This window comes from Pseudomonas piscis, from assembly GCF_009380155.1.
Taxonomy (GTDB): domain Bacteria; phylum Pseudomonadota; class Gammaproteobacteria; order Pseudomonadales; family Pseudomonadaceae; genus Aquipseudomonas; species Aquipseudomonas piscis.
On sequence record NZ_WHUV01000006.1, the window covers coordinates 222963 to 279984 of the forward strand.

Genomic DNA, 57022 nt, shown 5'->3' on the forward strand with positions numbered 1-57022 from the left:
AGGTTCAAGGGGCTGTGGATCTGTTGCTGGCGTGCGCGGTGAAACAGGATCAGCGCCAGCTCGGCGGTGGCCAGGGCGTCGGCCGCGGCGTGGTGACGCTCCACCACCTGGAGCTTGAAGCCGTTGACCCAATCGTCCAGGCCGGCGTCGCGGATATGGAACTCCGGACACAGCAGGGGTGCCATGTCCGCCACGTCGAGAAAGTCGTGCTGCAGGCGGTAGCCCAGGCTGTCCTTCAGTGCCCGAGCGAGCATGTGCTGGTCGAAGGGTGCATGGAACGCCAGTAGCGGGCTGTCGCCGACGAACTCCATGAAATCCAGCAGGGCCTCGATCGGATCGCTGCCGGCCGCGATGGCGCTGGGACCCAGGCCATGGATCAGCACGCTGGGGCTGAGCTTGTGGCCCTCGCGCTGCAAGGTGCGCTCGAATTGCTGGCGGAAGTCGATGGCGCCGTCCTCGATCGCCACCGCGCCAATGGACAGGACCTGGTCGCGATTGAGGTTCAGGCCGCTGGTTTCCACGTCCACCACCACCCAGCGCTGTTCGCGCAGGCTGCCTTCGCCCAGTGGGGCGAAGGCTGGCAGGCGCTCGCGGCGCAACTGCTGTTCGCCGTTCAAGACGCTGGCCGCCGGGCGAAACCAGTTGAACAGGCTCATAGCTGGTACCGCAGGGCCAGGCTGCTTTGCAGGCGCTGGGCCTGGCGCAGGGACTCACGGAGGATGCGCCGGTCCAGGTGGTTGAGGCTGTCCGGGTCGAGCCGGTTGGAGTAGGGCTGGTTGTCCCGGGTCTGGCGCTGGTGCTGCTGCATGCGGGTCTGCTGGATGAAGTGGTAGGCCTCTTCATAGGCGGCGCCATCGAGTGGCTCGACGACTTGCTTGGACACCAGTTGGCGCAGGCGCTCCAGGGTGTTGATGGCGCCGATGCCGTTGGCCAGGGCCAGCAGCCGGGCGCCGTCGACGAAGGGCGTGAGGCCCTGGACCTTGAGGTCGAGGGTGGCTTTCTCGCCGTTCTTTTTGGCCAGCACGAATTCGCGAAAGCGCCCCACCGGTGGCCGCTGGCGCAGGGCGTTCTCCGCCAGCATGCGCTGGAACAGGCGATTGTCGGCCACTTGGTCGAGGATCCCGCGGCGCAGTTGTTCGGCGCCTTGTTCGTCGCCCCAGACCACTCGCAGGTCGAAATAGATGCTCGAGCCCAGCAGGTTCTCCGGGGTCGCCTCGCGGATGAACGCCGCAAAGCGCCGGGCCCACTCGGCGCGGGACAGGCACAGCTCGGGGTTGCCGGCCATGATGTTGCCCTTGCACAGGGTGAAACCGCACTGGGCCAGGCTGTGGTTGATCTGCTGGGCGATGGGCAGCAGCTTGCCGCGGATCTCGGCCGCGTGGGCCGCATCCCGGGCCTCGAACAGGATGCCGTTGTCCTGGTCGGTGTGCAGGGTCTGTTCGCGCCGGCCTTCGCTGCCGAAGCACAGCCAGCTGAAGGGCACGCCCGGGTCGCCCTTGTCGGCCAGGGTCAGTTCGATCACCCGGCACACGGTGTGGTCGTTGAGCAGGGTGATGATGTGGGTGATCTGGGTCGACGAGGCGCCGTGGGCCAGCATGCGCTCCACCAGTTGGCCGATCTCGCCGCGCAGGGCCACCAGGTGCTCCACCCGTGGGGCATTGCGGATGGTCCGCGCCAGGTGCACCAGGTCGACCCGTTGCAGGGAGAACAGATCGCGCTCGGACACCACGCCGCACAGGCGCTGTTCCTTGACCAGGCAGACGTGGGCGATGTGGCGCTCGGTCATGGCGATGGCCGCGTCGAAGGCGCTGTGGTCCGGGCTGAGGAAGAACGGCGCCTGGGTCATGTGGCGGTCGATGGGCTGGTTGAGATCCTGGCTGCCGTCGGCCACCACCTGGCGCAGATCGCGCAGGGTGAAGATTCCCAGGGGCGCCTTGTGCTCGTCCACCACCACGATGCTGCCCACCTGCTGTTCATGCATCTGCGCCACGGCTTCGCGCAGTGGCGTGGCCGGCGAGCAGGTCACGGGATGGCGCATGGCCAATTCGCCTAGGCGGGTGTTCAGCGAGTATTGGGTGCCGAGGGTTTCCACCGCCTTGCGCTTGACCTGCTGGTTGACCTGGTCGAGCAGGCTGCTGACCCCACGCAGGGCGAAATCGCGGAACTCCGCCGACAGGGCGAACAGCTTGATGAAGGCGCCCTTGTTCAGTTGCAGGCAGAAGGTGTCTTCGGCGGCCCGGTGTTCGGTGCGTGTGGCTCGCTCGCCCAGCAGCGCGGCCAGGGGAAAGCATTCGCCGGTGGTGATCTCGAAGGTGGTCTCGGTGCTGCCCTTGGCGGCGTGGGTACGTTCGCCCACCACCCGGCCCTGCTTGACGATATAGAAGTGCTCCACCGGGCCGTCGGCCGGCTTGATGATGCTGTCGCCGGGGCCGTAGAAGCGCAGCTGGCATTGTTCCACCAGGTAGGCCAGGTGCAGGTTTTCCATCTGGTTGAAGGGCGGGAAGCGTTGCAGGAACTGCACCGTGCCCTGGATGTTCTGTAGTACCGCGGTCTTCCCGGCCTGGGTGAAGGCGTCCGTTTTACTCATGACGATTACCGCAATCTTCTTGGATTTGTTGTGTTCGGATCCCGGTAATAGTCGGCCCAGGTGCCCGCCAGCGCCCATTGGACGTAAGTCTAGGTGCGACATGCCGCGCGGGCGTCTGGCGCGGGCTGTGTTGCAGGTGGCGGCGGTCAGCGTTCACGGGGGCCGGACATTTGGCTTTGAGCCGCTGGCGATCGATGCAAAAAAGCTCTGATCAAGATGCTTGGAAATTTTTCCGACGAAGTGCACATTGGAGGCCTGCCTGGCGATGTCTGACCACTGTGCTAGGTGATTCGATCCTGTAGAGAACTGTATGTCCGACCACGATATCTTGAGCGATGCCGAGCGCGAGGCGCTGAGTGCCGTCATGCTGGAACCCGACCTGCCGCCGCAGCGGGTGCTGATTGCCGATGACGACAAGGATGCCCGCGAGCTGCTTTCGGAAATACTCGGTCTCGATGGCATTCGCTGCATGACCGCGGCCAGTGGCAAGGCGGCGTTGGAGATGCTCGAGTCGAACAAATCCATCGGCTTGCTGATCACCGACCTGCGCATGGCGCCCTGCAGTGGCCTGGACCTGATTCGCCAGGTGCGCGAATCGGAACGGGCGGCCCTGCCGATCATCATCATTTCCGGCGACGCCGATGTGCGCGACGCCATCGCCGCCATGCACCTGAGCGTGGTGGACTTCCTGCTCAAGCCCATCGATACCAGCAAGCTGCTGGCGCTGGTCAAGCATGAGCTGGGCGTGGTGCTGTAGCGCCACCAGCACGACGAGCAGGCATGAAAAAGCCCCGGTCATGGACCGGGGCTTTGCTTTACCGCTGGCGCTGCGTTGTTACAGGCCGTTCTTGGCCTTGAACTCACGACGGCGACGATGCAGGACCGGCTCGGTGTAGCCGTTTGGCTGCTTGGTGCCTTCGATCACCAGTTCCAGGGCGGCCTGGAAGGCGATATTGCTGTCGAAGTTCGGGGCCAGTGGGCGGTACAGCGGGTCGGCGGCGTTCTGCCGGTCGACCACCGGGGCCATGCGCTTGAGGCTTTCGATCACCTGTTCGCGGGTCACCACGCCGTGGCGCAGCCAGTTGGCGATGTGCTGGCTGGAGATGCGCAGGGTGGCGCGGTCTTCCATCAGGCCGACATCGTTGATGTCCGGCACCTTGGAGCAGCCCACGCCCTGGTCGATCCAGCGCACCACGTAACCAAGGATGCCCTGGGCGTTGTTGTCCAGTTCGTTCTTGATCTGTTCCGCGGTCCAGTTGGTGTCGGGAGCCAGGGGAATGCTCAGGATGTCGTCCACCGAAGCGCGGGCGCGCTTGGCCAGCTCGGCCTGGCGGGCGAACACGTCGACCTTGTGGTAGTGCAGCGCGTGCAGCGCGGCGGCGGTCGGCGATGGCACCCAGGCGGTGTTGGCGCCGGCCAGCGGGTGGGCGATCTTTTGTTCGAGCATGGCGGCCATCAGGTCGGGCATGGCCCACATGCCCTTGCCGATCTGCGCGCGGCCTTGCAGGCCGGTGGACAGGCCGATGTCGACGTTCCAGTTCTCGTAGGCGCCGATCCATTTCTCGGCCTTCATGTCGGCCTTGCGCACCATGGCGCCGGCTTCCATGGAGGTGTGGATCTCGTCGCCGGTACGGTCGAGGAAGCCGGTGTTGATGAACACCACGCGCTCGCTGGCAGCCTTGATGCAGGCCTTGAGGTTGACCGTGGTACGGCGCTCCTCGTCCATGATCCCGACCTTCAGGGTATTGCGCGGCAGGGCCAGGACGTCTTCGATGCGGCCGAACAGTTCATTGGTGAACGCGGCTTCTTCGGGGCCGTGCATCTTCGGCTTGACGATGTACACCGAGCCGGTACGGCTGTTCTTGCGCGAGGTATTGCCGTTGAGGTTGTGGATCGCCGCCAGGCTGGTGACCAGGCCGTCGAGGATGCCTTCCGGCACTTCGTTGCCGTGCTGGTCGAGGATCGCGTCGATGGTCATCAGGTGGCCGACGTTACGCACGAACAGCAGCGAGCGACCATGCAGCTTCAACGACGAGCCGTCGACGCCGGTGTATTCGCGGTCGGCGTTCATGGTGCGGGTGAAGGTGTTGCCGCCCTTGGCCACTTCCTCGGCCAGGTCGCCTTTCATCAGGCCCAGCCAGTTGCGGTAGATCACTACCTTGTCGTCGGCATCGACCGCGGCGACCGAGTCTTCGCAGTCCATGATGGTGGTCAGGGCCGCTTCCATCAGCAGGTCCTTGACCCCGGCGGCGTCGGTCTGGCCGACGGGGCTTGCGGCGTCGATCTGGATCTCGAAGTGCAGGCCGTTGTGCTTGAGCAGGATCGCGGTCGGCGCCGCGGCATCGCCCTGGTAGCCGACCAGCTGGGCGTCGTCGCGCAGGCCGCTGTTGCTGCCGCCCTTGAGGGTCACCACCAGCTTGCCGCCGGCGATCTTGTAGTTCACCGAGTCGACGTGGGAGCCGGCGGCCAGGGGCGCGGATTCATCGAGGAAGGCGCGGGCGAAGGCGATGACCTTGTCACCGCGGACCTTGTTGTAGCCTTTGCCCTTTTGCGCGCCATCGGCTTCGCTGATGGCGTCGGTGCCGTACAGCGCGTCGTACAGCGAGCCCCAGCGGGCGTTGGAGGCGTTGAGGGCGAAGCGGGCGTTCATCACCGGCACCACCAGCTGCGGGCCGGCCATGCGGGCGATTTCTTCATCGACGTTCTGGGTAGTGGCCTGGAAGTCCGCCGCTTCCGGCAGCAGGTAGCCGATGTCTTGCAGGAAGGCTTTATAGGCTACGGCGTCATGGGCCTGGCCGGCACGGGACTGGTGCCAGGCATCGATCCGCGCCTGGAAATCATCGCGTTTGGCGAGTAGGGCTTTGTTCTTGGGCGCCAGGTCGTGGATGACCTTGTCGGCACCTGCCCAGAATGCGTCGGCGGTGAGGCCGGTACCGGGAATGGCTTCGTTGTTCACGAAGTCGAACAGGACTCTGGCGACCTGCAGGCCACCGACTTGAACGTGTTCAGTCATTGCTTGCCTCACTCTGCTCAGCTATTTCGCTTTTCAGCTCTTCAAATTAACAATGAAGCCGGCGGCCATTTAAAACACAACCTTGTTCACCAGTACATGCCATCGCTGGCGGCTGGGTGCTTCCAATCAACGGCGGAGCCTAGCTGACGGGGATCGCGGGGGTTGTGATCAAGCCTTGGCAGACATCGTTCCAACATTATGTAGTGCGCGCTGCGGCATACTACATGATGAACTGCGGTTGTGAAAATTAGACTAAATACGTCGTTTCGCGACTCGCCAGTGCAATGCGGTCACGCTGGGAAGCTTGGTGTTCGCAAAAAGCCGAAGGATTGTTCCACATAAATACAAAAAGTTGTACACGATTTGCATTCCTGGTCTACCGGCCCCTTTTCCGGGCCTCGACCGGAGGCTCCGGGTGCGGCCTGCAAGCCTGCCTATAATTGCTCTTCCACCCCCAAAAAGAGGGCTGCGCCATGGACCATCTGGTTCTCACGGTATTCGCTGCGGACAAGGCCGGCCAGGTCGAACGCATTGCCCAGTGCATAGCCGCCCACGGTGGCAACTGGCTGGAAAGCCGCCTGTCGCGGATGGCCGGGCAATTCGCCGGAATCCTCCGGGTGGCGGTGCCGGCCGAAGCCTACGATGAGCTGGTGGATGCCTTGCAGGGGCTCTCGGCCCAAGGCATCCGCGTGCTGATCGCCGAAAGCGGCATCGAGCAATCATGCACCTGGAAACCCATCGCCATGGAGCTGGTGGGCAACGACCGCCCGGGGATTGTCCGGGATATCACCCGCCTGCTGGCGGAGCAGGGGGTCAACCTGGAGCGGTTGGTGACCGAGGTGCGGCCGGCGCCCATGAGCAGCGAGCCGCTGTTCCACGCCGAGGCCATCCTGGCGGTACCCCTGACCCTGTCGCTGGAAGTCTTGCAGGCGCGCCTGGAGAGCCTGGCCGACGACCTGATGGTGGAATTGGTGCTGCGCAGCGAAGGCTGAAGGCGGTTGGCTGGGTTATCCCGATAAAGCGTGCATGCGCCTGTGGATAACCTGTAGAGAGCGGGCGCTGGCCCAGTGGCATCGCGGCTTTGCGTGAATTGATCAAAAAACCGGCAATTTCAAGGGCTTGTGCACAAATGGCGGGGACCAGGTTGTGGATAAGCTTGGGAAGAACCGCCGCAGGCCACAGGGGACGTGGCCTGCAGATGGTTGATCGTTTATTGATCAGCTGCGTCCGCGCAGGCTCAGCCAGGCATCGACGCTGTACACCGCCAGACCTGCCCAGATGAACATGAAGGCCACCAGGGTGCTGGAGGACAGTTGCTCGCCGAACAGCAGTACCGCCTGCAGCAGCACCAGGGTCGGGGCCAGGTACTGCAGGAAACCCAGGGTGGTGTAGGGCAGGTCCCGGGCCGAGGCGTTGAAGCACACCAGCGGGATCAGGGTCACCGGGCCGGCTGCCACCAGCCACCAGGCCTGGGAACTGGCCCAGAACGCGGCATGGGCGCTGCTGGCATCGGGGTGCAGCAGCAGCCAGGCCAACGCGATGGGCACCAGCATCCAGGTCTCCACCACCAGCCCGGGCAGGGCCTTGACCGGCGCCTGCTTGCGGATCAGGCCGTAGAAACCGAAGCTCAGCGCCAGCGCCAGCGACACCCAGGGCAGGCTGCCCAGTTGCCATACCTGCTGCGCCACCCCGACCGCCGCCAGCAGCACCGCCAGCCATTGCAGGCGGCGCAGGCGCTCACCGAGGATCAACATGCCCAGCAGCACGTTGATCAAGGGGTTGATGTAGTAGCCGAGGCTGGCTTCGACCATGCGCCCGTTGTTCACCGACCAGACGTAGGTCAGCCAGTTGGCGGCGATCAGGGTGCCGCTCAGGGCCAGGATCGCCAGGCGCCGGGGGTTGTCCCGTAGTTCGCGCCACCAGCCGGGATGCTTCCAGACCATCAGCAAAAGGCCGCCGAACAGCGCTGACCAGAGCACCCGGTGGACGATGATTTCCACGGCGGGCACGCTGGCGATGGCTTTGAAATAGAGCGGAAACAGGCCCCAGATGATGTAGGCGGTCAGGCCCAGTATGTACCCGCGGCGCAGGTTGGCGGCTTGCATGGAGAATCCTTGCTTAGGCAACTAACAAAGGCGCGATTGTAAGGACAAATGTCTAGACCTGTCCTGACTTTTCCCCGCCCGTGCCGTGGCCATCGCGCCCTTCAGAACAGCCGCAGCGGTTCCTCGTCGAGCGCCGCCAGTTGCTCGCGCAAGGCCAGTACCTGGTCGCCCCAGTAACGTTCGCTGCCGAACCAGGGGAAGCTGCGAGGGAACGCCGGGTCGTCCCAGCGCCGCGCCAGCCAGGCGCTGTAGTGCATCAGGCGCAGGGCCCGCAGCGGTTCGACCAGGGCCAGTTCCCGTGGGTTGAAATCGTGGAATTCGCTGTAGCCGTCCATCAGTTCGGACAGCTGGCCGAGGCGCTCCTGGCGATCGCCGGCGAGCATCATCCACAGGTCCTGCACCGCAGGGCCCATGCGACAGTCGTCGAGGTCGACGATATGGAACACCTCGTCGCGGCACATCAGGTTGCCGGGGTGGCAATCGCCATGCAGGCGGATGTTCTGGTGCGGGGTGGCCTGGTAGAGGGTTTCCACACGCTTGAGCAAGTCACGGGCGACGGACTCGTAGGCCGGCAACAGGCTCTTGGGTATGAAACCGCCTTGCAGCAAGGCCGCCAGGGAGTCGTGGCCGAAGTTCTGCACCCCCAGGGCCTCGCGGTGGCTGAACGGCCGGTTGGCGCCGACGGCGTGCAGGCGACCCAGCAGTTGCCCGAGGCGGTAGAGCTGGTCGAGGTTGCCCGGCTCCGGGGCGCGGCCGCCACGTCGCGGGAACAGGGCGAAACGAAACCCCGCATGCTCGAACAGGCTGCGGCCTTCGTGGACGATCGGCGCCACCACCGGCACTTCGCATTCGGCCAGTTCGAAGGTGAAGCTGTGTTCTTCGAGGATCGCCTCCTCGCTCCAGCGTTGGGGCCGGTAGAACTTGGCCACCAGCGGCTCGCCCTGGTCGATGCCGACCTGGTAGACGCGGTTCTCGTAGCTGTTGAGGGCCAGGACCCGGGCGTCGCTGAGAAAGCCGATGCTTTCCACGGCGTCCAGGACCAGGTCGGGGGTGAGGGTATCAAACGGGTGCGACATGCTTACTCCTGCGCGCAGCAGGCTGCCGCGTCCGGCCCAGCATGGTAACGCAGACGGGCAGGCCGGTGGAGGGCGCTGTGGCGCCTGCCTTGGCCAGGGGCAGGCGCGGGTTCGGCACGGGGTTGGATCAGGCGCCGATGATGCCGCCGTCTTCCCGGGTAATGGCCATCACCGAAGAGCGCGGCTTGCCGTTGGGCAAGTGCTCGGGGAAGGTCGAGCCGCCATTTTCCCCGGGGTGCTGGATGCCCACGAACAGCGTCTTGTAGTCCGGGGCGAAGGCGATTCCGGTGACTTCGCAGCCCACCGGCCCGACCATGAAACGGCGGATCTCGCCGCTGTCGGGATCGGCGCAGAGCATCTGGTTGTTGCCCATGCCGGCGAAGTCGCCGCTGTTGCTGTAGTCGCCGTCGGTGAGGATCCACAGGCGCCCGGCCTTGTCGAAACCCAGGCCATCGGGGCTGTTGAACATGTTCTGCGGGGTGATGTTGGCGGAACCGCCCTTGGGCTTGCCGGCGTGCACGCCAGGGTTGCCGGCGACCACGAACAGATCCCAGGAAAAGTTCAGCGAGCCATGGTCGTCGCCACCGGTGCGCCAGCGCAGGATCTGCCCATAGACGTTCTTCTCCCGCGGGTTGGGGCCGCCCACCGGCATGCCGTCCTCACCGCGCTTGGAGTTGTTGGTCAGGGTGCAATAGACCTGGCCATCCTTGGGGCTGACCACGATCCATTCCGGGCGATCCATGCGTGTGGCCTGGACCACGCTGGCGGCCAGGCGGGCCTGGATCAGCACCTGGGCCTGGTCGGCGAAGCCGCTGCTGGCGTCGATGCCGTTCTTGCCGTGGGTCAGCTCGATCCACTGGCCCTGGCCCTTGGGCCGGTCCGGGTTGCCGTCGCCGGCGTCGAAGCGCGCCACATACAGCGTGCCGTGGTCCAGCAGGTCACGGTTGGCCTTGGGGTTACGGTGGTTGATGCGATCGCGGGTGATGAACTTGTAGATGAACTCGCCGCGTTCATCGTCGCCCATGTAAACCACTGCGCGGCCATCGCGGGTTTGCGCCAGGGCGGCGTTCTCATGCTTGAAGCGGCCCAGGGCGGTGCGCTTGGTCGGGGTCGATTGCGGATCGAAAGGGTCGATCTCCACCACCCAGCCGTGGCGGTTGAGTTCGTTGGGGTTCTTGGCCAGGTCGAAGCGCGGGTCGTGCTGGTGCCAGTTGATGTCGCGGCTGGCCACCGAGGCGCCGTAGCGCTTCTGGGCCGCGTCGAACTTGTGCTCGGCGTTGCTGCTGCCGAAGCAGTCGGTGAAGTTCTCTTCGCAGGTCAGGTAGGTGCCCCACGGGGTCTTGCCGTTGGCGCAGTTCTGGAACGTGCCCAGGACTTTCTTGCCCTTGGGGTCGGCGCTGGTCTTGAGCAACGGGTGGCCGGCGGCCGGGCCGCTGAGGCGGATCGGCGTGTTGCCGTGGATGCGCCGGTTGTAGCGCGAGCCCTGGACGAACTGCCACTGGCCGTTCTTGCGTTGCACCTCGATCACCGACACGCCTTCGCTGGCCTGGGCCTTGTGCACGTCTTCGGCCGACTGTGGCAGGCCGCCATGGGGATAGAGGTAGCGGTAGTTGGTGTACTCGTTGTTGATCGCCATCAGCGCCCGATGCCGGTCATCCGGGAAGGCGAACAGGCTCATGCCGTCGTTGTTGTCGCCGAACTGCACTTCCTGGGCCAGGGCGGTGCCGTTGCCGCTGGGGTCGAAGGCCGGGCCGTTCTTGTGCAGTGGCTGGCCCCAGCTGATCAGCGCCGAGGACTTGTAGCCCGGTGGCAGGGTGATGGTGTCGCTGGTGGCGCTGGGGATGCTGGCAAAGCCCAGCAGCTGGCCGTTGCCGGCGCTGACTCCAGCGGCCAGGGCGCTGCGGCTCAGCAGGTTGCCGCCCAGGAACAGGGCCGCGCCGCACAGGGCGCCGGCACCGATGAAGCCGCGGCGGCTGAGGCCGACGATCTGTTCCAGGTCGGTGGGTTGGTCTTCTTCTAACAGGCTCATATCAGGCTCCCTGCGGGTTTTTGCAGCCACCTTAATGAGCACCGATGACGAATTTGTTGCAGTGCCGAGCCCCGGGATCAGGGCGTACGGGAGCTGGGGGCCAGGGTCAGAGCGGGGTGCCCAGCAGCACATGGGACGGCGAGAACTGCACCTGGACCGGCCGCTCCTGCGCCAGGTCCAGGGTTTTCAGCAGCAGCGGTTCGGCCAGGGCGCAGAGGACCTGGCCATTGGGCAGGGCGATGCGGACTTCGCAGGGGCCATCCTCGGCATCGAGGATCCGCTCGATGATACCGGTCAGGTAATTGTGTCCAGTTGTTACTGGGTCGCCGACGGCTTGCACATCCAACCAGCCAGCCTTGATCAGCGCCACCACCTGGGTGCCGGGCGCCAGCTCCAGGCGCTGGGTGCTGTCGTGGGTGATCCGGGCCTTGAGCCGCACCCCCTCGGGCAGTTCCAGGCTGACCAGGTCGTTGCAGCCATGGGGTTCGATCCCGTGGACCTTGCCGTGCAGCTGGTTGCGTGCGCTGGTGCGCAGCATCAGGCGTCCCAGCAAGTCGAGATCGCTGGCGTCTTCAGCGGCCTCCAGTACCTGGGCCTGCAGCACCTGCAGGCGCTGGTAGAGACGCAAGACCCGCTCGCCCTCGGCGGACAGCCTGGCGCCACCGCCGCCCTTGCCGCCGACGCTGCGTTCCACCAGTGGGTTCTGGGCCAGGTTGTTCAGCTCGTCGATGGCGTCCCAGGCCGCCTTGTAGCTCAGCCCGGCGCTTTTCGCCGCACGGGTGATGGAACCCTGCTCGGCGATGTGTTGCAGCAGCGCGATGCGTTGCGGGCGGCGGACGATGTGCTGGGTCAACAAAGTGGGCAGGGACATGGCAAGAGCGCTTCGGGCACGGAAGATGGACAGGAAGTTTGCGGCTTGAGCCGCGAGAGTCAAGTCAGGCCTCGGGCCTGGGAGTGCGGGCCAGGCAGTAGACGTCCACCCGCCTGGCTCCGGCAGCGACCAGCAACCGGGCCAGGGCCTGGGCGGTGGCGCCCGTGGTCAGCACGTCGTCCACCAGCGCCAGGTGGCGGCCGGCGATCCGGGCATCGGGGGCCAGGCTGAAGGCGCCGCGCAGGTTGCGCTGGCGGGCCCGGGCATCCAGTCCTTGTTGCGCGGGAGTGTCCAGGGTGCGCAGCAGCAACCGCGCTTCTACCGGCAGCTTCAGGTGTTGTCCAAGCCAGTGGGCGAGCATCCCGGCCTGGTTGAACCCCCGCTGGCGCAAGCGCCGACGGGATAAAGGCACTGGCACCAGGGCATCCGGGCTGGGTAGGTCTTCATCGAAGCGATAAAGCAGGAACTGCACGAGAAGTTCGGCCATCAGCCGGCCAAAAGGCCATTTCTCATGGTGCTTGAAGCGGCTGATCAGGCTGTCCACCGGGAACTCGTAGCGCCAGGGCGCTATGACCCGTTCGAATGCCGGTGGCCGTTGCAGGCATTGACCGCAAGCCGGGCCGGGAGCCGGCAGTGGCAGGGCGCAAATGGGGCATTGGCTGCCGAGCCAGGGCATTTCGTCCAGGCAAGGCGCGCAGAGCGCCTGGGGCGAATCGCTGGGTTCGTCACAGAGCAAACAGGTTTGTTTGTTTTTTAGCCAGATGTAAACCTGCGGTTTTCTTTCTGGTTGACAGCTCATGGCGGCTTCCTTAAATATGCCGAACATCCGTGTTGCGGCTGTGGACTTTCCCTGTCCCGCATCGCCTGCCAAGCATAATCAAGGAACCGCCCATGAGCGCCAGCACCACCGCCACCCTGCGTCATGACTGGACTTTGGCTGAAGTCAAAGCCCTGTTCACCCAGCCGTTCAACGACCTGCTGTTCCAGGCGCAGACCGTGCACCGCGCGCATTTCGACGCCAACCGGGTCCAGGTTTCCACCTTGCTGTCGATCAAGACTGGCGCCTGCCCGGAAGATTGCAAATATTGTCCGCAGTCCGGTCACTACAACACCGGCCTGGAAAAGGAAAAGCTCCTGGAAGTGCAGAAGGTCCTGGAAGAGGCCGCCCGGGCCAAGGCCATCGGCTCCACGCGCTTCTGCATGGGCGCGGCCTGGAAGCACCCGTCCGCCAAGGACATGCCCTACGTGCTGGAGATGGTCAAAGGGGTCAAGGCCATGGGCCTGGAGACCTGCATGACCCTGGGCCGCCTCGACCAGGAGCAGACCGAGGCCCTGGCCCTGGCGGGCCTGGACTACTACAACCACAACCTCGATACCTCGCCGGAGTTCTACGGCAACATCATCACCACCCGCACCTACAGCGAGCGCCTGCAGACCCTGGCCTATGTACGCGATGCCGGGATGAAGATCTGCTCCGGCGGCATCCTGGGCATGGGCGAGTCCCTGGACGATCGTGCCGGCCTGCTGATCCAGTTGGCCAACCTGCCGGAGCATCCGGAGTCGGTGCCGATCAACATGCTGGTGAAGGTGGCCGGTACGCCGCTGGAGAATGCCGAAGAGGTGGATCCGTTCGATTTCATTCGCATGCTGGCCGTGGCGCGGATCCTCATGCCCCAGTCCCATGTGCGGCTGTCCGCCGGTCGTGAGGCGATGAACGAGCAGATGCAGGCCCTGGCGTTCTTCGCCGGCGCCAACTCGATCTTCTACGGCGAAAAACTGCTGACCACCGCCAACCCGCAGGCCGACAAGGACATGCAGCTGTTCGCCCGCCTGGGGATCCAGCCTGAAGCGCGTGAAGAGCACGCCGACGAAGTGCACCAGGCGGCCATCGAGCAGGCCCTGGTGGAGCACAAGAGCAGCGAGCAGTTCTACAACGCCGCCGTCTGACCCCAGGCTGACGTCATCCCCGCCGCCGCGGGCGACTCCAGGGCCGCTGAGGATCCCGCAGGGACTTCGGCGCCCGGTCGCCTGCGATGTTGGATTTCTTCCCGATCATCGAGGCCAGCATGTCTTTTGATCTTTCCGCGCGCCTCGCGGCCCGCCGTGCCGAGCATCTGTATCGCCAGCGCCCCTTGCTCGACAGCCCCCAGGGGCCGCAAGTGGTGGTCGACGGCCAGCCGCTGCTGGCGTTCTGCAACAACGACTACCTGGGCCTGGCCAGTCATCCACAGGTGATCGAAGCCTGGCGGGCCGGTGCCAGCCGCTGGGGCGTGGGCGGTGGCGCCTCGCACCTGGTGGTGGGCCATAGCGGTCCGCACCATGCTCTGGAGGAGGCCCTGGCCGAACTCACTGGAAGGCCCCGGGCCTTGTTGTTCAGCACCGGCTACATGGCCAACCTCGGGGCGGTCACGGCCCTGGTGGGACAGGGCGATACGGTGCTGGAAGACCGTCTCAACCATGCTTCGCTGCTGGATGCCGGCCTGCTCAGTGGCGCGCGCTTCAACCGCTATCTGCACAACGATGCGGCCAGCCTGGCCAAGCGCCTGGAGAAGGCTACCGGCAATACCCTGGTGGTCACCGACGGCGTATTCAGCATGGATGGCGATGTGGCCGACCTGCCGGCCCTGGCCCGTGAAACCAAGGCCCGAGGCGCCTGGCTGATGGTCGACGACGCCCACGGCTTCGGCCCCCTGGGTGCCAATGGCGCAGGGCTGGTGGAGCATTTCGGCCTGAGCCTGGATGAAGTACCGGTGCTGGTGGGTACCCTGGGCAAGGCTTTCGGTACGGCTGGCGCCTTCGTCGCCGGCAGCGAGGAGTTGATCGAGAGCCTGATCCAGTTCGCAAGGCCCTATATCTACACCACCAGCCAGCCACCGGCGTTGGCCTGCGCCACCTTGAAAAGCCTGGAGCTGCTGCGCAGCGAGCACTGGCGGCGCGAGCACCTGGCGAGCCTGGTCCGCCAGTTCCGCCGGGGCGCCGAGCAGATCGGCCTGGAGCTGATGGACAGCTTCACCCCGATCCAGCCGATCCTGGTCGGCGACAGTGCGCGAGCCATGGCGCTGTCGCAGAAACTGCGCGAGCGCGGGATCCTGGTCACCGCCATTCGCCCGCCGACGGTGCCGGCCGGCAGTGCCCGGTTGCGGGTGACGCTGTCTGCCGCCCACAGCGAGAGCCAGGTGCAGCTATTGTTAGACGCATTGGCCGATTGTCACGGTGAACTGCAAGTGGAGCCGAGCCATGCGTGATCGACTGATCCTGTTGCCCGGCTGGGGGCTGGGCGTGTCGCCCCTGGAGCCCCTGGCTGCAGCGTTGCAGGGGCTGGACCAGCACCTGCGGGTACAGGTCCAGCCGTTGCCGGAACTGATGTCCAGCGACCCGGACGATTGGCTGGATGAACTGGACGACGCGCTGCCGGACGATGCCTGGCTGGGTGGCTGGTCCCTGGGCGGGATGCTGGCCTCGGCGCTGGCGGCCCGTCGTGGTGAACGGTGCTGCGGGCTGCTGACCCTGGCCAGCAATCCCTGCTTCGTCGCCCATGCGCAGTGGCCGAGCGCCATGGCCCAAGACACCTTCGCCGCCTTCCTGGCGGGCTGTGCCGCCGACCCGCAAGGCACCCTCAAGCGTTTCTCGTTGCTCTGTGCCCAGGGCGCCCTCGACCATCGCGGCTTGTCCCGGGCGTTGTCGGGGGGCGCGCCGGTGTCCCGGCCACAGGTGTTGCTGGCGGGTCTTGAATTGTTGGCGCGGCTCGATACCCGCGAGGCCTTGCAAGGTTTTCGTGGGCCTCAGTTGCACCTGTTCGCCGGGCTCGATGGCCTGGTACCGGCTGAAACGGCCGCCGAGTTGCTGGCGTTGTTGCCGGATGTGGAAGTTGGCCTGATCGAACAGGCCAGCCACGGTTTTCTTCTGGAGGCCCCCCATGGAGTGGCGGGTGCGATCCAGGCGTTCTTGCATGAGTCCGGTGATGACTGATCTGTCTATTCCTGTGCTGGCCACCGGCTTGCCTGACAAGCGCCAGGTGGCGGCTTCGTTTTCCCGCGCAGCGGCCAGCTACGACAGCGTGGCCGAGTTGCAGCGGGCGGTTGGCCAGCAGTTGCTGAGCCGCCTGCCTGCTGACTGGACCCCCGGACGCTGGCTCGACCTGGGCTGCGGCACCGGGCATTTCAGCCGGGCGCTGGGGGAGCGGTTCGCGGGTAGCCAGGGCCTGGCCGTGGATATCGCTGAAGGCATGCTCCAGCACGCACGGCCCCTGGGTGGTGCCGAGTACTTCATTGCCGGGGACGCCGAGCGCCTGCCATTGCAGGCGGCCAGTTGCGAGTTGATCTTCTCCAGCCTGGCGGTGCAGTGGTGCGCCGATTTTGCCGCAGTGCTCAGCGAGGCCCGGCGGGTGCTCAAGCCTGGCGGCGTCCTGGCGTTCGCCAGCTTGTGCGTGGGGACCCTGCAGGAGCTGCGCGACAGCTGGGGGCAGGTGGACGGGCAGGTGCACGTCAACCGCTTCCGTGCTTTCGAGCGCTATGGCCAGTTGTGCGATGCCAGTGGCTTGCGGGTGCGTAGCCTGGAGCGGGTGCCCCATGTCCTGCATTACCCGGATGTGCGCAGCCTGACCCACGAACTCAAGGCCCTGGGGGCGCACAACCTCAACCCTGGCCGTCCTGGTGGTTTGACCGGACGGGCGCGCATCGCCGGATTGATCGCCGCCTACGAGGGCTTTCGCCAGGCCAAGGGGCTGCCGGCGACTTACCAGGTAGTCCATGCCGTATTGGAGAAACCACTATGAGTCCGGCCTATTTCATCACCGGCACCGACACCGAGGTGGGCAAGACCACCATCGCTGCCGGCTTGCTGCATGCCGCGCGACTGGCCGGGCTGAGCACGGCGGCGGGCAAGCCGGTGGCGTCCGGTTGCGAGTTGACGGCCAAGGGCTTGCGCAACGCCGATGCCTTGGCGTTGCAAGCGCAGGCGTCGTTGCCGCTGAGTTATGAAGAGGTCAATCCGCTCGCCTTCGAGCCGGCGATCGCTCCACACCTGGCCGCACGCGAGGCGGGCGTGGCACTGACGGTGCAGTCGCTGTTGCTGCCCATGCGCCACGTCCTGGCCAAGGGGGCGGATTTCACCCTGATCGAAGGCGCGGGTGGCTGGCGCGTGCCCCTGGCGGGCCAGGATAATCTCTCGGACCTGGCCATGGCCCTGGGGCTGCCGGTGATCCTGGTGGTGGGCGTGCGGCTGGGGTGCATCAACCATGCCTTGCTGACTGCCGAAGCCATTGCCCGGGACGGTCTGCAACTGGCCGGTTGGGTGGCCAACATCGTCGATCCGCAGACCTCTCGTCTGGAAGAGAACCTGGCGACCCTGGCCGAGCGCCTTCCCGCGCCGTGCCTGGGCAGGGTGCCCCGGCTCAGGCTGGCTGGGGCCGCGGCGGTGGCCGAACACCTGCAATTGGACTTGCTGGACTAGATTTTGCCTATGACAGGGCAGATGGCCATTAGTGTTTTTGACGGGTGTTTTCTTGACGGGTCTGCTTCAATTGGCAACGTCATCCATTTTCCAGGTCGAGTCATCCCATGGAAATTTCCGGGAACAGCGCTTACTACGCCGGGCTGAACGCGATTCAGACCGGGCAGAACCGGGTCGATCAAGCCGCTGGCCAGATCGCCAGCACCGCCGTCGAGCGTTCCGCCAGCAGCCAGTCGTCGGAGCTCCAGGTCAATCGCCTGCGTGGCGTGGACCGCAGCCAGGAGTCGGACGTGGCCAGCAGTGTGGTGGAAATGTCCGCCGGCAAGTTCCAGGTCGAACTGGGCGTCAAGGTCGCCAAGGCCTCGGATGAAGCCCTGGGTACGCTGATCGACACCTACGCCTGATCGTCTTTTCGTTGAAGCCCGGCCCCCGTTTTCGGGGGCCGGGCTTTTTCATGCCTGCCTTTATGCCATTTCCTCGGCTGATTTCCCTCGCTGACTGATTGCCGGCGACCCGGCTTCTACACTTCATGGCAGTGCCGTGGGCTTTGGCCTGCGCGGGTGTTACATGCCGATGACGAAAGGTATTTGTCCGACGCTTGACAAGATTTAGGCGTAAACGTATGTTTCAAACAACTGTTTGACCGCTATAAAAACTCAACGCGGTTGTTCATTCCCGGTTACATCAGCAGAGGTTTATCGCTATGCCTGACTACAAGGCCCCCTTGCGTGATATTCGCTTCGTTCGTGACGAGCTGCTTGGTTATGAGGCGCACTATCAGAGCCTCCCGGCTTGCCAGGACGCCACTCCGGACATGGTTGACGCCATTCTCGAGGAAGGTGCGAAGTTTTGTGAGCAGGTGCTGGCGCCGCTGAACCGTGTAGGCGACCTGGAAGGTTGCACCTGGGGTGAATCCGGCGTTAAGACCCCAACCGGCTTCAAGGAAGCCTACAAGCAGTTCGTCGAAGGCGGCTGGCCAAGCCTGGCCCACGATGTCGAGCACGGCGGTCAGGGCCTGCCTGAGTCGCTGGGCCTGGCTGTCAGCGAAATGGTCGGCGAGGCCAACTGGTCGTGGGGCATGTACCCAGGCCTGTCCCATGGCGCGATGAACACCATTTCCGCCCACGGTACGCCTGAGCAGCAAGATGCCTACCTGACCAAGCTGGTGACTGGCGAGTGGACCGGCACCATGTGCCTGACCGAGCCACATTGCGGCACCGACCTGGGCATGCTGCGCACCAAGGCCGAGCCTCAGGCCGACGGTTCCTACAAAGTCACCGGCACCAAGATCTTCATCTCCGCCGGTGAACACGACATGGCCGACAACATCGTCCACATCGTGCTGGCCCGCCTGCCGGACGCTCCGGCCGGTACCAAGGGTATCTCGCTGTTCATCGTGCCCAAGTTCCTGCCCAACGCCGATGGCTCTGTCGGCCAGCGCAACGCGGTGAGCTGCGGTTCCCTCGAGCACAAGATGGGTATCCACGGCAACGCCACCTGCGTGATGAACTTCGACGCGGCCACCGGTTTCCTGATCGGCCCGGCGAACAAGGGCCTGAACTGCATGTTCACCTTCATGAACACCGCTCGCCTGGGTACCGCGCTGCAAGGCCTGGCCCACGCCGAGATCGGTTTCCAGGGTGGCCTGAAATACGCTCGCGACCGCCTGCAAATGCGCTCGCTGACCGGCCCGAAAGCGCCAGACAAGGCTGCCGATCCGATCATCGTGCACCCGGACGTGCGTCGCATGCTGCTGACCATGAAGGCGTTCGCCGAAGGCAACCGCGCCATGGTCTACTTCACCGCCAAGCAGGTGGACATCGTCAAGTACGGTGTGGATGAAGAAGAGAAGAAGAAGGCCGACGCACTGCTGGCCTTCATGACCCCGATCGCCAAGGCCTTCATGACCGAGGTCGGCTTCGAGTCCGCCAACCACGGCGTGCAGATCTACGGTGGCCACGGCTTCATCGCCGAGTGGGGCATGGAGCAGAACGTTCGCGACAGCCGTATCTCGATGCTGTACGAAGGCACCACCGGCATCCAGGCCCTGGACCTCCTGGGTCGCAAGGTGCTGATGACCCAGGGCGAAGCGCTGAAGGGCTTCACCAAGATCGTCCACAAGTTCTGCCAGAACAACGAAGGCAACGAGGCCGTGAAGGAGTTCGTGGCACCGCTGGCGGCACTGAACAAGGAATGGGGCGAACTGACCATGAAAGTGGGCATGGCCGCGATGAAAGACCGCGAGGAAGTCGGTGCCGCTTCGGTGGACTACCTGATGTACTCCGGCTACGCCTGCCTGGCCTACTTCTGGGCCGACATGGCACGCCTGGCAGCCGAGAAGCTGGCCGCCGGCACCACCGAAGAGGCCTTCTACACCGCCAAGCTGCAGACCGCGCGCTTCTACTTCCAGCGCATCCTGCCGCGTACCCGTACCCATGTTGCCACCATGCTGTCGGGCGCCAACAACCTGATGGACATGAAGGAAGAGGATTTCGGCCTGGCTTACTAAGCCCGTCCGGCTCCACTGCGAAGCCGCTCGCCCCCTCGGGACGAGCGGCTTTTTTGCATCTGCGGACCGTCGGTAAAAATTCCCGACTAAAACGCTAAGCTGAAGCGATTCCCTGCCGTTACAGAGGTGGCAATGTGACGCCTGTCACATCGCATGTGCTTAACTTCTTCAATGAAGGCACAATGCCATCTACTGATAAGCCGGGTTGGAGTTTTACCCTTGCCGCGTTCTTCCGCTGTACGTTTCAGTCACTTTCTTCCGTCTTTACTGCTTCTGCTTGCTGGGCTGGCGGCCGCCTACGTCAAGGATCTCAACGTATTCTTCACTTCGCTGTTCAACGTGTTGCCGACCCTGGTGCTGTTGCTCGGCGGGGCGTATTGCGCCGTGTATCGACGCCAGCGCGAGCTGTTCCTGATGGTCACGGTGTATATCGCCTACTTCCTGCTGGATACCCAGACCGACTTCTACCGTGACAATGGCCGGGTTCGTGAGGATGCCGCGGTGGTGTTCCACCTGTGTTGCCTGTTGCTGCCCTTGCTGTTCGGTTTGTTCGCCGCCTGGCAGGAGCGCACGCACCTGTTCCAGGACATGGTGGCACGCTTCGCCGTGCTGCTCGCCTTCGGCAGCGTGGCCCTGGGCCTGGAGCAGAGTTATCCCCAGGCGCTGCTGGCGTGGCTGGCGGAGATCCGCTGGCCAGCCCTGCATGGCAGCTGGATGAGCCTGATCCAGTTGTCCTATCCGGTGTTCCTTGCGGCCTTCCTGCTGTTGGCGATCCAGTACTGGCGCAGCCCGCGCCCCTTGCATGCGGCGCAGTTGGTGGGCTTGCTCGGGCTGTTCTGGATGTTGCCCAAGACCTTCATCTTGCCCTTCACGTTGAACATCATGTGCAGCCAGGTGATGTTGATGATCGCCGCCGCGGTGGCCCACGAGGCCTACCAGATGGCCTTTCGCGATGAGCTGACCGGGCTGCCGGGGCGCCGTGCCCTGAACGAACGCATGCAGCGACTGGGACGCAACTACGTACTGGCCATGACCGACGTCGATCACTTCAAGAAATTCAACGACACCCATGGTCACGACGTTGGCGATCAGGTGCTGCGCCTGGTGGCCAGCAAGTTGTCGAAGGTCACCGGTGGCGGTCGCGCCTACCGTTATGGCGGTGAAGAGTTCGCCGTGGTGTTCGCCGGCAAGAGCCTGGACGAATGCATGCCGCACCTGGAGATGATCCGCGAGATCATCGCCGGCTATAACATCCAGTTGCGCAACCAGGAAAACCGCCCCCAGGACGACCAGCAGGGGCGCCAGCGGCGCGGGGCGGTCGGTGCTTCCAGCGTGTCGGTGACCATCAGTATCGGTGTCGCCGAGCGGTTGATGGAGCACCGTACTCCCGAGGAAGTGCTCAAGTCAGCCGACCAGGCGCTCTACAGCGCCAAGGGCGCGGGGCGCAACTGTGTCATGGCCTTCGGGCAGAACCGCCGTGGTGCGGTGCGGATGGACACCGCGGCAGGCTGACTGATGGCGACGCATTCAGCGTCCGCAGGGTGATTGGTAGGCCCCGGTGCCGACAGTAGGTTGCAACGACCTGCTGTCGGGGCGTCGCCATGGCTCAGGGCCAAGCGCTTTCGCGCGTTTCTACTCGATGACTTTTTGCCAGCGGCTCTGCCTGGGCGCGAGGCTGCCCGTGGATGTTTTCACCTGCCCACGGCTAACTGCCGGCAGAGCGTCTGGCCCAGCGGACAAACGGGCGTATTCCCGGCAAGGCCCGCCCTTGGCGGGTTTTTCTTTGTCATGGCTGGAAGTTGACTAAAAATAACAAAAAGGTCACTAGATGACCCTATGTGTCGCAAAAGTTGTTCGGGTACACTCGGTTTTTCGTGAATGGGCCCGTTCCGGCCCGCCTGTTTAGATCTTGCGAGGTTTGCCATGGCTGACTACAAAGCGCCCCTGCGCGATATGCGCTTCGTCCTCAATGAAGTGTTCGAGGTCGCCAAGCTCTGGGCCCAGTTGCCAGCGCTGGCGGAAACAGTGGACGCTGAGACTGTCGAGGCGATCCTGGAAGAAGCGGGCAAGGTCACTGCCCGCAGCATTGCCCCGTTGAGCCGTAGCGGCGACGAAGAAGGTTGTCGCTGGAATGACACCGTGGTGAGCACTCCGGAAGGTTTCCCGCAGGCCTACCAGACCTATGCCGAAGGTGGCTGGGTCGGTGTCGGCGGCGATCCTGAATTCGGTGGCATGGGCATGCCCAAGGCGGTATCGGCCCAGGTCGAGGAAATGGTCAACTCCGCCAGCCTGGCCTTCGGCCTGTATCCGATGCTGACCGCCGGCGCCTGCCTGTCGATCAACGCCCACGCCAGCGACGAGCTCAAGACCACCTACCTGCCGAACATGTATGCCGGCGTCTGGGCCGGTTCCATGTGCCTGACCGAACCCCATGCCGGCACCGACCTGGGGATCATCCGCACCAAGGCCGAGCCACGGGCGGACGGCGCCTATGCCATCACCGGGACCAAGATCTTCATCACCGGCGGTGAGCACGACCTGACCGAAAACATCATCCACCTGGTACTGGCCAAGCTGCCGGACGCCCCAGCCGGGCCCAAGGGCATTTCCCTGTTCCTGGTGCCCAAGTTCATGGTCAATGCCGATGGCAGCCTGGGCGAGCGCAACCTGGTGAGCTGCGGCTCCATCGAGCACAAGATGGGCATCCAGGCTTCCGCTACTTGCGTGATGAACTTCGACCAGGCCGTTGGCTACCTGGTGGGCGAGCCGAACAAGGGCCTGGCGGCCATGTTCACCATGATGAACTACGAGCGCCTCGGCGTAGGTATCCAGGGCCTGGCCACGGGCGAGCGTTCCTACCAGAACGCCGTGGAATATGCCCGCGATCGCCTGCAGAGCCGTGCCCCGACCGGCCCGCAAGCCAAGGACAAGACTGCCGACCCGATCATCGTCCACCCGGACGTGCGGCGCATGCTGCTGACCATGAAAGCCGCCAACGAAGGCGGCCGGGCTTTCTCCACCTATGTGGCGATGCAACTGGACACCGCCAAGTTCAGTGAGGACGCCGAGACCCGCAAGCGTGCGGAAAGCCTGGTGGCGTTGCTGACTCCGGTGGCCAAGGCATTCCTCACCGACCTGGGCCTGGAGACCACGGTCCATGGCCAGCAGATCTTTGGTGGCCACGGTTACATCCGCGAGTGGGGCCAGGAGCAGCTGGTGCGCGACGTGCGCATCACCCAGATCTACGAAGGCACCAACGGCATCCAGGCCCTGGACCTGGTGGGGCGCAAGATCGTCGGCAGCGGCGGCTCGTTCTACAAGTTGTTCGCCGATGAGATCCGCCACTTCACCGCCACCGCCGATGCCCAGCTCGGGGAGTTCGTGCGGCCGTTGAATGCCGCGCTGGACAATCTGGATGAGTTGACTGCCTGGGTACTGGACCGCTCGGCCAGCAACCCCAACGAGATTGGCGCGGCGTCCGTGGAGTATCTGCAAGCGTTCGGCTACACCGCCTACGCCTACATGTGGGCACTGATGGCCAAGGCGGCGTTGGGCAAGGAGCAGCAAGACGAGTTCTACGCCAGCAAGCTGGGGACTGCGCGCTTCTACTTCGCCCGCCTGCTGCCGCGTATCCACTCCTTGAGCGCTTCGGTCAAGGCGGGCAGCGAATCGCTGTATCTGTTGCCGGCGGAGCAGTTCTAAGAGGCAAAGTGCCTGTAAGTCATTTCTTACGTTACGTGCTGCAGATCGCCCATATCGGCGAACGAGGGGCATCGCTAATCTACGTTACATGGACGTAGCGCAGGAAGCGCAAAGAAATAACACGGACACGTAGGATTCCGCCAGGATGGTGGAGTGAAATGGATGTCAGGGAAACAGTCTGCAAAGCCCCGCTTCGGCGGGGTTTTTCTTTTGTGCGGATTTTTTCCCGATCCGCTTCAGGCCAGGGTTTCTGGTAGTGCCGGTCCGCCGAGCCGCGCGTCCTGGCTGTGCAGCGGATCTTCCAATAGCGTGCGCAGCAATTCCAGGGTTCCCTGCTGACGCTGCAGATCACGGCAAACCAATCCGACTTTCAACGGCACTCTGGGCTCGCTCAAGGGTTTCCAGAGCAATTGCCGATTGCCGTTCTGCTGCTGGGAGCGTCCCGGCAGTACGGTGGCCAGCCGGGTATGGGGCAGGCTGTCGAGAATCCCGGCCATGTTGTTCAGCTCCGCCTGTACCTGCGGGCGGCGCCCCAGGTTGGCCAGCTGGGCCTGCCAGATCTGGCGGATCTGGAACTCCTCTCCCAGTAGCAGCATCGGCAGTTCGGCCGCTTGGCTCATGGAGACTTTCTTGAATTCACGCAGGGGATGCTGCTCGGGGATGACCAGGGTCAGTTCGTCTTCGTACAGCGGTACGCCATGCAGCCCCGGTTGCCGCGGTGGCAGATAGCTGATGCCGATATCCAGCGAGCCATTGAGCAAGCGCCGTTCGATTTCCAGGCCGGTCAATTCGTAGATCTGCACCACCAGGTGCGGCTGGGCCTTGCGCACCCGTTCGAGCATCTGCGGCACCAGGCTGCTGTGCACGGTTTGCAGCACGCCGATGGCCAGGGTCCGCAGGGCCTGGCCCTTGAAGTTGCGCAGGGCTTCGCGGGCCTGCTGCAGGCCATCGAGCAGGGGCAGGGCATGGTTGTACAGGGTATGCGCGGCCAGGGTCGGCAACAGGCGCTTGCTGCTGCGCTCGAACAGGCTCACATCCAGGTGCTGCTCCAGCTGGCGAATCTGCTGGGAAAGCGCTGGTTGGGAGATCGAAAGGCGCTCTGCGGCGCGCCCTACGTGACCTTCTTCATACACCGCGACGAAATAACGCAGTTGCTTGAAATCCATAAGTAATTCTTATCGAAAAAGCTTAAAAATCGAAATGGCCCAAAGCCCCGTAGGGGCCTAGTCTACGCCTATTCACAGGGCTTACAGGGCCACGAAAGAAGATGAGTAGCGTTCAGGTCGATGGTTCTTACATAGGAAAGGCAACAAACATCGACCCAGGACAGGTCTATGGCGAGGGCCAACGCACCCTTGCAAAGCAGCTCGGATCATGGTCATGGAGCCTGCGGGCATGAACCTGTTCAACCTGCGTCGCACCCCGCCCAGCCTGGACCAGCTGGCCATGGCCCCGAGCGCGGCCACTGTGGTCGACAACCTCTCCAGCGACTGCCTGATGCCCAGCGTACCCAGGCCGCAACCGGTATTCGTCCGTGGCCAGGGCTCCTGGTTATGGGACAGCGACGACCGAACCTACCTCGACTTCACCCAGGCCGGAGCCGCCAACAGCCTTGGCCATAGCCCGTCGGTGCTGGTCAACGCCCTGACCGCCCAGGCGCAATCGCTGATCAACCCGGGTTCCGGGTTCTACAACCGTGGCATGCTCAAGCTCGCCGCACGTTTGTGCCGCAGCACCGGCAGCGACCAGGCCTATCTGTTGGGCAGCGGTAGCGAGGCGTGTGAAGCGGCGATCAAGCTGGCGCGCAAATGGGGGCAACTGCATCGCGGTGGCGCGGCGGGCATCATCACCGCCAGCCAGGCTTGCCATGGCCGGGGGTTCGCCGCGCTGTCGGCGTCTGCGGGCAATGCCACCGGCAATCGGTTCGAGCCGCGCCTGCCGGGTTTCAGCCAGGTGCCGTTCAATGACCTGCCGGCCCTGCATGCGGCGGTGGATGCACAAACCGTAGCGATCATGCTCGAGCCGATCCAGGGCGAGGCGGGAGTGGTGCCGGCCACCGAGCATTACCTCAAGGGCGTGGAGCGACTGTGCCGCGAGCTGGGCATCCTGCTGATCTTCGATGAAGTCCAGACCGGTATCGGTCGTTGCGGCACCTTGCTGGCCGAACAACTGTATGGCGTGCGCGCCGACATCATCGCCCTGGGCAAGGGCCTGGGTGGCGGAGTGCCGCTGGCGGCCCTGCTGGCCCGAGGCAAGGCCTGCTGTTTCGAGCATGGCGAACTGGATGGCACTCACCACGGCAATGCCCTGATGACCTCGGCCGGGCTGGCGGTGCTCGACTGCCTCCAGGAGCAGGGCTTCTTGCAGCAAGTGCGCAGCAATGGCCAATATCTGGGCCAGGGCCTGGTTCGCCTGGCCAGCCGTCATGCCCAGGGCCAGGTCCGTGGCCAAGGGCTGCTCTGGGGCATGACCCTGGCCGATGCCTCCGCCGAGGCAGTGGTCAAGGCCGCCTTGCAGGAAGGGTTGCTGCTCAATGCCGTGCAACCGGACTGCCTGCGCTTCACCCCGGCGCTGACCGTGAGCAAGGGCAATATCGATGAAATGCTGCTGCGCCTGGCCCGAGCCTTCGCCCGGGTCCGCACCGCGCAGCTGCAATGCCGCAAGGGGGTAGCCGTCTGATGCGTGTATTGATCCTGCAGCACAGCGCGGCTGCCGGTCCGGGGCGAATCAACCAGTGGCTGCTGGAGCGCGCCACCTCGGTGCATATCTGCCATGTGCATGCCCAGGCCCGCCTGCCACGGCTCGACAGCTTCGACCTGCTGATCCTGCTGGGCGGCCCCATGAGTGTGCATGACGAAGTCCAGGCGCCCTGGCTGGTCGCGGAAAAGCGCCTGCTGCGCAAGGCCCTGTCCGCCGGCAAGCGCGTGCTGGGCATCGGCCTGGGCGGCCAGCTCCTGGCCCAGGCCCTGGGCGCCCAGGTACGTCCTTGCGCGGCCAGCGAGATTGGCTGGTGGCCGGTGGAAAAGTATCCCAGCGCCCAGGATTCTCCCTTGGGGCTGGCGTTGCCGGAACGCCTGATGGCCTTCCACTGGCATGGTGAAAGTTTCGATCTGCCCAAGGGCGCCCTGCCGCTGTATCGCTCCGCCGCCTGTGCCAACCAGGGGTTCATCTGGCAGGAACGGGCCATTGGCTTGCAGTGCCTGCTGCAGAGCGATTTGCAGAGCATCGAGGCGCTGCTGCAATCGCGCCCCCGGGGTTGGTTGAGCGCCGAGCAGGATGCCGGGCCTGAAAGCGTCGAAGACCGCCAGGCGATCCTCGCCGGCATCCCCCATTGCAGCGGCCTGGCGCCGACCCTGTTCCGAGTGCTGGACTACTTGTCCGGGCCCCTGCCGACCTTGCGCTGACAGAATTCCTGAACCGTCTCGCGGTATAACGCATCGCCCCGTGCCTGATCTTTCGCACGGGGCGTTTTTTTGTCCCCGTCTTTTCCAGGCCCGAACACCCCCAGCGGCATGGCTCTGAAGCTACTGAGCATGGTGCACAAACATGGGATCGAGATCCGCGCCTGAGCGGGTCATGGGCCGCTTGGCAATTGGGCTGAACCCTGGCCAGGGACCAGGGTCGATTGCAGGTAGGGCTCATCCGAGCCATTTCTGTCAGGAGTCATCCATGGATCTGATCCGCATTATCTTCGCCATCCTGTTGCCGCCCCTTGGCGTGTTCCTGCAAGTGGGATTCGGCGGCGCCTTCTGGTTGAACATCCTGTTGACCTTGTGCGGATACATCCCCGGTATCGTGCATGCGGTGTACATCATCGCCAAGCGCTAGCAGGCTGCTGAAAAACTACCTGCGTTGCCATCGCTGCGTTGAAAACAGGCTGGTGCGTCAGCCCGGTCACAATGCTCATTTACCACTCGTAAACTGCGCTTTTTCGTCTGTTTTCGCCTTGCGCTGGCTACCTCGCCTACGTTTTTCAACGGCCTGCTAGAAACCATCAGGCCCGCTCTGGGCGGGCCTGATATTCAGTGCTGCGCCTGCAACACTTTGCGGTAGAACAACCATTCCTGCTCCAGGGCGTGCGCCTGGTTCTCGGCCTTGCGAAAGCCGTGGCGTTCCTCCGGGTAGTAATGGGCCTGGGCGCAAATTCCCTGTTCTTGCAGGGCCTTGAGCATGACCCGGGTCTGCTCGGGCACCACCACCGCGTCCAGTTCACCCTGGAAGAAGACCACGGGCACCTGGATGTTGCTGGCGTGCAGCAAGGGCGTCCGGGCCAGGTAGCGCTCGCGGTCCTGCTCGGGATCGCCGATCAGCCAGTCCAGGTAGTCGCCTTCGAACTTGTGGGTGACCCGTGTCAGTGCCAGGGGATCGCTGACGCCATAGAGGCTGGCGCCGGCACGAAAGACCCGGGCGAAGGCCAGTGCGCACAAGGTGGTGTAGCCACCGGCGCTGCCGCCGCGGATGAACGCTTGCCCGGGGTCGATCAGGCCTTGCTGGTCGAGGTAGGCCACCACCGCGCAGGCGTCTTCCACGTCCACTTCGCCCCAGCGCAGATGCAGGGCCTGGCGATAGGCCCGGCCGTAGCCGCTGCTGCCCCGGTAGTTGAGGTCGGCCACAGCGAAACCGCGCTGGGTCCAGAACTGGATGCGCGGATCGAGCATCGGATAGCAGGCCGAGGTCGGGCCGCCGTGGATGAACACCACCAGGGGTGGACGTCCCGCGCCATTCATGGCCGGGTAGAAAAAACCATGGGCCTGGCCCCCGCCGCTGGGATAGCGAAGGGTCTGCGGACGGCTGATGAGCTCCGCAGGCAGGGGGGCGATGCCTCCGGCCAGGACCTGGACCTGGCTCGTGGCACGGTCGATGGCCAGCACTGCCGAGGGGCTGGTGGGCGAGGCCGCGATGCAATACAGCCGCTGCGAATCCAGGGCCAGGCTGCGAAAGCGGCTGTAGGCACCAGTGAAATCCTGCGGTGCAGCATCGGCCTGGTGTAGCCCGAGACGGCCGAAGCCTTCCTCGGTCCAAGTGCCCAGCCAGCTATCGTCGCCCAGTGGCAGCCAGGTACAGCCGCCCAGTTGCCAGGGGGCCGGGGCGTGGTCCGCCGGCGCGCAGGGCAGTGGGCGCAAGCCCAGGCCCGACTCGGCCCAGGGCTGCCAGAAACCCTGGCGGTCGGTGAGGCAATGCAGCTTGCCGTGCGGGTCGAAGCGCGGTTGTTGCAAGGATTCCGGCTCGTCGTTGCCCGCCACACAGCGCGGTTCGCCCCAACTGGCGTCGGCCAGGCGCTCGGCGAGCATCAGGCGGGTGCTGGTCCAGGGTTGGTGCGGGCGGTCCCATTCGATCCAGGCCAGGCGCTGGCCGTTGGGGCTCAGGGTCGGCGCGGCATAGAAGTCGGCGCCGGTCGCCAGGAGCTGGCGCTGGCCGCTGGCGCCGTCGAAGGCCACCAACTGGTGCCGGTCGGCGCATTCCTCCACGGCCAGCACCTGGCCGGCGTGCTGCTGCAGGTCGCCGTAGCGGCATTCGCCCTGGGTCAGGGCCACGGGGGCGCCCCCATCCAGCGGCTGGCGGTACAGCTGTTGGTCGCGTTCATTGACGAACACCAGGTTGTCCTGGCCGACGCAAAAGGCGCCGCCGCCGTATTCATAGACCCGGCTGCGGACGCTGAAGCCCGTGGGTGTCAGGCAGCGGGCCTGGCCCTGGTGCCAATGCCAGATCCGGCAGGCACCGTCCTCGGGGCGGTACTCGTTCCAGAACAAGCCGTGGGACGTCAGTTGCAGCTCGGCGAAGTCGACGCCGGCGGCCGTGGCCTGGCTGGCGCTGAAGGGCTCAACCCTTGGCGATGAGGCGTGAGTTTCGTTCATTGCGAAATGCCAGTTGTTCGATGGTCTGGGTGGCGGTTTCGGACTCTTCCCGGGCCTTGAGGATCATCCCGTGGTGCGGCGACTTGCTGCATACCGGGTCGGCATTGCTGGCGTCGCCGGTCAGCATGAACGCCTGGCAGCGGCAGCCACCGAAGTCCTGTTCCTTCTCGTCGCAGGAGCGGCATGGCTCGGGCATCCAGTCGTAGCCGCGAAAGCGGTTGAAGCCGAAGGACTCATACCAGATGTGCTGCATGCTGTGCTCGCGCACATTGGGAAACTGTACCGGCAACTGCCGCGCGCCGTGGCAAGGCAGGGCGGTGCCGTCCGGGGTCACGGTGAGGAACAGGCTGCCCCAGCCGTTCATGCAGGCCTTGGGGCGTTCCTCGTAATAGTCCGGAGTGACGAAGATCAGCTTGCACGGGTGGCCCTGGGCCTCCAGCTTGGCGCGGTACTCGTTGGTGATGCGCTCGGCGCGCACCAGCTGCTCGCGGGTCGGTAGCAGGCCAACGCGGTTGAGCTGGGCCCAGCCATAGAACTGGCAGGTGGCCAATTCGACGAAGTCGGCTTCCAGGGCGATGCACAGCTCGATGATGCGGTCGATCTTGTCGATGTTGTGCCGATGGGTGACGAAGTTCAGCACCATCGGGTAGCCGTGGGCCTTCACCGCACGGGCCATCTCCAGCTTCTGCGCGAAGGCCTTCTTCGAGCCGGCCAGCAGGTTGTTCACCTGCTCGTCGCTGGCCTGGAAGCTGATCTGGATATGGTCCAGGCCAGCCTTCTTGAAGTCGCTGATCTTCTGCTCGGTGAGGCCGATGCCGGAGGTGATCAGGTTGGTGTAGAACCCCAGCTTGCGCGCCTCGCCGATCAGTTCGGCCAGATCCTGGCGCACCAGCGGTTCGCCGCCGGAAAAGCCCAGCTGCGCGGCGCCCATCTCCCGGGCCTCGCGAAACACCTTGAGCCACTGGGCGGTATCGAGCTCCTTGCCCTGTGCCGCGAAGTCCAGCGGGTTGGAGCAATACGGACATTGCAGCGGACAGCGATAGGTCAGCTCGGCCAGCAGCCACAGTGGCAGGCCGATCTCCGGCTTGGCGGGCACGTTGGAGTCAGCCGAGTTCGATCCAGTGCTGGGCACGGGCGACCTCCATGAATTGCTCGATATCGTCACCGAGCTCGGCGACCCCGGGGAACTGCACCTGCAGTTCGCCGATGATCGCCGCCACGTCGCGCTCGCCATCGATCAAGCCGCCGATCAGGGCAGCGCTGTCGTTGAGCTTGATCATGCCCTCGGGGTACAGCAGGACATGGCCCTTTTGCGCCGGCTCGTACTGGAAGCGGTAGCCGGGGCGCCAGCGTGGGGTTTTGCTGCGATCGAAACTCATAAGGTGATCCCTTTGTGCCAGACCCGCTGCTCGGTGACGCTGTGATAAGGCGGGCGGTTCAGTTCATAGGCCATGCTCATGGCGTCGAGCATGCTCCAAAGAATATCCAGTTTGAACTGGAGAATTTCCAGCATGCGCTCCTGGCCCGCGCGGGTGGTGTAGTGCTGCAAGGTGATGGCCAGGCCGTGCTCCACGTCTCGCCGGGCCTGGCCCAGGCGCGTGCGGAAGTACTGGTAGCCGGCCGGGTCGATCCACGGATAGTGCTGGGGCCAGCTGTCCAGGCGCGACTGGTGGATCTGCGGGGCGAACAGTTCGGTCAGGGAGCTGCTGGCGGCTTCCTGCCAACTGGCGCGCCGGGCGAAGTTGACGTAGGCATCCACGGCGAAACGCACCCCCGGCAATACCAGCTCCTGGGAGCGCAACTGGTCCGGGTCCAGGCCCACGGCCTGGCCCAGGCGCAGCCAGGCCTCGATGCCACCGTCCTCGCCTGGCGCGCCGTCATGGTCCAGCAGGCGCTGGATCCACTCGCGGCGTACTTCCCGGTCCGGGCAGTTGGCGAGGATCGCCGCATCCTTCATGGGGATGTTCACCTGGTAGTAGAAGCGGTTGGCGACCCAGCCCTGGATCTGCTCGCGGCTGGCCCGGCCTTCGTACATCGCCACGTGGTAGGGGTGATGGATGTGGTAATAGGCGCCCTTGGCGCGCAGGGCCTGTTCGAATTCGGCGGGGGACAGCGGGGTGTCGGTCATCTGGGTTCTCCGGGGCTTGGCCTGGTCGCGGGCGGGCCCGCGGTTGCGCACACGGCCCCAGGGCGCTGGGGCCGAGCTTGTGGGGATCGGCCCTACAGCTCAATACTCATTCCGTCGTAGGCCACTTCCACCTTTCGGCGTACCAGTTCGGCACGTTCGGCGGAGTCTTCGTCGAGGATCGGGTTGGTGTTGTTGATGTGGATAAGCACCTTGCGCTGGCGTGGCAGCTGCTCCAGCACTTCGAGCATGCCGCCGGGGCCGTTCTGCGCCAGGTGGCCCATCTCCCGGCCGGTGCGGGTGCCGACGCCACGGCGCTGCATCTCGTCGTCTTCCCACAAGGTGCCGTCCACCAGCAGGCAGTCGCTGGCGGCCATGATCTGCAGCAGCGGCGCGTCCACCTTGCCCAGGCCCGGCGCGTAGAACAGTTTGCCGCCAGTGCGCAGGTCCTCGACGATCAGGCCGATGTTGTCGCCCGGGTGCGGGTCGAAGCGATGGGGCGAGTAGGGCGGCGCTGCGCTGCGCAGGGGCAGCGGAGTGAAGCGCAGGTTGGGGCAGGCGGCCACGCTGAAGCTCCGGTCCAGTTCGATGCGGTTCCATTGCAGGCCGCCGTTCCAGTGGCTGAGCATCTTGAACAGCGGGAAACCGGTGCTCAGGTCCTCGTGGACCATGTCAGTGCACCAGACCTGGTGCGGGCAGCCTTCGCGCAGGCTGAGCAGGCCAGTGGTGTGGTCGATCTGGCTGTCCATGAGGATGATGGCACTGATCCCGGTATCGCGCAGGGCTCGGCCGGGTTGCATGGGGGCAAAGCCCTGCAGTTGGGCGCGAATATCCGGAGAAGCGTTGCACAGCACCCAGTTCACCCCGTCATCGGAGATCGCGATGGACGACTGGGTACGGGCCTGGGCGCGCAGGCTGCCGTCGCGAAATCCCGCGCAGTTCACGCAGTTGCAGTTCCACTGCGGAAAACCGCCGCCGGCGGCGGAACCTAGAATCTGGACAAACATGGGCGCTCCCTGGGCTGTGACTTGAAGATTGTGGACGACTGAAAATGAAAACGCCCCGGACGGGCCGAGGCGTTGCGCTGGATGTTCCGACCTAGGTCAGAAATCAGCGGCTGGCGAAGTACATGGTGACTTCGAAGCCGATGCGCAGGTCAGTGTAAGCAGGTTTGGACCAAGTCATGAAAATGCTCCTTTGAGGTGGGTGGGACGGGTGTTGCCTATACATATAGTCCACCTCCGGGCGGAGATGTTCAGATGCTTAGGCGGCTATCTTACTAAATTCCCATAACGGCTTGCCTGCAATTCTAAAGAAAGCTCATTACAGCGCTGGTAACGATCATTTCGCCCCTTGCCAGGGCGAGCCCGGGGCAGGCCCGTTGGCCAGGACCCTCCAGCCTCCGGCGGCTTGCTGCAACTGCCGGGCGGCCTGGATCACCAGCGCGGGCGTCAAGACCTTGATGCTGGCTTGCAATCGTTCCAGGTAGTCCGACGGATGGCCGGCCAACTTCGCCTGCCACAGCAGTTGCGCCGCCTGTTCCAGGGGCAACTCAGAGGCCCGCAACTGCTGGGCCAGGGCTTGGCGCTGGTCGAGCCAGGCCTGGGTATCGAGGGCCTGCAATTGTTCGGGCAAACGCAGGAAGAACTGTTCCAGATGGCCGAGGATCTCGCCCAGGCTGGCGTTCGGCGACTGCACCCCAAACAGCAGGCCGGTGCGGCCATCGAGTTGGCGCACCGCGCTGAACACGCCATAGCCCAGTTGCAGCTCGACCCGCAGACGCTGGTAGAACGGGGTCTGGCAGAGTTGCCCCAGCAGGCGCCAGGCAGCTTCGTCAGCCAGCAGGCTCGATGGGCTTGGGCAGAACAGCAGCAGTGCCTGCTCTGCCCTGTCCATGGGCACCGTCTGCCAGGCATGGCCGGTTCCTGGCTGCGGCGCCTGGCCCAGGTTGGCATCCGCGGTCCCGGGCATCCGTTGCAGGGCCCGGGCGAAGGCGTCCTGTCCGTGGGGTGGCACGCCCAGCGCCAAGCCATCCCAGCGGGCCGCGGCCCATAGCGCCTGCAGGGCGTCGGCGTTCAAGGTCGTACCGCTGTCGGGCAGTGGTTGTTCGGCGAAGGTCTTGAGCAGTTGGCGCAGGGGCATCGGTGGTGTCTCGACGTCTGTCCTGCCTGCTTGCCAGAACTCCGGGGATGGTTGGCCCAGTTGTCGTAGCGCTTGTTGCAGCACCGCCGGCATGGGTTGCTGCAGCCCGCGCAACTGCAGCAGCCAGTCCATGCCGCAGCAGCTGAAGCTCAGTTCCACCCCGGCTTGCCGGGCATCCCCGGCCAGGGCTGCCAGGCTGTGCTGCAAATGCCGGTGCAGGCCGCTCGGCGCGGGACTGGCCAGGCGCCAGCGCAACAGCAACTGCCCTGCCTCGGTATCGGTGGGCAAAGCCTGGCTGAAGCTCAGGGCCGGGTTGTCCCGGCGGCCTCGGCTGCGGTCCTGGGCGAAGGTCCGCAGGCCGCGATGCTTGCTGCTCTGGCCGCGAATCAGGCCGGCCTGGGGCTCCTCGACGGCGCCGCGCAAGAACGGGTTGGCGGGCGGCAACTGCCAGTCGCCGCTGAAGTCATCCACAACCTTGGGCTGCAATTGCCGCAGCAGCGCCTTGAGGGCCACGAGTCCGGCGGCGCCCAGCTCCTGGGCGGCGTGCCGGCTGTCCCGGCGGGCCAGTTCCAGGGCACTGTCGACCTGCAGCCGGCGTTGTTGCAGCAGGGCGTATTCCTCGCACAAGTGTGGCCAGTCGCCCTGGGCGCCGAAGAACCCCAGCCAGTCCAGCACCAGCTGGTGGATTTGTGCTGGCGCCTCGCTGGGCGCCTGGCCCAGGTCCAGCTCCAGGTGCAGCAATGCTTGCCCGGCGAACTCATACCGCACCTGGGCCTTGAGGCTGCGGGCCAGTGACTGTTGTTGGAGCTTGGCAAGCAATCCGCCGGGTTTACCCGATTGCAGCCAGGTACAGAGGAAGTCCAGCGCCACGCCGGCGCCTGCCGGCAGCCCTTCAAGGGCGAACAGCAGGTCCAGGCGTTCGCCGTCGAACCGTTGGTAGTTGTTGGCGTTGCTGGCCAGCAGTGGCACTGGTGCTATTTGTAGCTGGCGCGGGCCAGTAGGCAGGTCCGCGCCGTAGCGTTCGGCCAGGGCCCGGAGTTCGGCCAGGGGTTGTGGTCCGGCCAGGCTCAGGGTCATCTGCCCAGCCTGGTAGAAATCGCGGTGGAACTGCCACAGGCCCTGCTGGAAGGCCGGGTTGGCCAGGTTCAGGCTATAGCGGTTGCCGGCATGGAAGGCCCGCAGCGGATGGGTCGCGGACAGGCCGTCGCACAAGGCGAACTGGCGTTGGGCGTTGGCGTCCCGGGACCAGGCGAGGAATTCCGCATGCAGCACTTCGCGTTCCCGGCGCTGCTCGGCGAGGCCTAGGCGGGGCTGGGCGAGCATGTCGCACAAGCGCTCCAGGCCGCCGGCGAAGGCGTTGGTCGGCAATTCGAAAAAGAACTCGGTGTTGCGCTCGCCTGTGCTGGCGTTCAGTTGTCCGCCCTGGGCGCGAACGTAGGCCATCAACCCCTGCTCGGCAGGAAACCGCTCGGTGCCGAGAAACAGCAGGTGTTCCAGGAAGTGCGCCAGGCCCGGCCAGGCCGGTGGTACGTCATGGCTGCCAGCAGCGACCCGCAGCGCCGCGGCGCAGCGTTTCAGGTGGGGAGCATGGCGCAGGGAGACCTGCAGGCCGTTGGCCAGGGTTTCCAGGTGGGGCAGGGGGTGGTTCGGCGCGGGCATGGGCACATCCAGGACAGAGAGGCGCCCATGCTAGCGGATATCCCCGGATCAGCGCTTGCCCAGCGCTGCGTAAAGTTCGGGGCGACGATCGGCCAGGTAGCGATTCAAGGTCCGGGATTCGTTCATCAAGTCGCGGTCCAGGGTACCGATGATCAAGGTCTCGTCCAGCCCGGCCAGGGCGATCCGGCTGCCATCCGGAGCGGCGATGCTGCTCTGGCCGCAATAGCGGATCTGTTCCTCGTGGCCGCAGTAGTTGGCGTAGGCCACGTAGCATTGGTTCTCGAAGGCCCGGGCACGAATGGTCACGTCGGCGACGAAGTCGTAGGGAATCATGTTCGCCGTCGGCACCAGGATCAGCTCGGCGCCCGCCAGGGCCAGGCGCCGGGCATTCTCCGGGAACTCGATGTCGTAGCAGATCAGGAAGCCGAGCTTCCAGCCGTTGAGCTCCACCAGGGGGAAGTCGTCTGCGCCAGCGCTGAACATCGAGTGGTCCAGGTCACCGAACAGATGGGTCTTGCGGTAATTGCACAGGTGCCGGCCGTTGGCGTCGATCAACTGCACGGCGTTGTAGATCCGGCCGTCGGCGTCACGCTCCGGATAGCCGTAGAGAATCGCCATGCCGGCGGCCTGGGCGATGGCGGCGATCCGTTGGGCGGCCGGGCCATCCTGGGCCTCGGCCAGGGCACCGACGGCCTCGGGGCCGATGTTGTAGCCGCTGAGGAACATCTCCGGCAGCACCAGCAGGTCGGCCTCGGTGGCCTGCATGGCCACCTGGTGCAGGCGTTGCAGGTTGCCGGCCACATCCAGCGGCAGTGGTGGGCACTGATACAAGGCGACGCGCATGTTCTTCACTCCTCTGACTTGCGGTAGCGGCTATCTTCGCCGCTACCGCAGACTCGGGCCAGATGCGGATGCTGCCTTCGCAGGCGCCGGCCCGGTATGGCTCAGTCGGCCAGGGCAATAGGGCCGATCTCGTTGAACACATCGCCCGGTCCCGGATTCTCCGGATGGGAGGCGCCGCCGAAGTGCTTCATGATGCCCCACACGGCGTTGAGCGAAGTCTGCACCGCACCCTCGACCCAGGCCGGGGTCCAGGAGACGTCGTCGCCGGCGATGAAGATGCCGCGCTGTTCGGCCGGCATGTCGTCCTGCATGAAGTGCGCATACATCCGCTGGTTGTAGCGGTAGTGGCCCGGCAGCGCGCCCTTGAAGGCGCCGAGGAAGTGCGGGTCGGCCTCCCAGGAGACGGTGATCGGGTTGCCGATGACGTGGCCGGCGATGTCGACCTTCGGGTAGACCTTCTTCAATGCGTCCAGCGCAAGCTGCACGCGCTTCTCCACTGGGTGCGGCAGCATCTTCATGGCATCGCTCATCCAGGAGTAGGACAGGCAGATCACCCCGGGCTTGTCGTCGCCGTTGTCGAACAGGTAGGTGCCGCGAGTCAGGCGGTCGGTGAGGGTCATGCTCATCACGTCGCGGCCGGTCTGCGGGTCCTTGTCCTTCCAGAATGGCCGGTCGACCATGACGAACGTCTTCGACGATTGCATGTAGCGGGTGCGGTCCAGGGCCATCCACATCTTCTGCGAGAACAGCGCTTCCTCGCACTCGATCTGGGTGGTCAGCAGCCAGGTCTGGCAAGTGGCCAACACCGCCGCGTAGTGGCGGGTATCGCCCCAGTAGTCGGTGACGGCGAAGGTGCCATCGGCGGCGCGGGCGATCTTCTTCACACCGGGACGCGGTGCGCCGTTGTGCAGCTTGGCCAGGGAGGTGCCGGCCGGCCAGTGGGCGCATTTTTCCGGAACGTGGCTCCAGATGCCGCGAGGCACTTGCTCGACGCCGCCCACCACCAGGTGCTGGTGGTCGTCGCAGTTGGTCATCACCACGCGGAAGATTTCCAGCATGGAGTTGGGGAAGTCCGAGTCCCAGCCACCGGTGCCGAAGCCCACTTGGCCGAAGATCTCGCGGTGGCGGTAGGACAACTGCGAGAACGCCTTGGAGGTGGCGACGAAGTCATAGAAGGTGCGGTCGTCCCATTTGGGTACCAGCTCGTCCCACAGGGCCTTGAGCTTGAGCGTATCGCGCTCGCGGATGGCGTCCTGGATTTCCGAGAAGCGTGCGCCGTCTTCCAGGGCGTCGGCCCAGGCCCGGGCCACTTCGCGGAAGATCTCCGGCAGGTCGTCCATCTTCTCGGCGTAGTGGCTAGTGCCTTCCAGGTCGACCACGGTGCTGCCCGAGGCTGGCGTCAGCGGGTTGGGGAAGGGGCGGGTTTCCAGGCCGAGCTTGTCGACGTAGTGGTAGAAGGCGGTGCTGGACACCGGGAAGCGCATGCCGCCCAGCTCGGCGATGATGCCATCGGCGCCTTCGAAGGTTTCCGAACGCAGGCGGCCGCCCATTTTCGATGCTTCGTAGACCACCGGCTTGAGGCCCATCTTCATCAATTCATAGGCTGCAACCAGCCCGGAGATGCCGGCGCCGACGATCGCCACTTCGGCGCCGTGCTGGGCCTTTGGAATGCTGCCCAGGCCGGCGGGATGCTCGATCCAGTCATCGAAGGCGAAAGGGAAGTCCGGGCCGAAGATGGTGATCGGTTTCTTGCCGTCTGCAGGATGGCGATTGTTCTTGTTCATGGCTGACCTTGGCGGGCGGCTCAGCGGAATGCTGAGTATAGGAAAAGATGGCAGCCATTCTAGAGAGGGGGAAACTCGTAAATAAGACGCAAACTGTCGTCGTTATGCATTGTTATTTTTCAATATGACGAAATATGTGTTCAGAGTGACGAACTGCTTGTCACAGTGCGTGCCCGCGATCGATCTTGCTGCTGAGGATGATCGAGGTAGTGGTCTTTTCCACGCCATCGATGCTGCCGATCTGGTCCAGCAACTGGTCCAGTTGCTCCGGGGATTCGGTGCGCAGCCAGGCCACGTAGTCGAACTCGCCACTGACCGCGCACAACTGCTGGACCTGGGCCATGCCGCTCAGGCGACGCAGGACTTCCTTGCCGGAGCGTGGCTGGACCTTGATGCCGACATAGGCTTGCAGCCCGCCATCGACCACCCGCTGGCCCAGGCGCACGCCGTAGCCGGTAATGACCCGAGTCTTCTCCAGGCGTGCCAGGCGCGAGGTCACGGTGGTGCGGGCGATGCCCAGTTGCCGCGCCAGCATGGCCACGCTTTCACGTGCGTTGATCTGCAAGGCGGCGATCAGCTGACGGTCGACTTCGTCGAGAACGGGAGGGCGGCTATCGGACAAGATGGGCTCCAGCGCGGTGGTCGGGGAGCGCACATGTTAGCGTCTCCCACGGTCCGCCGCTCGCTGCCCGGGTCGGGGCCTGGGCGGCATGGGCTCAGGCGGGAATGACCTGGGCGAAGGCGTGGCGAAAGCGCTGCATGTCCTGTTCGTCGCCGATGCTGACCCGTGCCCAGTTCGGCCAGCTGTCCCAGACCCGGCCGATCTTAACCTGGCGTGCCGCCAGGGCATCCACCACTTCCTGGGCCGGACGCCGGACATCGACCATGAAGCAGTTGGCCTGGGAGGCGGTGCAGTTGAATCCGCGTTGTTGCAGCCAGGCGATGGTCTGGTCGCGCAGTTGCTGGTTGTGCCGCTTGCGCTCACCCAGCAGCTTCGGGTCTTCCAGGCTGGCCAGTCCTCCCAGCAAGGTCGACGCCGCCGGCACGTTGTAGCCGCCGTAGGTTTCCAGGCGTTCGAGCAGCGCCGGCTGGCCTACGGCCAGGCCCAGTCGCGCCCCGGCCATGCCGTAGATCTTGGAGAAGGTGCGCAGCACCAGCAGTTGCGGGTGTTCCTTGACCAGCGGGATGCAGGTGCTGGCCGTGGAGAAGTCGATGTAGGCCTCGTCGATCAGCATGACCGTGCCCTTGGGCAGGCGCGCCAGGGCCTGTTCGATGGCCTTGCGTGGCGTCAGGGTGCCGGTGGGGTTGTTGGGGTTGCACAGGTAGAGCAGGCCTGGTGCGGGATCGACAGCGAGCATCGCCTGCAGGTCGTGGGCGTGGCTGGCATCCAGCGGTACCTCGTGCACCTTGGCCTGGCGCCCTTCGGCAGCTTCCCTGGGCGCCTCGTAGGAGGGGGTGGCCATGACCAGGCTGGCGTCTTGGGTAAAGGCCATGACCGCATGCTGCAATGCTGCCTTGGAGCCGCAGAAACTCTGCACATGATCCTCGGGAATACCTTGCTGGCGAGCGAACAGCGCATTGAGCCGGTACTGGATCTTGTAGGGATAGCGACCGCTGATGGCGATGCCTTGCTGCATGGCCTGGCGGCTGGCGGGAGAGGGGCCCCAGGGGCTCTCGTTGAAGTTGATCAGGACATCGCCGGAAGGCGATTGGAGGGGCGGTGCGGCGGGCTCGGCGGCCCGGCTCCATCCTGGTAGTGCAAGCAACGGCAAGGCGGACGCGAGTCCCACCAGTGATCGGCGCGTAATCTCAACCATCGATAGATCCCTTTCTTATCGTGAAAGACAACGGGGTGTCTTTTGTCCTGGTTGGACATCGATATAACGGCGGGAAAACAGCGGGATTTAAGCTGGCGATTCGATGGCTCGGGTATGGAACTGGTCCGCAGGCATAAAAAAACCGCGCAATGCGCGGCTTTGAATATGGTGGGCCCACACGGACTTGAACCGTGGACCAAAGGATTATGAGTCCTCTGCTCTAACCAACTGAGCTATAGGCCCTCAGTAGGCGGCGGATTATAACGATGGTTTCTCGGCTGTGCTATCCGAAAAACCGGAAACGCGGATCTGCAGGAAGCGCGCGCAGAACTCTTCGGCTTCCAGCGGCAGGCTGACGATGTAACCCTGGATCTGTTCACAGCCTTCCAGGGCGAGGAAGGCTTGCTGTTCCTGGTTCTCCACACCTTCGGCGATCACCGTGAATTGCATGCTGCGACCCAGGGCGATGATGGCGCGCACGATCGCCACGTCGTGGGGATCGTCCGGCAGGCCGCGGACGAACGACTGGTCGATCTTGAGGAAGTCCAGCGGCAGGCGCTTGAGGTAGCTCAGGGATGAATAGCCGGTGCCGAAGTCGTCGATGGCCAGTTGCACGCCCAGGCGCTTGAGTTGGTGCAGGACCTCCAGCGCCTCTTCGGCCTGGCTCATGATGAAGTTTTCGGTGATCTCCAGTTGCAGCAGTCCGGGTTGCAGGTCGTGGTCGCGCAGCAACTGTTCGATACGGTTCAGCAGGTCGGGTTGGCGCAACTGGGCGCCGGCCAGGTTGACCGACAGTGGGCCGAAGCTTTCATAGTGCTGGTTCCAGTGCTGAAGATGCAGGCAAGCCTGTTCCAGTACCCAATCGCCAATCGGCAGGATCAAGCCGTTTTCTTCGGCCAGCGGGATGAAGTGTTCCGGCGGAACTTCGCCGAAGCTGGGATTGCGCCAGCGAATCAGGGCTTCGGCACCGACCAGTTCATGGTTGCCGAGGCTGATCTTGGGTTGGAAGTACAGGGTCAGTTCGTTGCGCTCGATGGCGCGTCGCAGTTCATGTTCCAGGGCCACGCGCTCGCTGGCCTGGGCGGTCAGTTCGCGGGTGTAGCGTTCCACGCGGTTGCGGCCCTTGGCCTTGGAGCGGTACATGGCGGCATCGGCGTTCTTGATCAGGGTAGCGACGTCGCAGCCGTCCTTGGGGTACAGGCTGGTACCGATGCTGGCGCTGATGAAGAACTCGTGTTCGCCGGCCTGGAATGGTGCGTTGAAGCAGTTCAGCAGCTTGCTGGCGATGTGGTCGGCGTCGCTGGGCTGGTGCAGGCCGGGGAGCAGGATGATGAATTCGTCCCCGCCCAGGCGGGCCACGGTATCGATGTCGCGCAGTTGCTCCTTGAGCCGCACGGCGATGCCCTTGAGCAGCAGGTCGCCCACCGGGTGGCCGAGGCTGTCGTTGATGTGCTTGAAGCGGTCCAGGTCGAGGAACAGCACCGCGCCCTGGCCGCCGCTGTCCTGTTGGCTGTTGAGCGCCGCCAGCAGCCGGCTTTCGAACAGGGTGCGATTGGGCAGGCCGGTCAGCGGGTCGTGGTGGGCCTGGTAGTCGAGCCGGGCCTGGGCATGCTTGAGGCTGGAGATGTCGGCGAACACCGCGACGAAGTGGGTGGTCTGGTGTTCCTGGTTGCGTACCGCGTTGATCGTCAGCCAGTTGGGGTACAGCTCGCCGTTCTTGCGGCGGTTGGATATCTCGCCTTGCCAGTGCCCTTCCAGGGTCAGCTGGTGCCACATCGCCGCGTAGAAGGCGCTGTCGTGCAGCCCCGAGGCCAGCAGGCGCGGAGTGTGGCCCAGGGCCTCGCTTTCGCTGTAGCCGGTGATCTCGCTGAAGGCGCGGTTGACAGCGCTGATGCGCTGCTGGGTGTCGGTGATCATCACGCCTTCGGCGGTGCTCTCGAAGACCGTGGCGGCCTGTTGCAGTTTTTCCTGCATCAGGTGGCGGTCGGTGATATCCCGGGCGATGGTCAGCATGCAGTCGTCTTCGCCGATGGGCAGGGGGCGGCTGGAGACTTCGCAAAGCCGGACCTGGCCATCGCTGCGGCGGATATGGCAGGTGAAGTCCCGGACGAATCCGTCCCGTTGCAATAGATCGAGCAGATGCTTGCGTTCGTTGAGATTGACCCAGATTCCCAGGTCAAGGGTCGAGCGATCCAGGGACATGGCGCTGTTGAAACCGGTGATGCGGCTGAAACCCTCGTTGACCTCCAGCAGCAGGCCATCGCGTTGTCGGCTCAGTAGCAGGCCGTCCGGGGAGGCGTGGAAGGCCTTGGCGAACTTTTCCTCGGAGGTCTGCAGCCGTTGCTGGGTTTCCTTGAGCGGGCTGATGTCGCGCACTACCACGACCAGTGCCGGGGTGGTGTCGAGGTCGAAGGGCTCGGCGGAGATCAGCCCGGTGAACAACTGGCCGTTGTGCCGCCGGAAGGGCATCTCCAGGTTGCGGATGCTACCGGCCTGCAAGCGTTGCAGCAGGCTGGGGCCGACCCCGGGGATGCCCCATATGTTCAGTTGCGTGGCGGTCTGGCCTATCACTTGCGCGGCGCTCAGGCCGATCTGCTCCTCGAAGGCCTTGTTCACCTCCAGCAGGCAGCCGTCCGACAAGCGGGCGATCACCAGGAGGTCCGGGCATTGCTGGAACACCGAGGCAAATTTCTGTTCGGACAGGCGCAGGGCTTCCTCGGTGTGCTTGGCCTCGCTGATGTCGATCATCAGGCCGCGCATCACCGGTTCGTGGCCGTGCTCGATCAGGCTGACGATATCCCGGACCCAGAGGCAGCGGCCATCGGCGGCGATCACCCGGTAGTCGAGGCTGTGGTCGCGTCCGGCCTCGAGTTCGTGATCGCAGAACGCCTGGGCGCGAGTCAGGTCGGCGGGGTGGATGATGTTGCGCCAGAAGCCGGGAACCAGCCAGTGGGCCAGGGGATAGCCCAGCAGCGGCTCGGCGTGGGGCGAGACATAGCTGTAGGTGAAATCGCTGACGCGGGCCTCCCAGGCGATGGCCGAGAGGCTCTCCACCAGGCTGCGGTAGTGGTATTCGCTGCTGCGCAGTTCCTGCTCCAGGGCTACCCGGCGGGAGATTTCCGAGCTCAGGCGGCGGTTTATGCGGATCACCACGGCCAGCACGGTGACCAACAGCAGTAGCCCCGGCAGGCCATAGACCAGCACATCTCGCCAGAATGTGCGGTGGTCGAGCACGCTGCCGACCCAGCGCTGCTGGATAGTGCTGATTTCGTCCGGGCTGAGATCGGCGAGGACCTTGTCGAGAATGCCTACCAGGATCTTGTTCTCCTGCGGCACGGCCATGGCCAGTTGATAGCGGTAAGGGGTCTCACCGCTGACGTAGAGGCCCTCGAGCTTGAGCTGGCGCAGGCTCCAGACGCTGGATGCCAGGTCACCCACTACCGCGTCCACCTTATCGGTGGCCAGGGCTTGCAGGGTCGAGCTGACATTGGGCAGGGCCACCAGGTTCAGGTCCGGGTGATGGGAGCGCAGCAGTTCGTGGGGCGCGTAGTTCTCAACCACGGCTACCTTGAGCCCGTACAAGTCTTCGAGATTGCGGGGCTGGGCGCCGCCCTTGTGGGCCAGGATCACGATGGGGAAGTCCAGGTAGGGCCGGGTGAAGGCCATGTAGCTCTGGCGTTCGGGGGTCGACATGATCCCAGGCAGCAGGTCCAGCTTGCCTTGCCGGGCATCTTCCAGCACGGCGGTCCAGCTGGCCGGTTCCACGGGCTTGAGGCTGATGGAGAGGCGTTCCTGGATCAGCTGGATATAGTCCGCTGCCAGGCCCTGGTAGCGACCTTCCTCGTCCCGATACTCGAAAGGTGGCCAGGAGGCATCCACGCCCAGGCGCAGCTCCGGGTGGGACTTGAGCCAGCTACGTTCTTCATCGGTGAGAGTCAGCGCGCCAGCCGTTGCGGTCCAGGTAAGCAACGCCAGCAGAAGCATGGCCGACAGTCTGGGCATAACCGTCTCGTTGTGGAGGAACGGGAGAATGCTTCGAGTGTAGACGGGGTATCGGCGCAGGGAGGCTGCAGAAAGCAAAACCCCCAGCAGGGCTGGGGGTCTTGGTGTTACTCGTCGAGGAAGGAGCGCAGATGCTCGCTTCGCGTCGGGTGGCGCAGCTTGCGCAGTGCCTTGGCTTCGATCTGACGGATCCGCTCGCGGGTCACGTCGAACTGCTTGCCGACTTCCTCGAGGGTGTGGTCGGTGTTCATATCGATGCCGAAACGCATGCGCAGCACCTTGGCTTCGCGGGCGGTAAGACCGGAAAGCACGTCGCGGGTGGCTTCCTTCAGGCTCTCGACGGTGGCCACGTCGATCGGGGACTGCATGGTCGAGTCCTCGATGAAGTCGCCCAGATGGGAGTCTTCATCGTCGCCGATCGGGGTTTCCATGGAGATCGGCTCCTTGGCGATCTTCAATACCTTGCGGATCTTGTCCTCAGGCATTTCCATGCGTTCACCCAGCTCTTCCGGAGTCGGTTCGCGACCCATTTCCTGCAGCATCTGCCGGGAAATACGGTTGAGCTTGTTGATCGTCTCGATCATGTGCACCGGAATACGGATGGTGCGGGCCTGGTCGGCAATCGAACGGGTGATCGCCTGGCGAATCCACCAGGTGGCGTAGGTCGAGAACTTGTAGCCACGACGGTATTCGAACTTGTCCACCGCTTTCATCAAGCCGATGTTGCCTTCCTGGATCAGGTCGAGGAATTGCAGGCCACGGTTGGTGTACTTCTTGGCGATGGAGATCACCAGACGCAAGTTGGCTTCAACCATCTCTTTCTTCGCGCGACGGGCCTTGGCCTCGCCGATCGACATGCGACGGTTGATTTCCTTGATCTCGAGGATCTTCAGGCCGGTCTCGGCTTCCAGGGCGGTCAGCTTCTGCTGGCAACGGACGATATCCGGCTGCAGGCGAGCGATGGCTTCGGCGTACTTGCTCTTGCCTTTGGCCAGGGCGTCGGTCCAGCTTTCGTCCACTTCGTTGCCCGGGAACTGGCGCAGGAAGTCGGCACGCGGCATGCGAGCGTCACGCACGCACAGTTGCATGATGGCGCGTTCTTGCTGACGCAGGCGATCCAGGGCGCTGCGTACACGCTCGACCAGGGCCTCGAATTGCTTGGGCACCAGTTTGATCGGCATGAACAGCTCGGCCAGGGCGAGCATCTCGGCGATAGCCTGCTTGTTCTCGCGGCCGTGCTTTTTCAGCGCCTTGCGGGTGACTTCCAGCTGGTCGGCCACGGCGCCGAAGCGCTGGGCTGCGACGACCGGATCAGGACCGCTTTCGGCTTCTTCCTCGTCATCGGAGGCTTCACCGTCTTCGTCTTCGCTGTCGTCGTCTTCTTTCGCCGACTTGGTATCGACAGGCGGCGGTACCTCGGCGGCAGGCGGCGTGATGCCGTCGTCCGGGTCGATATAACCGCTGAGAACGTCAGACAGGCGGCCACCTTCGGTGGTGACGCGAGTGTATTCGGAGAGGATGTGATCAACCGTGCCAGGGAAGTGCGCGATGGCGCCCATCACTTCACGGATGCCCTCTTCGATACGCTTGGCGATTTCGATTTCGCCTTCGCGAGTGAGCAGCTCTACGGTGCCCATTTCGCGCATGTACATGCGCACCGGGTCGGTAGTGCGACCGATGTCGGTTTCCACAGCCGCCAACGCTGCGGCGGCTTCTTCAGCTGCTGCTTCGTCGGTATCGGCTTCGGCCAACAAAAGGGCATCCGCATCCGGAGCACTCTCGAATACGTTGATCCCCATGTCGTTGATCATGCGGATGATGTCTTCCACCTGTTCCGGATCTGAAATATCCTCCGGCAGGTGGTCGTTGACCTCCGCGTAAGTCAGGTAACCCTGCTCACGTCCACGGCTGATCAACTCTTTGAGGCGAGACTGCTGTTGCGCTTTTCCGGACATAACACCCTATCCACTGAAGGTCTTGGCGGGCAAAAAACAAGCCGAGGATTATACCCGAGCTATGACCTCACGCGCCAGTTGAGGTCGGGTTTGATGCGGGAACATTGCGTCTTAGAAGCTCCACCAGCTGTTTTTTCTCTTCACTGCTGAGCTCGCTTTGACGCGATTTCCTGAGAAGTTGTTCTAAAACACGCTCGCGTTGGCGGGCGGACAAGCTATTAATGGTGTCGAAAAACTGTTGTTCAAGGTTATCTCCGTCGATCAACCACTCTTTTTCCGCCAGGGCGGTGAGCAGGTTCCCCTGCTGGGTGCCGTGCCAGCGCGCCATCAGCTGATGAATAGAGCGTAGCTTAGGATTTTTCTGCACGGCTTCGATCAGGGCCACCAGCAACTGGGTGTTGGTGTTGTCGTCATCGGCAAAGTGTCCGGCATCTTCAACTTTTTCTGCCAGTTGCGGGTGATGCAACAGGGTCCGCAGTGCGGCCAGGGTTGGCGGCTCCACCGCTGCGGGAACGCGCGGGGCCCGTGGCTGGTCGCGGTCTCGCCTGCCCTTGCCGTTCTTGTCCCACGGCTTGTTTTCCCATTTCTTGCCGCCACCGTTCTTCTTCGGCGCCCACTCCTGCTGGGGAGCATAGGCTTCCTGCTGAGGTTCATGGTGGTAGTCGGCGTAGTCCGGCATGCCGTCGTAGTCGATGCCTGCGTCGTAGGTCGGCGTGGCTTCCGGCATGGGGTTGTGCGCCAGCTGGTTGACCGTTTCATTGGTCAGGCCGGTGATTTCGGTGAGGCGCTGGCGCATCAGGATCCGCAGGTTGGCTCCGGGGATCTTCTCGATCAGCGGGGCGGCCAGCGTCGCCAGGTGGGCCTTGCCTTCCAGCGAGCGCGGATCTGCTTCCTCGATCAATTGCTGGAAGAAGTAGTCGGCCAGCGGCTGGGCGTGCTGGTTGATCCGGGCCTGGAAGGCATCGGTGCCTTCCGAGCGGACCAGGGTATCCGGGTCTTCTCCCTCGGGCAGGAACAGAAAGCGTGCACGGCGCCCGTCCTGCAGCGAGCCCAGGGCTGACTCCAGCGCGCGCCAGGCGGCCTTGCGTCCGGCCTGGTCGCCGTCGAAGCAGAACAGCACGCTGGGCACTATGCGGAACAGGCGCTTGAGGTGTTCTTCGCTGGTGGCGGTGCCCAGGGTCGCGACCGCGTTGCGCAGGCCTTGCTGGGCCAGCGCGATCACGTCCATGTAGCCCTCGACGACGATGATTTCCTCGAGGTTGCGATTGTTCTTGCGTGCCTCGAACAGGCCGTAGAGCTCCTGCCCCTTGTGGAACACTGGGGTTTCCGGGGAGTTCAGGTACTTGGGCTTGTCGTCGCCCAGGACCCGGCCGCCGAAGGCGATGATCCGACCGCGGGTATCGCGGATGGGGAACATCACCCGGTCGCGAAAGCGGTCGTAGCGCTTGCCGGTCTCGGCATTCTCGATCAGCAGGCCGGCGTCGATCATGGCCTTTTGTTGCAGCGTATCGCTGCTCAGGTGCTTGAACAGGTTGTCCCAGCCGGGCGGGGCGAACCCCAGGCCGAAGTCCCGGGCGATTTCGCCGGTGAGGCCGCGTCCCTTGAGGTAGTCCACGGCCGCCTTGCGCGCGGGATGGCTCTTGAGGGCCTGGCGGTAGTAATCGGCCGCTGCGGTGAGCAATGGGTACAGCGGTGAGTCGGTAGGCTGGCGGGGCTTGCGCTGGCCGCGCCCGCTTTCTTCGCGGGGGATCTCCATGCCTGCGGCTTTCGCCAGTTCCTCGACGGCCTGGGGGAAGTCCAGGTTGTCGTGGTCCATGATGAAGCCGAGGGCGTTGCCGCCGGCGCCGCAGCCGAAGCAGTAGTAGAACTGCTTGTCGGGGCTGACGCTGAACGAAGGGGTCTTTTCCTTGTGGAACGGGCAGCAGGCGGTGTAGTTCTTGCCGGCTTTCTTGATCTGCAGGCGCGAGCTGACGACATCGACGATGTCGGTGCGGTTCAGGAGGTCGTCGATGAAACTCTGGGGAATGAGCCCGGCCATGGCGTTCTCGTCATCACTGCGCGGAAAAATAGCCCTGGCGATGCAGTCGAAGGATCAGGGGTGGCAAGGCATGAGGAATGCACGGCTCGACCCGGGATTTCGGCGTGATCGCAGTCAGGAAGTGTATCTGCCGAGCGTCCACTGACGTTAATCGTAATCAGTATTCGACTATCTGAAGGTGTTGCGCCGAGTCCGGCAGGGGCCACCGGGCGAGCATCGAGGAGGGCGCCTTGGGCTGGGTGTCTGCAGGAATCATTAAAAGGTGTGCTCGTCAGTAGCCTTGGAAGGCTCGTCAGAAAAGACGTGCACCGCTGGCATTAGCCAGGTCTGACGTGGTGAAGCAGATTTGTCTTGGTCGCCAGGGCGACTTCGACGATGAAGCATCAAGCGTGATCCGCAAATGCCATTAGCCCGGCGAGAGGCCGGGCTTGGCAGAAGCTTGCAGCGAACGTCTGTGTATTAGTACAGACGTACGGCGCGGCGCTGTTCGCGCTGAACTTTCTTGGCGTGACGCTTAACAGCAGCAGCTGCTTTGCGCTTACGCTCGGAAGTCGGCTTCTCATAAAATTCGCGGCTACGAACTTCAGCCAGAACACCGGCTTTTTCGCAGGAGCGCTTGAAACGACGCAGAGCTACGTCGAAGGGTTCGTTCTCTTTAACTTTGACGGCTGGCATCCAGAGCTACCTTCATTCATTACCGGGGTCAACGTTCTCGTCGCAATAAAATCGCGGCTGAGATCGTCGGTTTTTAAGGGTTGCGGATGTTAACCCCTCGCCGCCAGGAATGCAAAGCCTCTGATCGAAAACCGCTGGTCGGGCGAGGGAGTGGCGACTATCATGCGCGCCTTCGAATTCAGCCTCTGCAAGGCGCAAACCCATGCTAGTACTGGGATTAGAAACTTCCTGCGACGAAACCGGCGTCGCGCTCTACGACAGCGAGCGGGGCCTGCTGGCCGACGCGCTGTTCAGCCAGATCGACCTGCATCGCGTCTATGGCGGCGTGGTGCCTGAGCTGGCCTCCCGTGACCACGTCAAGCGCATGCTGCCGTTGATCCGCCAGGTTCTGGCGCAAGCCGACTGCGTGCCCACCGAGATCGACGCCATTGCCTACACCGCTGGCCCAGGCCTGGTGGGGGCGCTGCTGGTGGGGGCCTCCTGCGCCCAGGCGCTGGCCTTCGCCTGGGGCATTCCGGCCCTGGGTGTGCATCATATGGAAGGGCACCTGCTGGCGCCAATGCTGGAAGCCCAGCCGCCGCAGTTTCCGTTCGTCGCCTTGTTGGTGTCCGGTGGTCATACCCAGCTGGTCCGGGTCGACGGCATCGGCAAATACGAACTGTTGGGCGAGAGCCTGGATGATGCCGCCGGAGAAGCTTTCGACAAGACAGCCAAGCTGATCGGCCTGAACTATCCGGGCGGTCCGGAAATCGCCCGCCTGGCCACCCAGGGTGTACCGGGGCGCTTCGTCTTCCCACGGCCCATGACCGATCGTCCTGGCCTGGAATTCAGCTTCAGCGGCCTCAAGACCTTTGCCCTGAACACCTGGCAGCAGTGCGTCAGCGCTGGGGACGACGGCGAGCAAACCCGTTGCGACATCTCCCTCGCGTTCCAGCAAGCGGTGGTGGACACTCTGACCATCAAGTGCAAGCGCGCCCTGAAGCAGACCGGCCTCAAGAGCCTGGTGATCGCCGGGGGCGTGAGCGCCAACAAGGCGCTGCGGGCTTCCCTGGAAAATATGCTTGGCGAGATGAAGGGCAATGTGTTCTACGCACGCCCCGAATTCTGTACCGACAACGGCGCGATGATTGCCTTCGCTGGTTGCCAGCGGCTGCAGGCCGGGCAACAGGAAGGCCTGGCGATTACTGTGCAGGCGCGTTGGCCGATGGAGCAGTTGTCGGCCATCTGATGGTGCTGCGCCAGGTGGCAAGCTGAAGGTTTTTCACCTGCGGGATTCAAAAATGCCGTTCGCGCCCGGCGAACAGGTCGCGTAAATTGCCGCGGTGGCGCCAGACGATCAGCAGCGTGAGCACGCTCATCGGCAACAGTGCCTCGGGTTCCTGCCAGGCCAGCAGCGGCAGGCTCAGGGGCGTGGCGATGAGCGCCGCCAGCGAGCTGGTGCGGGTGAGGTAGAAGGTCAGGACCCAGGCGGCGATGGCGACCAGGGCCGCAGGGGGATACAGCCCCAGCAGCATGCCGGCGGCGGTGGCGACGCCCTTGCCGCCGCGAAAACGGAAATACAGCGGGAACAGGTGGCCGAGCACGGCATAGAGTCCGATCCAAGCCTGTTGCTGCAATGAAAGCCCTGCGAGGCTGGCGATCAGCACAGGCAACAGGCCTTTGCACAGATCCCCCAGCAGGGTCAGGATGGCGAGCTTCTTGCCGGCCAGGCGCAGCATGTTGGTGGCGCCGGCATTGCCGGAACCGCTCATGCGCGGGTCGGGATTGCCCGTGAGGCGGCTGAGCAGGATGGCGAAGGACAGAGAGCCGAGCAGGTAGGCGAGAATCGCCAGTAACCAAAACATGCTAACTATTCCGGGCGAGGACGCCCTGATTCTAACGGGGCATTGCGCCCTTGTCGTGCTGCGGAGAAGAGTGCTTGGACAGAGTGTTTATCGAAGGACTGGAAGTGGACACCGTGATTGGCGCCTATGACTGGGAGCGGGGGATCCGCCAGTGCCTGCGGCTTGATCTGAGCTTTGCCTGGGATAATCGCCCGGCCGCAGCAGGCGATGACCTGACCCTGGCGTTGGACTACGCCAGTGTTTCGGCAAGGATCCAGGCGTTTGCCGAGCAGGCCCAGTATCAGTTGGTGGAGACCTTTGCCGAGCGTCTCGCCGAGGTGTTGATGAGCGAGTTCAACATTCCCTGGCTGCGCTTGAAGCTGACCAAGCCAGGCGCTGTCCCGGCTGCCAAGGGCGTGGGCGTGGAGATCGAGCGCGGATGTCGCTGACTCAGGTATTCCTAGGGCTTGGTAGCAATATCGAGCGTGAAACCCATTTGCGTGCCGGGCTCGATGCACTGGCCGGGTTCCTGGTGGACATGCGCTGTTCAGCGGTGTTCGAAAGCCAGGCGGTGGGCATCAAGAGCGGTCCGTTCTTCAATTTGGTGGTGTCGGCCTTCACCGACCTGCCCTTGATCGAGCTCGATCGGCGGCTCAAGTTCATCGAGGCGGACAACGGCCGCTATGCGCCGGACCGCAAGGGCCTGCCGCTGGATATCGATGTGCTGCTGTACGGCGACCTGACCGGCAACTTCGATGGCCTGGTATTGCCCCGCGCAGAAATCCTGAAGAATGCCTTCGTGCTGTGGCCGTTGTCGCTGATGGCTCCAGAACGTATTCATCCATTGGCCGGCAAGAGCCTGGCGGAACTCTGGCGGCAAGCGCAGATAGACCAGGTGCTGGCGCCCGTGCCCTTCGAATGGCGCGGCCAGCAACTGACTCCCCCGGATCTGTAAGGTCCCCTTGACCGGCGGGCAAGGTACAAGACCTCGCCCGCAGGCTTTCAAGCGGTGTGCTGTTCCTTGTAGGCCTTGATCGCTTTCAGGCGCGCAAGGCGCAAGGCTTCGCCCAGTTCCGGCCCCTTGAATCCTTGTTCCAGCAAAGGTTGCACGGCCACCGAGCGTGCGGCATTGGCTGCGCCACGCAGGTAGTCGGCCTGTGGATAAGGTCGTGATTCCAGGCCCTGGCGGCCACGGGCGTCCATTTCGCAGGCGGCGATGAATTCCTCGAAGCGCTGGGGGCGCCGGAAAATATCGAAGTGCTGCAGCAGTTCCAGCAAGGTCGAGGCCTTGAGCTCCCGGGCGCGATGCCCATGGGTGTGGTACTGGCCTACCAGCAAGGCCAGCTCCTGGCATTCCCGGGGAACCTTGAAGCGCTCGTTGAGCGCCTTGATCAGTTCGAGGCCAGCCTGCTCATGGCCAATATGCCGTGGCCATTGCTCCTCGGGAGTGGCGCCCTTGCCGAGGTCGTGCAGCAGGCAGGCCCAGCGCACGCTCAATGGTTGCCGGTGCAGGGCTGCTTGTTGCAAGACGCTGAGGATGTGCAGGCCGGTGTCCACTTCCGGATGATGGGCGGGCGGTTGCGGCACTCCGAACAACGCATCGACCTCCGGCATCAGTACCGCCAGGGCACCGCACTCGCGCAGTACCTGGATGAACACCTGGGGCTGATCCTCCATCAGGGCGCGAGAAATCTCCTTCCAGCTGCGCTCCGCTGTCAGGGCCTGTAGCTCGCCTGATTGGCTGAGCTGGCGCATCAGGTCGAGGGTCTGCGGGGCCACGCTGAAACCCAGCTCGGCATAGCGGGCGGCGAAGCGGGCAACCCGTAGCACTCGCAAGGGATCTTCGGCGAACGCCGGGGAAACATGGCGAAGAATTCGGTCTTCGAGGTCCTTCTGGCCGTGGTAGGGGTCGGTGATCTTGCCCTGGTCATCCTCGGCCATGGCATTGATGGTCAGGTCGCGGCGGATCAGGTCTTCTTCCAGCGTCACCTCGGGGCTGGCGTGGAAGGTGAAACCGCCATAGCCATGCCCGCTCTTGCGTTCGGTTCGGGCCAGGGCGTATTCCTCGCCAGTGCGTGGGTGCAGGAACACCGGGAAATCCGCGCCCACGGGACGAAAACCCTGGTCGAGCATTTGTTGGGCGCTGGCGCCGACCACCACCCAGTCGATATCGGTGATCGCTCGACCCAGCAAGCGATCCCGTACCGCGCCACCGACTTTGTAAATCTGCATAGAAAACCTCCGTTAGCGCGACAGGATAACCCTTGTGTCGTGCCAACGGAGGCTTGTCGTCGGCCTCAGAGGTGGATGACCGCCAGGTCCAGCCGCCCGTAGTCGTTTTCGCCGTGCTCGTTCCTGGGCGGTACGTGGTGGGTCTTCATCACCTGGTCGCCCTGCAGGGTTTCCAGGTGGATATCGAAGCCCCAGAGCCGGTGCAGGTGCTTGAGCACCTCGTCGGTGGAGTCGCCCAGCGGCTTGCGGTCATGCTGTTGGTGGCGCAGTGTCAGCGAGCGATCGCCGCGCCGATCGATGCTCCAGATCTGCACGTTGGGTTCGCGGTTGCCCAGGTTGTATTGCGCGGCCAGGGTCTCGCGGATGATGCGGTAGCCGCTTTCGTCATGGATCGCCGGGACCAGCAAGTCGTCCCGCTGGTCGTCGTCGAGGATGCTGAACAGCTTCAAGTCGCGGATCACCTTGGGCGACAGGTACTGCAGGATGAAGCTCTCGTCCTTGAAGCTGCTCATGGCGAACTTGATGCTCGAGAGCCAGTCGGTGCCGGCCAGTTCGGGGAACCAGCGGCGGTCCTCCTCGGTGGGTTCCTCGCACATGCGCCGGATGTCGCGATACATGGCAAAACCCAGGGCATAGGGGTTGATGCCGTTGTAGTAGGGGCTGTCGAAGCCCGGCTGGAACACCACGCTGGTATGGGAGGCGAGGAACTCCATCATGAAGCCGTCGGTGACCAGGCCCTCGTCATACAGGTCGTTCATGAGGGTGTAGTGCCAGAAAGTGGCCCAGCCCTCGTTCATCACCTGGGTCTGGCGTTGTGGATAGAAGTACTGGGCGATCTTGCGCACGATGCGCACGATCTCCCGCTGCCAGGGCTCCAGCAAGGGTGCATGTTTCTCGATGAAGTAGAGGATGTTCTCCTGGGGTTCGGCGGGGAAGCGTGCGTTGTCCTTGTCGCTGAGCTTGTCGGCGTTCTTGGGAATGGTACGCCACAGGTCGTTGATCTGCTTTTGCAGGTGCTCTTCCCGATCTTTCTGCCGGCGCCGTTCTTCTTCCGCGGAAATCGGATAAGGCCGCTTGTAGCGGTCGACGCCGTAGTTCATCAGGGCGTGGCAGGAGTCCAGCAGGTCTTCCACAGCATCGATGCCATGGCGTTCTTCGCACTGCGAGATGTACTGCTTGGCGAAGACCAGGTAGTCGATGATCGAACTGGCATCGGTCCAGGTGCGGAACAAGTAGTTGCCCTTGAAGAAGCTGTTGTGGCCGTAGCAGGCATGGGCCACCACCAGGGCCTGCATGCAGATGGTGTTTTCCTCCATCAGGTAGGCGATGCACGGGTCGGAGTTGATGACGATCTCGTAGGCCAGGCCCATCTGGCCACGGCTATAGGATTTCTCGGTGCTGAGGAAGTGCTTGCCGTAGGACCAGTGGTGGTAACCCAGGGGCATGCCCACCGAGGCGTAGGCGTCCATCATCTGCTCGGCAGTGATCACTTCGATCTGGTTGGGGTAGGTGTCCAGGGCATAGCGGGCCGCGATGCGGCTGATTTCGCGGTCGTAGGCCTGGATCAGCTCGAAGGTCCATTCCGAGCCGGTGGAGATGGGCTGGCGTTTCTGCTCTCTGGCGGTCATGTCACTAACCTGCGCTGGAAGAGTTCACGGAAGACCGGATAGATATCTCCGGCCGAAACCAGTTGTTGCTGCGCGAAAGTCTCGGAGAAGGCTTCTGCGATGCGTTCATATTCGAACCACAGGGCCTGGTGTTCCCGGGGTGTGATCTCGACGTAGGTGTAGTACTGCACGAACGGCATGATCTGGTTGATCAGGATATCGCGGCAGATGGGCGAGTCGTCGTTCCAGTTGTCGCCGTCGGAGGCCTGGGCGGCGTAGATGTTCCACTCGTTGCTTGGATAGCGCTCGGCCATGATCTCCTGCATCAGCTTCAGGGCGCTGGAGACGATGGTCCCGCCGGTTTCCCGTGAGTAGAAGAATTCTTCCTCATCCACTTCCCGGGCGCTGGTGTGATGGCGGATGAACACCACGTCGATCTTGTCGTAGTTGCGCTTGAGGAACAGGTACAAAAGGATGAAGAAACGCTTGGCGATGTCCTTGGTGGCCTGGGTCATGGAGCCGGAGACGTCCATCAGGCAGAACATCACCGCCTTGGAACTGGGGTTGGGATGCTTCACCAGCAAGTTGTACTTGAGGTCGAAGGTGTCGAGGAAGGGCACGCGGTGAATTCTCGCGCTCAAGCGCTCGATTTCAGCTTCAAGTTCCTGGATATCGCCGAAGTTGTCCGGCTCTTCGCGCTTCAGGCGGGCCAGTTCCTCTTTCGCTTCGCGCAGCTTGGCCCGGCTGCTGCCGGACAGGGCGATGCGCCGTGCATGTGCCGAGCGCAGGGTGCGGATGATGTTGATCCGCGATGGGTTGCCTTCGTTGCTGATACCCGCGCGTACGGTCTTGAAGGTATCGATGCCGGTCAGGTTGCGCTTGACCAGGTTGGGTAGCTCAAGGTCCTCGAACATGAATTCGAGGAACTCCTCCTGGGTGATCTGGAAGACGAACTCGTCCATGCCTTCGCCGGAGTTACCGGCCTTGCCGCCGCCCCCGCCGCCTCCGCCACCCCCTTGGGGCCTGGCGATATGCTCGCCGGCGGTGAATTCCTTGTTGCCCGGATGCACGACGGTCTGCTTGCCGCCGCGTCCGTGGTGCAGGACTGGTTCGTCGATGTCTCGTCCGGGAATGCTGATCTGTTCGCCATGCTCCATGTCGGTGATGGAGCGGCGGCTGACGGCCTCCTCGACGGCCTTCTTGATGTGGTCGCGGTAGCGCCGCAGAAACCGCTGGCGGTTCACCGTGCTCTTGTTCTTGCCGTTCAGGCGTCGGTCTATTACGTAGCTCATGATTCCTCCGGTGACTGGATGCAGCCGCAAGCTTCAAGCTTCAAGCTGCAAGAAAGAGCAGCCACCGCTGCCGCAAGCCGCGGCGCGGGTTCGAACCCGACGCCGGACGACTTGCAGCTTGCGGCTTGTCGCTTGCCGCTTTATTGCGATTTCCTGACCCGCAGGTACCATTCCGACAGCAGGCGTACCTGCTTGTCGGTGTAGCCACGCTCCACCATCCGGGTGACGAAGTCGTTGTGTTTCTGTTGATCCTCCTTGCTGGCCTTGGCGTTGAAGCTGATGACCGGCAACAGGTCCTCGGTGTTGGAGAACATCTTCTTCTCGATAACCACCCGCAGTTTCTCGTAGCTGAGCCAGGTGGGGTTCTTGCCGTTGTTGTTGGCCCGGGCGCGCAGCACGAAGTTGACGATCTCGTTGCGGAAGTCTTTCGGGTTGCTGATGCCCGCCGGTTTCTCGATTTTTTCCAGTTCTTCGTTGAGCGCTACGCGGTTGAGGATTTCGCCGGTCTCCGGATCGCGGTATTCCTGGTCCTGGATCCAGAAGTCCGCGTACAGCACGTAGCGGTCGAAGATGTTCTGGCCGTACTCGCTGTAGGACTCCAGGTAGGCCGTCTGGATTTCCTTGCCGATGAACTCGATGTAGCGCGGCGCCAGGTATTCCTTGAGGAAGCGCAGGTAGCGCTCGCGGGTTTCAGCCTGGAACTGCTCCTGTTCGATCTGCTGCTCCAGCACATACAGCAGGTGTACCGGGTTGGCCGCCACTTCGTGGGGGTCGAAGTTGAAGACCTTGGACAGGATCTTGAAGGCGAAGCGCGTCGACAGGCCGTTCATGCCCTCGTCGACACCGGCGCTGTCGCGGTACTCCTGGATCGACTTGGCCTTGGGATCGGTGTCCTTGAGGTTTTCCCCGTCGTAGACCCGCATCTTGGAATAGATGTTGGAGTTCTCTGGCTCCTTGAGGCGTGAGAGCACGGTGAACTGCGCGAGCATCTTCAGGGTGTCCGGGGCGCAATGGGCCTTGGCCAGGGAACTGTTGAACAGCAGCTTGTCGTAGATCTTCACTTCGTCGGTCACGCGCAGGCAGTACGGCACCTTGACGATATAGATCCGGTCGATGAAGGCCTCGTTGTTCTTGTTGTTGCGGAAGGTGTGCCACTCCGACTCGTTGGAGTGAGCCAAGAGGATGCCGGTGAACGGAATCGCCCCCAGGCCCTCGGTGCTGTTGTAGTTGCCTTCCTGGGTCGCGGTCAGCAGCGGGTGCAGGACCTTGATGGGGGCCTTGAACATCTCGACGAATTCCATCAGGCCCTGGTTGGCCCGGCACAGCGCCCCGGAATAGCTGTAGGCATCGGCGTCGTTCTGCGGGAACTCCTCGAGCTTGCGGATATCCACCTTGCCCACCAGGGCCGAGATGTCCTGGTTGTTCTCGTCGCCAGGCTCGGTCTTGGCCACGGCGATCTGGTTGAGGATCGATGGATACAGCTTCACCACGCGGAACTGGCTGATGTCGCCACCGAACTCCGACAGGCGCTTGGTCGCCCAGGGCGACATGATGGTGTTCAGGTAGCGCCGTGGAATGCCGAAGTCTTCCTCCAGGATGGCGCCATCTTCCGTGGCGTTGAACAGCCCTAGTGGCGACTCGAAGACGGGCGAGCCCTTGATGGCGTAGAAGGGCACCTTCTCGATCAGTTGCTTGAGCTTTTCGGCCAGGGACGATTTACCGCCGCCAACCGGGCCCAGCAGGTAGAGGATCTGTTTCTTCTCTTCCAGGCCCTGGGCGGCATGGCGGAAATAGGAAACGATCTGGTCGATGCATTCTTCCATGCCATGG

The 57022-nt window shown here is 63.9% G+C and carries 46 protein-coding genes and 1 tRNA gene (2 of these 47 only partly in view); 17 read left to right on the plus strand and 30 right to left on the minus strand.

What is annotated here, in order from left to right; all coding sequences use genetic code 11:
• Positions 1-656: the 5' portion of a 3'-5' exonuclease gene (locus GDH07_RS28405; RefSeq protein WP_152899530.1), read on the minus strand. 52 nt of this gene lie to the left of the window's left edge; 656 of the gene's 708 nt are visible here — the first part of the coding sequence; it begins with the start codon at positions 654-656; the stop codon falls past the left edge of the window.
• Positions 653-2587 (minus strand): putative nucleotidyltransferase substrate binding domain-containing protein, encoded by a 1935-nt coding sequence (locus GDH07_RS28410; RefSeq protein WP_152899531.1) that lies wholly within the window; start codon positions 2585-2587, stop codon positions 653-655. The genes GDH07_RS28405 and GDH07_RS28410 overlap by 4 nt, the downstream gene beginning before the upstream one ends.
• Positions 2588-2897: 310 nt before the next feature.
• On the opposite strand from GDH07_RS28410, the gene GDH07_RS28415 reads away from it, so the two are divergent.
• Positions 2898-3344: a response regulator gene (locus GDH07_RS28415; protein WP_022641470.1), complete on the plus strand. Its 447-nt coding sequence runs from the start codon at positions 2898-2900 to the stop codon at positions 3342-3344.
• 78 nt (positions 3345-3422) lie between these two features.
• Here GDH07_RS28415 and GDH07_RS28420 read toward each other — a convergent pair whose 3' ends face one another.
• Complete coding sequence (locus tag GDH07_RS28420; protein ID WP_152899532.1) at positions 3423-5600, minus strand: malate synthase G; 2178 nt, start codon at positions 5598-5600, stop codon at positions 3423-3425.
• A gap of 473 nt (positions 5601-6073) precedes the next feature.
• Between GDH07_RS28420 and GDH07_RS28425 the strand changes: the two genes are divergently transcribed.
• Positions 6074-6592, plus strand: coding sequence for a glycine cleavage system transcriptional repressor (locus GDH07_RS28425; protein WP_022641468.1), 519 nt, complete (start codon positions 6074-6076; stop codon positions 6590-6592).
• A gap of 225 nt (positions 6593-6817) precedes the next feature.
• Here GDH07_RS28425 and rarD read toward each other — a convergent pair whose 3' ends face one another.
• From rarD to GDH07_RS28450, 5 genes are all read right to left on the minus strand, one after another.
• On the minus strand, positions 6818-7705 hold the full coding sequence (rarD, locus tag GDH07_RS28430; protein ID WP_152899533.1) for an EamA family transporter RarD: 888 nt from the start codon (positions 7703-7705) through the stop codon (positions 6818-6820).
• Positions 7706-7806: 101 nt separating this feature from the next.
• Positions 7807-8781 carry a serine/threonine protein kinase gene (locus tag GDH07_RS28435; protein WP_152899534.1) on the minus strand — a complete coding sequence of 325 codons (975 nt, stop codon included), beginning with the start codon at positions 8779-8781 and terminating at the stop codon, positions 7807-7809.
• Positions 8782-8908: 127 nt separating this feature from the next.
• Positions 8909-10810, minus strand: coding sequence for a PhoX family protein (locus tag GDH07_RS28440; RefSeq protein WP_152899535.1), 1902 nt, complete (start codon positions 10808-10810; stop codon positions 8909-8911).
• 106 nt (positions 10811-10916) lie between these two features.
• On the minus strand, positions 10917-11681 hold the full coding sequence (locus GDH07_RS28445) for a TOBE domain-containing protein (RefSeq protein ID WP_085599094.1): 765 nt from the start codon (positions 11679-11681) through the stop codon (positions 10917-10919).
• Between the two features lie 64 nt (positions 11682-11745).
• On the minus strand, positions 11746-12480 hold the full coding sequence (locus GDH07_RS28450) for a ComFC family protein (protein WP_152899536.1): 735 nt from the start codon (positions 12478-12480) through the stop codon (positions 11746-11748).
• A gap of 92 nt (positions 12481-12572) precedes the next feature.
• Between GDH07_RS28450 and bioB the strand changes: the two genes are divergently transcribed.
• The 9 genes from bioB (at position 12573) to GDH07_RS28495 (ending at position 23343) form a co-directional block, all read left to right on the plus strand.
• A complete protein-coding gene (gene bioB, locus GDH07_RS28455) occupies positions 12573-13628 on the plus strand; it encodes a biotin synthase BioB (protein ID WP_022641463.1) in 1056 nt (351 codons plus the stop codon).
• A gap of 119 nt (positions 13629-13747) precedes the next feature.
• Positions 13748-14926, plus strand: a complete 1179-nt coding sequence (bioF, locus tag GDH07_RS28460) for an 8-amino-7-oxononanoate synthase (protein WP_152899537.1) — start codon at positions 13748-13750, stop codon at positions 14924-14926.
• On the plus strand, positions 14919-15650 hold the full coding sequence (locus GDH07_RS28465; protein ID WP_152899538.1) for an alpha/beta fold hydrolase: 732 nt from the start codon (positions 14919-14921) through the stop codon (positions 15648-15650). The genes bioF and GDH07_RS28465 overlap by 8 nt, the downstream gene beginning before the upstream one ends.
• Positions 15643-16455, plus strand: coding sequence for a malonyl-ACP O-methyltransferase BioC (gene bioC / locus GDH07_RS28470; protein ID WP_022641461.1), 813 nt, complete (start codon positions 15643-15645; stop codon positions 16453-16455). The genes GDH07_RS28465 and bioC overlap by 8 nt, the downstream gene beginning before the upstream one ends.
• Entirely contained in the window at positions 16452-17132 is a 681-nt protein-coding gene (bioD, locus tag GDH07_RS28475; RefSeq protein WP_022641460.1) for a dethiobiotin synthase, read from the plus strand. The genes bioC and bioD overlap by 4 nt, the downstream gene beginning before the upstream one ends.
• Before the next feature lie 107 nt (positions 17133-17239).
• Complete coding sequence (locus tag GDH07_RS28480; protein ID WP_053137675.1) at positions 17240-17536, plus strand: hypothetical protein; 297 nt, start codon at positions 17240-17242, stop codon at positions 17534-17536.
• A 299-nt stretch (positions 17537-17835) separates the two neighbouring features.
• On the plus strand, positions 17836-19641 hold the full coding sequence (locus GDH07_RS28485) for a phenylacyl-CoA dehydrogenase (protein WP_152899539.1): 1806 nt from the start codon (positions 17836-17838) through the stop codon (positions 19639-19641).
• 219 nt (positions 19642-19860) lie between these two features.
• Complete coding sequence (locus GDH07_RS28490; protein WP_152899540.1) at positions 19861-21153, plus strand: GGDEF domain-containing protein; 1293 nt, start codon at positions 19861-19863, stop codon at positions 21151-21153.
• A 411-nt stretch (positions 21154-21564) separates the two neighbouring features.
• Entirely contained in the window at positions 21565-23343 is a 1779-nt protein-coding gene (locus GDH07_RS28495) for an acyl-CoA dehydrogenase C-terminal domain-containing protein (protein WP_152899541.1), read from the plus strand.
• A 236-nt stretch (positions 23344-23579) separates the two neighbouring features.
• Here GDH07_RS28495 and GDH07_RS28500 read toward each other — a convergent pair whose 3' ends face one another.
• A complete protein-coding gene (locus GDH07_RS28500) occupies positions 23580-24509 on the minus strand; it encodes a LysR family transcriptional regulator (RefSeq protein ID WP_152899542.1) in 930 nt (309 codons plus the stop codon).
• Positions 24510-24738: 229 nt separating this feature from the next.
• Here GDH07_RS28500 and GDH07_RS28505 point away from each other — a divergent pair, with 229 nt between their 5' ends.
• The 3 genes from GDH07_RS28505 to GDH07_RS28515 all read left to right on the plus strand — a co-directional run bounded on the left by GDH07_RS28505 (position 24739) and on the right by GDH07_RS28515 (position 27171).
• Positions 24739-26022, plus strand: a complete 1284-nt coding sequence (locus GDH07_RS28505; protein ID WP_152899543.1) for an aspartate aminotransferase family protein — start codon at positions 24739-24741, stop codon at positions 26020-26022.
• Complete coding sequence (locus GDH07_RS28510; RefSeq protein ID WP_152899544.1) at positions 26022-26747, plus strand: type 1 glutamine amidotransferase; 726 nt, start codon at positions 26022-26024, stop codon at positions 26745-26747. The genes GDH07_RS28505 and GDH07_RS28510 overlap by 1 nt, the downstream gene beginning before the upstream one ends.
• Positions 26748-27012: 265 nt before the next feature.
• A complete protein-coding gene (locus GDH07_RS28515; RefSeq protein WP_011063854.1) occupies positions 27013-27171 on the plus strand; it encodes a YqaE/Pmp3 family membrane protein in 159 nt (52 codons plus the stop codon).
• A 194-nt stretch (positions 27172-27365) separates the two neighbouring features.
• Here GDH07_RS28515 and GDH07_RS28520 read toward each other — a convergent pair whose 3' ends face one another.
• The 16 genes from GDH07_RS28520 to rpsU all read right to left on the minus strand — a co-directional run bounded on the left by GDH07_RS28520 (position 27366) and on the right by rpsU (position 48238).
• Positions 27366-29198, minus strand: coding sequence for a S9 family peptidase (locus GDH07_RS28520; RefSeq protein WP_152899545.1), 1833 nt, complete (start codon positions 29196-29198; stop codon positions 27366-27368).
• Positions 29164-30330, minus strand: a complete 1167-nt coding sequence (gene pqqE, locus GDH07_RS28525; RefSeq protein ID WP_343038352.1) for a pyrroloquinoline quinone biosynthesis protein PqqE — start codon at positions 30328-30330, stop codon at positions 29164-29166. Before pqqE ends, GDH07_RS28520 begins: the two co-directional genes overlap by 35 nt.
• Positions 30302-30577: a pyrroloquinoline quinone biosynthesis peptide chaperone PqqD gene (pqqD, locus tag GDH07_RS28530; protein ID WP_022641451.1), complete on the minus strand. Its 276-nt coding sequence runs from the start codon at positions 30575-30577 to the stop codon at positions 30302-30304. Before pqqD ends, pqqE begins: the two co-directional genes overlap by 29 nt.
• Positions 30574-31326, minus strand: coding sequence for a pyrroloquinoline-quinone synthase PqqC (gene pqqC / locus GDH07_RS28535; protein ID WP_053137658.1), 753 nt, complete (start codon positions 31324-31326; stop codon positions 30574-30576). Before pqqC ends, pqqD begins: the two co-directional genes overlap by 4 nt.
• Positions 31327-31418: 92 nt before the next feature.
• Positions 31419-32330 (minus strand): pyrroloquinoline quinone biosynthesis protein PqqB, encoded by a 912-nt coding sequence (gene pqqB, locus GDH07_RS28540; RefSeq protein WP_152899547.1) that lies wholly within the window; start codon positions 32328-32330, stop codon positions 31419-31421.
• 103 nt (positions 32331-32433) lie between these two features.
• Positions 32434-32508: a pyrroloquinoline quinone precursor peptide PqqA gene (gene pqqA / locus GDH07_RS28545; protein WP_003194766.1), complete on the minus strand. Its 75-nt coding sequence runs from the start codon at positions 32506-32508 to the stop codon at positions 32434-32436.
• Positions 32509-32664: 156 nt separating this feature from the next.
• Positions 32665-35124 carry a pyrroloquinoline quinone biosynthesis protein PqqF gene (gene pqqF / locus GDH07_RS28550; RefSeq protein ID WP_152899548.1) on the minus strand — a complete coding sequence of 820 codons (2460 nt, stop codon included), beginning with the start codon at positions 35122-35124 and terminating at the stop codon, positions 32665-32667.
• 48 nt (positions 35125-35172) lie between these two features.
• Complete coding sequence (locus GDH07_RS28555; protein WP_152899549.1) at positions 35173-35967, minus strand: carbon-nitrogen hydrolase family protein; 795 nt, start codon at positions 35965-35967, stop codon at positions 35173-35175.
• A gap of 101 nt (positions 35968-36068) precedes the next feature.
• Positions 36069-37751, minus strand: coding sequence for a flavin monoamine oxidase family protein (locus tag GDH07_RS28560; protein WP_053137650.1), 1683 nt, complete (start codon positions 37749-37751; stop codon positions 36069-36071).
• Positions 37752-37911: 160 nt separating this feature from the next.
• The gene (locus tag GDH07_RS28565; RefSeq protein ID WP_022641446.1) at positions 37912-38373 is read right to left on the minus strand and encodes an Lrp/AsnC family transcriptional regulator; all 462 of its coding nucleotides are present in this window, start codon (positions 38371-38373) and stop codon (positions 37912-37914) included.
• A gap of 94 nt (positions 38374-38467) precedes the next feature.
• On the minus strand, positions 38468-39568 hold the full coding sequence (gene ptaA, locus GDH07_RS28570) for a pyoverdine biosynthesis transaminase PtaA (RefSeq protein ID WP_152899550.1): 1101 nt from the start codon (positions 39566-39568) through the stop codon (positions 38468-38470).
• 166 nt (positions 39569-39734) lie between these two features.
• Positions 39735-39811: transfer RNA gene (locus GDH07_RS28575), tRNA-Ile, on the minus strand.
• A 15-nt stretch (positions 39812-39826) separates the two neighbouring features.
• Positions 39827-43570, minus strand: a complete 3744-nt coding sequence (locus GDH07_RS28580) for a bifunctional diguanylate cyclase/phosphodiesterase (RefSeq protein ID WP_152899551.1) — start codon at positions 43568-43570, stop codon at positions 39827-39829.
• A gap of 107 nt (positions 43571-43677) precedes the next feature.
• Positions 43678-45525 carry an RNA polymerase sigma factor RpoD gene (gene rpoD / locus GDH07_RS28585; RefSeq protein WP_022641436.1) on the minus strand — a complete coding sequence of 616 codons (1848 nt, stop codon included), beginning with the start codon at positions 45523-45525 and terminating at the stop codon, positions 43678-43680.
• Positions 45526-45592: 67 nt separating this feature from the next.
• Entirely contained in the window at positions 45593-47563 is a 1971-nt protein-coding gene (dnaG, locus tag GDH07_RS28590; RefSeq protein ID WP_085599124.1) for a DNA primase, read from the minus strand.
• A gap of 459 nt (positions 47564-48022) precedes the next feature.
• Entirely contained in the window at positions 48023-48238 is a 216-nt protein-coding gene (gene rpsU, locus GDH07_RS28595) for a 30S ribosomal protein S21 (RefSeq protein ID WP_002551877.1), read from the minus strand.
• Positions 48239-48440: 202 nt separating this feature from the next.
• Between rpsU and tsaD the strand changes: the two genes are divergently transcribed.
• Positions 48441-49466 carry a tRNA (adenosine(37)-N6)-threonylcarbamoyltransferase complex transferase subunit TsaD gene (gene tsaD / locus GDH07_RS28600; RefSeq protein WP_022641434.1) on the plus strand — a complete coding sequence of 342 codons (1026 nt, stop codon included), beginning with the start codon at positions 48441-48443 and terminating at the stop codon, positions 49464-49466.
• Positions 49467-49512: 46 nt separating this feature from the next.
• On the opposite strand, the gene plsY is transcribed toward tsaD, so the two are convergent.
• A complete protein-coding gene (gene plsY, locus GDH07_RS28605) occupies positions 49513-50082 on the minus strand; it encodes a glycerol-3-phosphate 1-O-acyltransferase PlsY (protein WP_053137636.1) in 570 nt (189 codons plus the stop codon).
• A gap of 74 nt (positions 50083-50156) precedes the next feature.
• On the opposite strand from plsY, the gene folB reads away from it, so the two are divergent.
• Both folB and folK read left to right on the plus strand, forming a co-directional pair.
• On the plus strand, positions 50157-50510 hold the full coding sequence (gene folB / locus GDH07_RS28610; RefSeq protein WP_053137633.1) for a dihydroneopterin aldolase: 354 nt from the start codon (positions 50157-50159) through the stop codon (positions 50508-50510).
• Positions 50501-51016 (plus strand): 2-amino-4-hydroxy-6-hydroxymethyldihydropteridine diphosphokinase, encoded by a 516-nt coding sequence (gene folK, locus GDH07_RS28615; RefSeq protein WP_152899552.1) that lies wholly within the window; start codon positions 50501-50503, stop codon positions 51014-51016. Before folB ends, folK begins: the two co-directional genes overlap by 10 nt.
• A gap of 47 nt (positions 51017-51063) precedes the next feature.
• Here folK and GDH07_RS28620 read toward each other — a convergent pair whose 3' ends face one another.
• From GDH07_RS28620 to GDH07_RS28635, 4 genes are all read right to left on the minus strand, one after another.
• Positions 51064-52293 (minus strand): multifunctional CCA addition/repair protein, encoded by a 1230-nt coding sequence (locus GDH07_RS28620; RefSeq protein WP_152899553.1) that lies wholly within the window; start codon positions 52291-52293, stop codon positions 51064-51066.
• 65 nt (positions 52294-52358) lie between these two features.
• On the minus strand, positions 52359-53921 hold the full coding sequence (locus tag GDH07_RS28625; protein ID WP_103325771.1) for a SpoVR family protein: 1563 nt from the start codon (positions 53919-53921) through the stop codon (positions 52359-52361).
• A complete protein-coding gene (locus tag GDH07_RS28630; protein WP_053137622.1) occupies positions 53918-55192 on the minus strand; it encodes a YeaH/YhbH family protein in 1275 nt (424 codons plus the stop codon). The genes GDH07_RS28625 and GDH07_RS28630 overlap by 4 nt, the downstream gene beginning before the upstream one ends.
• 140 nt (positions 55193-55332) lie before the next feature.
• A protein-coding gene (locus GDH07_RS28635) for a PrkA family serine protein kinase (RefSeq protein WP_011063831.1) crosses the window boundary here: on the minus strand, positions 55333-57022 show its 3' portion. It continues 233 nt past the right edge of the window; only the last 1690 of its 1923 coding nucleotides appear in the window; its start codon lies off the right edge, out of view; its stop codon occupies positions 55333-55335.

What these genes read in the sequence shown, in the direction of transcription:
- GDH07_RS28410 (WP_152899531.1), bottom strand. Translation starts at nt 2,587, where the DNA reads ATGAGTAAAACGGACGCCTTCACCCAGGCCGGGAAGACCGCGGTACTA.
- GDH07_RS28415 (WP_022641470.1), top strand. Translation starts at nt 2,898, where the DNA reads ATGTCCGACCACGATATCTTGAGCGATGCCGAGCGCGAGGCGCTGAGT.
- GDH07_RS28420 (WP_152899532.1), bottom strand. Translation starts at nt 5,600, where the DNA reads ATGACTGAACACGTTCAAGTCGGTGGCCTGCAGGTCGCCAGAGTCCTG.
- GDH07_RS28425 (WP_022641468.1), top strand. Translation starts at nt 6,074, where the DNA reads ATGGACCATCTGGTTCTCACGGTATTCGCTGCGGACAAGGCCGGCCAG.
- rarD (WP_152899533.1), bottom strand. Translation starts at nt 7,705, where the DNA reads ATGCAAGCCGCCAACCTGCGCCGCGGGTACATACTGGGCCTGACCGCC.
- GDH07_RS28435 (WP_152899534.1), bottom strand. Translation starts at nt 8,781, where the DNA reads ATGTCGCACCCGTTTGATACCCTCACCCCCGACCTGGTCCTGGACGCC.
- GDH07_RS28440 (WP_152899535.1), bottom strand. Translation starts at nt 10,810, where the DNA reads ATGAGCCTGTTAGAAGAAGACCAACCCACCGACCTGGAACAGATCGTC.
- GDH07_RS28445 (WP_085599094.1), bottom strand. Translation starts at nt 11,681, where the DNA reads ATGTCCCTGCCCACTTTGTTGACCCAGCACATCGTCCGCCGCCCGCAA.
- GDH07_RS28450 (WP_152899536.1), bottom strand. Translation starts at nt 12,480, where the DNA reads ATGAGCTGTCAACCAGAAAGAAAACCGCAGGTTTACATCTGGCTAAAA.
- bioB (WP_022641463.1), top strand. Translation starts at nt 12,573, where the DNA reads ATGAGCGCCAGCACCACCGCCACCCTGCGTCATGACTGGACTTTGGCT.
- bioF (WP_152899537.1), top strand. Translation starts at nt 13,748, where the DNA reads ATGTCTTTTGATCTTTCCGCGCGCCTCGCGGCCCGCCGTGCCGAGCAT.
- GDH07_RS28465 (WP_152899538.1), top strand. Translation starts at nt 14,919, where the DNA reads ATGCGTGATCGACTGATCCTGTTGCCCGGCTGGGGGCTGGGCGTGTCG.
- bioC (WP_022641461.1), top strand. Translation starts at nt 15,643, where the DNA reads ATGACTGATCTGTCTATTCCTGTGCTGGCCACCGGCTTGCCTGACAAG.
- bioD (WP_022641460.1), top strand. Translation starts at nt 16,452, where the DNA reads ATGAGTCCGGCCTATTTCATCACCGGCACCGACACCGAGGTGGGCAAG.
- GDH07_RS28480 (WP_053137675.1), top strand. Translation starts at nt 17,240, where the DNA reads ATGGAAATTTCCGGGAACAGCGCTTACTACGCCGGGCTGAACGCGATT.
- GDH07_RS28485 (WP_152899539.1), top strand. Translation starts at nt 17,836, where the DNA reads ATGCCTGACTACAAGGCCCCCTTGCGTGATATTCGCTTCGTTCGTGAC.
- GDH07_RS28495 (WP_152899541.1), top strand. Translation starts at nt 21,565, where the DNA reads ATGGCTGACTACAAAGCGCCCCTGCGCGATATGCGCTTCGTCCTCAAT.
- GDH07_RS28500 (WP_152899542.1), bottom strand. Translation starts at nt 24,509, where the DNA reads ATGGATTTCAAGCAACTGCGTTATTTCGTCGCGGTGTATGAAGAAGGT.
- GDH07_RS28505 (WP_152899543.1), top strand. Translation starts at nt 24,739, where the DNA reads ATGAACCTGTTCAACCTGCGTCGCACCCCGCCCAGCCTGGACCAGCTG.
- GDH07_RS28510 (WP_152899544.1), top strand. Translation starts at nt 26,022, where the DNA reads ATGCGTGTATTGATCCTGCAGCACAGCGCGGCTGCCGGTCCGGGGCGA.
- GDH07_RS28515 (WP_011063854.1), top strand. Translation starts at nt 27,013, where the DNA reads ATGGATCTGATCCGCATTATCTTCGCCATCCTGTTGCCGCCCCTTGGC.
- GDH07_RS28520 (WP_152899545.1), bottom strand. Translation starts at nt 29,198, where the DNA reads ATGAACGAAACTCACGCCTCATCGCCAAGGGTTGAGCCCTTCAGCGCC.
- pqqD (WP_022641451.1), bottom strand. Translation starts at nt 30,577, where the DNA reads ATGAGTTTCGATCGCAGCAAAACCCCACGCTGGCGCCCCGGCTACCGC.
- pqqC (WP_053137658.1), bottom strand. Translation starts at nt 31,326, where the DNA reads ATGACCGACACCCCGCTGTCCCCCGCCGAATTCGAACAGGCCCTGCGC.
- pqqB (WP_152899547.1), bottom strand. Translation starts at nt 32,330, where the DNA reads ATGTTTGTCCAGATTCTAGGTTCCGCCGCCGGCGGCGGTTTTCCGCAG.
- pqqF (WP_152899548.1), bottom strand. Translation starts at nt 35,124, where the DNA reads ATGCCCGCGCCGAACCACCCCCTGCCCCACCTGGAAACCCTGGCCAAC.
- GDH07_RS28555 (WP_152899549.1), bottom strand. Translation starts at nt 35,967, where the DNA reads ATGCGCGTCGCCTTGTATCAGTGCCCACCACTGCCGCTGGATGTGGCC.
- GDH07_RS28560 (WP_053137650.1), bottom strand. Translation starts at nt 37,751, where the DNA reads ATGAACAAGAACAATCGCCATCCTGCAGACGGCAAGAAACCGATCACC.
- ptaA (WP_152899550.1), bottom strand. Translation starts at nt 39,568, where the DNA reads ATGGTTGAGATTACGCGCCGATCACTGGTGGGACTCGCGTCCGCCTTG.
- GDH07_RS28580 (WP_152899551.1), bottom strand. Translation starts at nt 43,570, where the DNA reads ATGCCCAGACTGTCGGCCATGCTTCTGCTGGCGTTGCTTACCTGGACC.
- rpoD (WP_022641436.1), bottom strand. Translation starts at nt 45,525, where the DNA reads ATGTCCGGAAAAGCGCAACAGCAGTCTCGCCTCAAAGAGTTGATCAGC.
- dnaG (WP_085599124.1), bottom strand. Translation starts at nt 47,563, where the DNA reads ATGGCCGGGCTCATTCCCCAGAGTTTCATCGACGACCTCCTGAACCGC.
- rpsU (WP_002551877.1), bottom strand. Translation starts at nt 48,238, where the DNA reads ATGCCAGCCGTCAAAGTTAAAGAGAACGAACCCTTCGACGTAGCTCTG.
- tsaD (WP_022641434.1), top strand. Translation starts at nt 48,441, where the DNA reads ATGCTAGTACTGGGATTAGAAACTTCCTGCGACGAAACCGGCGTCGCG.
- plsY (WP_053137636.1), bottom strand. Translation starts at nt 50,082, where the DNA reads ATGTTTTGGTTACTGGCGATTCTCGCCTACCTGCTCGGCTCTCTGTCC.
- folK (WP_152899552.1), top strand. Translation starts at nt 50,501, where the DNA reads ATGTCGCTGACTCAGGTATTCCTAGGGCTTGGTAGCAATATCGAGCGT.
- GDH07_RS28620 (WP_152899553.1), bottom strand. Translation starts at nt 52,293, where the DNA reads ATGCAGATTTACAAAGTCGGTGGCGCGGTACGGGATCGCTTGCTGGGT.
- GDH07_RS28625 (WP_103325771.1), bottom strand. Translation starts at nt 53,921, where the DNA reads ATGACCGCCAGAGAGCAGAAACGCCAGCCCATCTCCACCGGCTCGGAA.
- GDH07_RS28630 (WP_053137622.1), bottom strand. Translation starts at nt 55,192, where the DNA reads ATGAGCTACGTAATAGACCGACGCCTGAACGGCAAGAACAAGAGCACG.